General features: G+C 69.9%; 33 protein-coding genes (2 of these 33 running past the window's edge). 17 read left to right on the top strand and 16 right to left on the bottom strand.

Annotated features, from left to right (window positions below; translation table 11 throughout):
- Positions 1–1,056, top strand: the 3' portion of a protein-coding gene (gene hemL / locus KOD61_RS02815; protein ID WP_215219562.1) for a glutamate-1-semialdehyde 2,1-aminomutase. It extends 231 nt beyond the left edge of the window; 1,056 of the gene's 1,287 nt are visible here — the last part of the coding sequence; the start codon falls outside the window, past its left edge; it ends in the stop codon at positions 1,054–1,056.
- Between the two features lie 12 nt (positions 1,057–1,068).
- On the opposite strand, the gene KOD61_RS02810 is transcribed toward hemL, so the two are convergent.
- Positions 1,069–2,289 (bottom strand): aspartate aminotransferase family protein, encoded by a 1,221-nt coding sequence (locus KOD61_RS02810; protein WP_215219561.1) that lies wholly within the window; start codon positions 2,287–2,289, stop codon positions 1,069–1,071.
- A gap of 111 nt (positions 2,290–2,400) precedes the next feature.
- Between KOD61_RS02810 and KOD61_RS02805 the strand changes: the two genes are divergently transcribed.
- Positions 2,401–3,273 carry an ion transporter gene (locus KOD61_RS02805; protein WP_215219560.1) on the top strand — a complete coding sequence of 291 codons (873 nt, stop codon included), beginning with the start codon at positions 2,401–2,403 and terminating at the stop codon, positions 3,271–3,273.
- 1 nt (position 3,274) lies between these two features.
- Here KOD61_RS02805 and KOD61_RS02800 read toward each other — a convergent pair whose 3' ends face one another.
- The 3 genes from KOD61_RS02800 to KOD61_RS02790 are packed head-to-tail and all read right to left on the bottom strand — an operon-like array spanning position 3,275 to position 5,227.
- Positions 3,275–3,694, bottom strand: coding sequence for a VOC family protein (locus KOD61_RS02800; RefSeq protein WP_215219559.1), 420 nt, complete (start codon positions 3,692–3,694; stop codon positions 3,275–3,277).
- Between the two features lie 10 nt (positions 3,695–3,704).
- Complete coding sequence (locus KOD61_RS02795) at positions 3,705–4,520, bottom strand: SDR family oxidoreductase (protein WP_215219558.1); 816 nt, start codon at positions 4,518–4,520, stop codon at positions 3,705–3,707.
- Between the two features lie 35 nt (positions 4,521–4,555).
- Positions 4,556–5,227, bottom strand: coding sequence for a protein kinase family protein (locus tag KOD61_RS02790; protein ID WP_215219557.1), 672 nt, complete (start codon positions 5,225–5,227; stop codon positions 4,556–4,558).
- Positions 5,228–5,348: 121 nt separating this feature from the next.
- Between KOD61_RS02790 and KOD61_RS02785 the strand changes: the two genes are divergently transcribed.
- Positions 5,349–7,364 carry a bifunctional DedA family/phosphatase PAP2 family protein gene (locus KOD61_RS02785; RefSeq protein ID WP_215219556.1) on the top strand — a complete coding sequence of 672 codons (2,016 nt, stop codon included), beginning with the start codon at positions 5,349–5,351 and terminating at the stop codon, positions 7,362–7,364.
- Here KOD61_RS02785 and KOD61_RS02780 read toward each other — a convergent pair.
- From KOD61_RS02780 to KOD61_RS02770, 3 genes are read right to left on the bottom strand one after another with little or no spacing between them, the layout of a single operon-like run.
- A complete protein-coding gene (locus tag KOD61_RS02780) occupies positions 7,361–7,942 on the bottom strand; it encodes an LON peptidase substrate-binding domain-containing protein (RefSeq protein ID WP_215219555.1) in 582 nt (193 codons plus the stop codon). The two genes, KOD61_RS02785 and KOD61_RS02780, sit on opposite strands and share 4 nt — an antisense overlap.
- 42 nt (positions 7,943–7,984) lie before the next feature.
- Positions 7,985–9,352: a UDP-N-acetylmuramate:L-alanyl-gamma-D-glutamyl-meso-diaminopimelate ligase gene (gene mpl / locus KOD61_RS02775; protein WP_215219554.1), complete on the bottom strand. Its 1,368-nt coding sequence runs from the start codon at positions 9,350–9,352 to the stop codon at positions 7,985–7,987.
- A 13-nt stretch (positions 9,353–9,365) separates the two neighbouring features.
- Positions 9,366–9,944: an adenylate kinase gene (locus tag KOD61_RS02770; RefSeq protein WP_215219553.1), complete on the bottom strand. Its 579-nt coding sequence runs from the start codon at positions 9,942–9,944 to the stop codon at positions 9,366–9,368.
- Between the two features lie 160 nt (positions 9,945–10,104).
- Between KOD61_RS02770 and KOD61_RS02765 the strand changes: the two genes are divergently transcribed.
- Positions 10,105–11,361, top strand: coding sequence for a 6-phosphofructokinase (locus tag KOD61_RS02765; RefSeq protein WP_215219552.1), 1,257 nt, complete (start codon positions 10,105–10,107; stop codon positions 11,359–11,361).
- A 21-nt stretch (positions 11,362–11,382) separates the two neighbouring features.
- Here the strand turns inward: KOD61_RS02765 and KOD61_RS02760 are convergent, their stop codons facing one another.
- Positions 11,383–11,889 carry a hypothetical protein gene (locus KOD61_RS02760; protein ID WP_215219551.1) on the bottom strand — a complete coding sequence of 169 codons (507 nt, stop codon included), beginning with the start codon at positions 11,887–11,889 and terminating at the stop codon, positions 11,383–11,385.
- 188 nt (positions 11,890–12,077) lie between these two features.
- Between KOD61_RS02760 and KOD61_RS02755 the strand changes: the two genes are divergently transcribed.
- The 4 genes from KOD61_RS02755 (at position 12,078) to ppa (ending at position 17,815) form a co-directional block, all read left to right on the top strand.
- Positions 12,078–14,105, top strand: a complete 2,028-nt coding sequence (locus KOD61_RS02755; protein ID WP_215219550.1) for a sodium-translocating pyrophosphatase — start codon at positions 12,078–12,080, stop codon at positions 14,103–14,105.
- Between the two features lie 157 nt (positions 14,106–14,262).
- Positions 14,263–15,417 carry a putative porin gene (locus KOD61_RS02750; RefSeq protein ID WP_215219549.1) on the top strand — a complete coding sequence of 385 codons (1,155 nt, stop codon included), beginning with the start codon at positions 14,263–14,265 and terminating at the stop codon, positions 15,415–15,417.
- 124 nt (positions 15,418–15,541) lie between these two features.
- Positions 15,542–17,140 carry a mechanosensitive ion channel gene (locus tag KOD61_RS02745; RefSeq protein WP_215219548.1) on the top strand — a complete coding sequence of 533 codons (1,599 nt, stop codon included), beginning with the start codon at positions 15,542–15,544 and terminating at the stop codon, positions 17,138–17,140.
- A 126-nt stretch (positions 17,141–17,266) separates the two neighbouring features.
- Positions 17,267–17,815: an inorganic diphosphatase gene (gene ppa, locus KOD61_RS02740; protein WP_215219547.1), complete on the top strand. Its 549-nt coding sequence runs from the start codon at positions 17,267–17,269 to the stop codon at positions 17,813–17,815.
- 138 nt (positions 17,816–17,953) lie between these two features.
- Here ppa and KOD61_RS02735 read toward each other — a convergent pair whose 3' ends face one another.
- From KOD61_RS02735 to thiC, 4 genes are all read right to left on the bottom strand, one after another.
- The gene (locus tag KOD61_RS02735; protein WP_251370634.1) at positions 17,954–20,809 is read right to left on the bottom strand and encodes a TonB-dependent receptor plug domain-containing protein; all 2,856 of its coding nucleotides are present in this window, start codon (positions 20,807–20,809) and stop codon (positions 17,954–17,956) included.
- Between the two features lie 65 nt (positions 20,810–20,874).
- Positions 20,875–21,801, bottom strand: coding sequence for a helix-turn-helix domain-containing protein (locus KOD61_RS02730; protein WP_215219546.1), 927 nt, complete (start codon positions 21,799–21,801; stop codon positions 20,875–20,877).
- Between the two features lie 143 nt (positions 21,802–21,944).
- Complete coding sequence (locus KOD61_RS02725) at positions 21,945–24,317, bottom strand: winged helix-turn-helix domain-containing protein (protein WP_215219545.1); 2,373 nt, start codon at positions 24,315–24,317, stop codon at positions 21,945–21,947.
- Between the two features lie 75 nt (positions 24,318–24,392).
- Positions 24,393–26,270 (bottom strand): phosphomethylpyrimidine synthase ThiC, encoded by a 1,878-nt coding sequence (thiC, locus tag KOD61_RS02720; RefSeq protein ID WP_215219544.1) that lies wholly within the window; start codon positions 26,268–26,270, stop codon positions 24,393–24,395.
- A 259-nt stretch (positions 26,271–26,529) separates the two neighbouring features.
- On the opposite strand from thiC, the gene KOD61_RS02715 reads away from it, so the two are divergent.
- The 5 genes from KOD61_RS02715 to KOD61_RS02695 all read left to right on the top strand — a co-directional run bounded on the left by KOD61_RS02715 (position 26,530) and on the right by KOD61_RS02695 (position 32,043).
- Positions 26,530–27,501: a homoserine kinase gene (locus tag KOD61_RS02715; RefSeq protein ID WP_251370633.1), complete on the top strand. Its 972-nt coding sequence runs from the start codon at positions 26,530–26,532 to the stop codon at positions 27,499–27,501.
- A 19-nt stretch (positions 27,502–27,520) separates the two neighbouring features.
- A complete protein-coding gene (locus KOD61_RS02710; RefSeq protein WP_215219542.1) occupies positions 27,521–28,216 on the top strand; it encodes a hypothetical protein in 696 nt (231 codons plus the stop codon).
- Between the two features lie 87 nt (positions 28,217–28,303).
- On the top strand, positions 28,304–29,356 hold the full coding sequence (locus tag KOD61_RS02705; RefSeq protein WP_215219541.1) for an extracellular solute-binding protein: 1,053 nt from the start codon (positions 28,304–28,306) through the stop codon (positions 29,354–29,356).
- Positions 29,340–30,974, top strand: coding sequence for an ABC transporter permease (locus KOD61_RS02700; protein WP_215219540.1), 1,635 nt, complete (start codon positions 29,340–29,342; stop codon positions 30,972–30,974). Before KOD61_RS02705 ends, KOD61_RS02700 begins: the two co-directional genes overlap by 17 nt.
- Positions 30,964–32,043 carry an ABC transporter ATP-binding protein gene (locus tag KOD61_RS02695; RefSeq protein ID WP_215219539.1) on the top strand — a complete coding sequence of 360 codons (1,080 nt, stop codon included), beginning with the start codon at positions 30,964–30,966 and terminating at the stop codon, positions 32,041–32,043. Before KOD61_RS02700 ends, KOD61_RS02695 begins: the two co-directional genes overlap by 11 nt.
- Before the next feature lie 21 nt (positions 32,044–32,064).
- Here KOD61_RS02695 and KOD61_RS02690 read toward each other — a convergent pair whose 3' ends face one another.
- Together KOD61_RS02690 and KOD61_RS02685 are read right to left on the bottom strand one after the other, a co-directional pair.
- Complete coding sequence (locus KOD61_RS02690; RefSeq protein ID WP_215219538.1) at positions 32,065–35,244, bottom strand: efflux RND transporter permease subunit; 3,180 nt, start codon at positions 35,242–35,244, stop codon at positions 32,065–32,067.
- A 14-nt stretch (positions 35,245–35,258) separates the two neighbouring features.
- Positions 35,259–36,296, bottom strand: coding sequence for an efflux RND transporter periplasmic adaptor subunit (locus KOD61_RS02685; protein WP_251370632.1), 1,038 nt, complete (start codon positions 36,294–36,296; stop codon positions 35,259–35,261).
- Between the two features lie 189 nt (positions 36,297–36,485).
- Here KOD61_RS02685 and KOD61_RS02680 point away from each other — a divergent pair, with 189 nt between their 5' ends.
- From KOD61_RS02680 to KOD61_RS02670, 3 genes are all read left to right on the top strand, one after another.
- Positions 36,486–37,157 (top strand): TetR/AcrR family transcriptional regulator, encoded by a 672-nt coding sequence (locus KOD61_RS02680; protein WP_407074580.1) that lies wholly within the window; start codon positions 36,486–36,488, stop codon positions 37,155–37,157.
- A gap of 161 nt (positions 37,158–37,318) precedes the next feature.
- Positions 37,319–37,975 (top strand): protein-L-isoaspartate O-methyltransferase family protein, encoded by a 657-nt coding sequence (locus KOD61_RS02675; protein ID WP_215219535.1) that lies wholly within the window; start codon positions 37,319–37,321, stop codon positions 37,973–37,975.
- 17 nt (positions 37,976–37,992) lie between these two features.
- Complete coding sequence (locus tag KOD61_RS02670) at positions 37,993–39,420, top strand: TolC family outer membrane protein (protein ID WP_215219534.1); 1,428 nt, start codon at positions 37,993–37,995, stop codon at positions 39,418–39,420.
- Here KOD61_RS02670 and waaA read toward each other — a convergent pair.
- Positions 39,410–40,741 carry a lipid IV(A) 3-deoxy-D-manno-octulosonic acid transferase gene (gene waaA / locus KOD61_RS02665; RefSeq protein ID WP_215219533.1) on the bottom strand — a complete coding sequence of 444 codons (1,332 nt, stop codon included), beginning with the start codon at positions 40,739–40,741 and terminating at the stop codon, positions 39,410–39,412. The two genes, KOD61_RS02670 and waaA, sit on opposite strands and share 11 nt — an antisense overlap.
- Before the next feature lie 58 nt (positions 40,742–40,799).
- Between waaA and lpxL the strand changes: the two genes are divergently transcribed.
- Positions 40,800–41,723 (top strand): LpxL/LpxP family Kdo(2)-lipid IV(A) lauroyl/palmitoleoyl acyltransferase, encoded by a 924-nt coding sequence (gene lpxL, locus KOD61_RS02660; RefSeq protein ID WP_215219532.1) that lies wholly within the window; start codon positions 40,800–40,802, stop codon positions 41,721–41,723.
- Positions 41,724–41,735: 12 nt separating this feature from the next.
- Here the strand turns inward: lpxL and KOD61_RS02655 are convergent, their stop codons facing one another.
- Positions 41,736–41,928: the 3' portion of an O-antigen ligase family protein gene (locus KOD61_RS02655; protein WP_215219531.1), read on the bottom strand. 1,160 nt of this gene lie beyond the right edge of the window; 193 of the gene's 1,353 nt are visible here — the last part of the coding sequence; its start codon lies off the right edge, out of view; its stop codon occupies positions 41,736–41,738.

The following is a 41,928-nucleotide window of genomic DNA, read 5'->3' as shown; positions in this document are numbered from 1 at the left end:
GCGCGCACGATGCGCAACGGCCTCAGCTTCGGCGTGCCGAACGCGCTCGAGGTGACGATGGCCGAGGCGATCACCTCGATCGTGCCCAGCTGCGAGATGGTCCGGATGGTCAACTCCGGCACCGAGGCGACGCTGTCGGCGATCCGGCTGGCGCGCGGCGCCACCGGCCGCAATCGCATCGTGAAGTTCGAGGGCTGCTACCACGGCCACGGCGACAGCTTCCTGGTCAAGGCCGGCAGCGGGGCACTGACCCTCGGCCTGCCCAATTCGCCGGGCGTGCCAGGTGCACTGGCCGACCTCACGATGACGATCCCGTACAACGATTTCGATGCCGCGACCCGGCTGTTCGACGACATCGGCGGGGAGATCGCCGGCCTGATCATCGAACCGATCGTCGGCAACGCCAATTGCATCCTCCCGCGCGACGGTTACCTGCAGCACCTGCGCGAGCTGTGCACGCGGCACGGCGCGCTGCTGATCTTCGACGAGGTGATGACCGGCTTCCGCGTTGCCCTGGGTGGCGCGCAGGAGCGCTACGGAATCACGCCCGACCTGAGCACCTTCGGCAAGATCATCGGCGGCGGCATGCCGGTGGGCGCGTTCGGCGGGCGACGCGAACTGATGAGCCAGATCGCGCCGAGCGGCCCGATCTACCAGGCCGGCACGCTCAGCGGCAATCCGGTGGCGATGGCGGCAGGCCTGGCGACGTTGGCACTGATCCGCGAGCCGGGCTTCCACCAGGCGCTCGAGGCCAGCACGCACGCGCTGTGCGACGGACTGGAGGGCGCCGCCCGCGAGGCCGGCGTCGCTTTCCACACCACGCGCGCGCCGGGCATGTTCGGCCTGTATTTCCGCGAGGGGCCGGTCGAGAGCTTTGCTGATGCGATGGGCTCGGACGCGGCACGCTTCGGCCGCTTCTTCCACGCGATGCTCGAGCGCGGGGTGTACCTGGCGCCGTCCGCGTTCGAGGCCGGTTTCATGTCGAGCGCCCACGGCGAGGCCGAGATCGCCCACACCCTGGAGGCCGCGCGCGCGGCCTTCGCCGCGATCGCCTGACCCGTCGCCAGGTCAGCCCGCGATGTAGTCCGTCAGCGCGGCGCGCAACCGCGCCAGGCCCTCGGCGACGTCGACGTCGCCGATATTGAGCGCTGGCACGAAACGCAGCACGTCCGGGCCGGCCTGCAGCAACAGCAGGCCCCGGGCGATGCACGCATCAACGATGTCACCGGCGCGGCCGGCGTGTTCGGGACGCAACGGCGCACCCAGCATGAGCCCACGCCCTCGGACTTCGCCGAACACCTTGAACTCGTCGTCGAGCCGGGCGAGCCCGTCACGCAGTGACGCCGCCTGGCGCGACACGTTCGCCAGCAACGCGGGTGCCGACAGCTCGCGCAGGGCCGCGCCCGCGACCGCGGCAGCGAGCGGGTTACCGCCAAAGGTCGTTCCGTGCTGGCCGAAACCAAGACCGTCGCTCGCACGCTCCCCCACCAGCATCGCGCCGATCGGGAATCCGCCGCCCAGCCCCTTGGCCAGCGTGACAACGTCCGGCTGCACCCCAAAGCCCTCGCAGGCGAAGAGGTGCCCGGTGCGGCCCATGCCGCATTGGATCTCGTCGAGCACCAGCAGTGCTTCATGGCGGTCGCACAGCGTGCGCAATCCCTGCAGGAACGCGTCGGTTGCCGGCATCACGCCGCCCTCGCCCTGCACCGGTTCGACCAGCACCGCGCAGACATCGCCGGCCGCCATCGCCGCCTCCGCGCCCGCCAGGTCATTGAAATCACCGTAACGGAAACCTTGCGGCAACGGCTCGAACCCCGCCTGGTACTTTGGCTGAGCGGTGGCGGCCAGGGTCGCCATCGTGCGCCCGTGGAAGCTGCCCCGGAACGTCAGGATCACTCGCCTATCGGGTGCGCGGCCCTGCGCCGTCGCCCACTGGCGCGCGAGCTTGATCGCGGCCTCGTTGGCCTCGGCGCCGGAATTGCAAAAGAAGACCTGGCGGGCGAACCCGGAAGCCGCCACCAGTGCATCGGCGAGCTGCAGGGACGGCTCGCTGGTGAACACGTTGCTGGTGTGCCAGAGCCGGCCCGCCTGCGCGGTGAGCGCGGCGTTGAGCGCCGGATGCGCGTGGCCGAGCGAGTTGACCGCGATGCCCGCGGCGAAATCGACGTACTCGCGGCCGTCGCTAGCAAACACACGCGAACCCACGCCGTGGTCGAGCACGATCCGGCCAGGGCGGTAGACGGGCAGGAAATGGCGCTCCCGGGGCTGCGATCCAGTGGTGTTCTTCATGGGTGGCGTGGCATCGTGCGGGGCGCCAATCTTCGCCGATCCCGGTCCTGCCGGCATTTGCCGCATCCAGCGACCGGCCGGCCACATCCTCCCAGCCCGACAGGAACCCCCATGCGCCTGTTGTTCACCCCGCAACTCAACCCGGCCAGCGAATCGGGTTGGCGTCGTCGCTGGTTCGACATCATCTTCCGCCACGACACGCCGCCGGCGCGCAACTTCGACCTGCTGTTGATCGTCGCCATCGTGGTCAGCGTGGTGGTGATCATGCTCGACAGCGACCCGTGGCTGCACGTCGACCACGCGCGGGTGCTGTACGCGATCGAGTGGGGGTTCACCCTGCTGTTCACCGCCGAGTACGTGATGCGGCTGCTGGTGGTGAAGCGACCGCTGCGCTACGCGCTGAGCTTCTGGGGCTTTATCGACCTGTTCTCGATCCTGCCGACCTACCTGTCGCTGCTGTTCCCGGGCAGCCAGGCGCTGCTGGTCGTGCGCGTACTGCGCATGCTGCGGCTGTTCCGCATCCTCAAGCTCACCCAGTACGTCGAGGAAAGCGGCGTGCTCATCAGCGCGCTGTGGCGGAGCCGGCGCAAGATCTTCCTGTTCGTGGTCTCGCTACTCACCATCGCGGTGATCTTCGGCGCGCTGATGTATGTCATCGAGGGACCCGAGCGTGGCTTCAGCACCATCCCCACCGGCATGTACTGGGCGATCGTGACGATGGCGACCGTGGGCTACGGCGACATTTCGCCGCAGACGCCCGGCGGGCGCTTCATCGCCTCGGTGCTGATCCTGATCGGCTACAGCATCATCGCGGTGCCGACCGGAATCTACACCGCCGAACTGGCCAGCAGCCTGCGCGAGGCCGGCTCGGGCGACGAACACCACGACCACCGTGGCTGCCCCGAATGCGGGCTCGAAGGCCACGACCCCGATGCCAGCCACTGCCGCGGCTGCGGGCACCGGCTGCCGGCGCGGATGGGGTGAGTCACCAGCGGCCGGTGTTCTCCATCGACACCCACGGCTCGCTGGGCGCGAGCGCCTCGCCCCGCTGCAGCAGCTCGATCGAGATGCCGTCGGGTGAGCGCACGAACGCCATCCGGCCATCGCGCGGCGGGCGGTTGATGGTGATTCCCTGCGCCACCAGGTGCGCGCAGGTCACGTGGATGTCGTCGACCTCGAAGGCGAGGTGGCCGAAGTTGCGCGCGTCGCCGTAGTCCTCGTCGTCGTAGTTCCAGGTCAGTTCGACCTCGGCCTCCGGGTTGGCCGGTGCGCCCAGGTAGACCAGGGTGAACCGGCCTTCCGGGTAGTCGCGCCGACGGATCTCGACCAGGCCCAGCCCGTCGCGGAAGAACCGGAGTGAGGCGTCGAGGTCGCGGACGCGGACCATCGCGTGGAGATAGCGCATGGGATGCTCCTCAGAGAAACAGGTCAGGCAGCAGCGGGCGGCCGCGCTCGACCGCGTACCCGTCCAGATCGTGCACGCCTGCCTCGCGCAGCACATCCTCGTCGATCAGGAATGCGCCACTGCGCGCGGAGGCCGGCGCGACGAGCACCGCATGGGCCGCGTCGGCGACGATGTCCGGTGTCCGGCAGCCGGCGATGTCCACGCCCGGGATCAGGTTCAACGCGTCGGTGGCGATGATGGTTCGGGGCCACAGCGCATTGATGGCGATGCCGCGCCCGGCGAACTCGGCCGCCAGGCCGAGGGTCACGAAGCTCATGCCCATCTTCGCCAGGGTGTAGCCGGTGTGCGGGCCCCACCATTTCGGGTCCAGGCTGGGCGGCGGCGCGAGGGTGAGGATGTGCGGGTTGGGGGCCTGCAGGAGCCACGGCATGCAGGCCTGCGCGCACAGGAAGCTGCCGCGCGCGTTGACCTGCTGCATGAGGTCGAACCGCTTCATCGGCGTTTCTAGCAGGCCGTGAAGCCAGATCGCGCTGGCATTGTTGACGAGGATGTCGATGCCGCCGAATGCGTCGACCGTGGCGGCGACCGCGGCGCCGACCTGATCCTCGTCGCGGATGTCGCACTTGAGCGCCAGGGCCTGGCCGCCGGCGGCCTCGACCTCGGCGGCGACGCTGTGGATCGTGCCCGGCAGCTTCGGGTTGGGGACCGAGGACTTGGACGCAATCGCGATGTTGGCGCCGTCGCGGGCCGCGCGCAGCGCAATCGCCCGGCCGATGCCGCGCGATGCGCCGGTGATGAAGAGGGTCTTTCCGGAAAGGGTGGCCATGGCGTGCTCCAGCGGGTTGCCGGCCATTGTAGGAGTCAGGGCTTGGGGCCTTGGCCTTCGTTGTCTTCCCACTTGAGCAGCCGCCGGGTCACGAACCGGTAGACCGGCTTGCCGGTGGCGAACCACGCGTCGCGCAGCCAGGAGTGCCGCTTCAGCACGCGCCGCTCCACCGGGGTGAGCGACTGCGGGCAGTACGTCCGCTTGTGCTTGAGCAGGTGGCGCAGGTCCTCGCGCGCGAGCAGGCGCATCCAGCGCGAGCGCGGATGACCGCGGACCGCGAGCTGGAAATCGATGACGCCGGGGGTACCGTCGGCCAGCACCAGCCAGTTGGCTTCCTTGGCCAGGTCGTTGTGCACCAGGCCGCGCCGGTGCAGGCCCTGCAGCAGGCGCCGCGCGCGACGGAAATAGACCAGGTCGCCGTGCGGCGGGCGCTGGTACATCGCCGCGCCGTCCATGTAGCTGCGATCAAGCCGGCGACCGTCCCAGCGCAGCAGCTGCGGCACCGCCGCCATGCCGTCGACCTGCCGCAACGCCCTCGCCTCGCGGCGTGCGAGCCACCATGCCGGTAGCCGTAGCCAGCCCGGTACATGGCCGAGGTCGCGGCGTACGAACAGCCCGTCGTCGCCGCGCATCAGCGCGATCCGACCGAAGCTGTCGGCCTTGAGCGCGGCGACTTCGTCGGCCGGGATGGATGCGGTCGCTGGCATCCGCGCAGTGTACGCAAACCATCACCATGCCCGGCGGACGGCCGCCGCGTGGGTGACCGCGACCGGTACGGGGATGCCAGCGACCTGCCGGAATCGCGTTGCGCGCTGCCATAATTGCGCGATGAATCCGGCTTGGCTCGACAGCGCGACCGCATGGATCAGCGCGCACCCCATCGCGGCCGGCGCACTGGTGTTCCTCATCGCGTTCTGCGACGCGCTGGTGGTGGTCGGCATCGTCGTTCCCGCGCTGCCGCTGCTGTTCGCCGTCGGTGCACTGATCGGCCTGGGCCACGTCAATGGACCTTATGCGCTCGCCTGCGCCGCGCTTGGCGCGTTCTGCGGCGACCTGCTCAGTTACTGGATCGGCCGCCGGTGGGGAAGCCAGCTGCGCCAGCGCTGGCCGTTCGCGCGGTATCCACAATGGCTGGATCGAGGCGAAACGCTGTTCCGCCGGCACGGGGTCAAGAGCATCGCCATCGCGCGCTTCGTAGGTGCGGTGCGGCCGTTCGTGCCGGCCATCGCCGGCACCCTGCAGATGCCCTTGCGGCGGTACGCACTGCCGAGCCTGGTGGCCTGCATCGCCTGGGCCGCGCTGTTCCTCGCGCCGGGCTGGGCGCTGGGCCGCTCGTACGACGCGGTCGCGGCGGTGGCCGACCGGTTGGCCCTGGCGCTCGGCGCCCTCGCGCTGACGGTGGCGCTGGTCTGGGCCGGCGTGCTCTACACCTGGCGCTGGTTTGCCGAGCATGCCGACCACCTGCTCGCGCGCGTGCTGCGCTGGAGCCGCGCCCACCCGAGGCTGGGCCGCTACGCGGGCGCGCTGATCGACCCTAACCGGCCGGAGTCGGCATCGCTGGCGATGCTGGCGGTGAGCCTGCTGGCCATTAGCTGGATCTGGTTCACCCTGGTCGCGATGCTGCTCGCCAGTGGCGGCCCGCTGGCGCTGGACCATTACCTGCACGACCTGATGTGGTCGCTGCGCAACCCGCTGGCCGACCGGCTGATGGCCGGGCTGGCGAGCCTTGGCGATGCACCGGTACTGGGCTCGGCGGCGGCGGTGACGCTTGCGTACCTGCTGTGGCGGCGACGCTGGATGGCCGCCGCCCACTGGCTGGCGGCGCTGGTATTCGGGCTGGTGCTGACGGCCGTGCTCGAGGCGGCGATCGACATGCCGCGGCCGCCCACCGCGCCGGCCGGCTTCGGCTTCCCGTCGGTCGCGGTGACGATGACCACCATCATCTTCGGGTTCTTCGCGGTGCTCATCGCGCGCGAATTGCCGGGCCGCAAGCGGGTGTGGCCATACCTGCTTGCGGGCGTGGTGACGACCGTGGTCGGCTTCGCCCGGCTTTACCTGGGCGCGCACTGGCCCAGCGACCTGGTCGGCGGCACGCTGTTCGGGCTGGCCTGGGTGCTGGTGCTCGGCATCGCCTACCGCAGCCACGTCGCGCGCTCGTTCTGGATGCGCCCGCTGGCGTTCCTGTTCTACGGCAGTTTCGTGGCCGCCGGCCTCTGGCATGCACCGCGCGCGGCCGACGACCTGCTGGCCCAGTTCACCGCCGCGCCGGCGACGCGCGTCGTCTCCATGGACGACTGGTGGAACAGCGAGTGGGCCACCCTGCCGGCCCAGCGCAACGAAGGCGACCGTCGGTTGCGCTGGCCATTGGACCTGCAGGTTGCGGGTCCGCTCGAACCGCTGCAGGACGCGCTGGAGCGCGCGGGGTGGCGTGCGCAACCCCAAGCGGACTGGGTTGCGACGCTGGCGCTGCTTGACGATGACCTGCCGCAGGCGCAACAGGCGGTCCTGCCGGCGACGCTCGACGCGCATGCCGAAGCGCTGCTGATGCTCCGCCCCGGCAACCGCCCGGACGAGAAGCTGGCCATCCGCCTGTGGCCGGCGCCCGCGCTGCTGGCCAACGGCACCCCGTTGTGGCTCGGCACGGCGCAAACGTTGCAGGCCAGCAAGCCATTCGGTGCCGCGGTGCTGTGGCGTCCCGTCGACGACGGCGGCGCGGCCCACGCGGTCGTACGGACACACCTGGGAGGGCTGGACGTCCTCGAGGCTCCGCATCCCGACAACGCGGTGCACGTGCTCAGGATCCGCACGCAGGCGCCGGCACGCGGCCCGGCGAAGGCCGACTAGTCGTCCGGGAGCAGCGAGAGCAGGCGGTCCAGCCGCTCGTGCGGGTCGTCGACCTGCAGCAGTTGCTGGCGCTGGATGTCCTGCAGCGGCAGCATTTCCACCAGTCGCCAGCCCACCCAGGCCGCGTCGTCGATGCGCGCATCCAGTGCGTCCGCGTGCTCGCCGCCGACCTGCTCGAGCACGCCCCGCAGCAACGTCGCCAGCAGGCCGTGTTCGGGACGCAGCGGTTCCACCGGATCAGGGTCGGCCCATTCCACCTCGGCCACCTGCAGGCCGTTGTCGCGCACCCGCAACTGGCGTGCATGGAACCGGCGCGCGCCGCGTACGCGCAGGGTCAGCAGCCCGTCGTCGCCGGTGCCGAAATCCTCGATCAGCGCCTCGGTGCCGAACGCCGCCGCCGCGGTGGTCTCGCTGCCTTCGTCACCGTCCATCAGCAGGCAGACACCGAATCCGGTGCCCTTGCGCCCGCACTCGCTGACCAGGTCGAGGTAGCGCGGTTCGAACACGCGCAGGCCCAGCGCGGCGCCGGGCACCAGCACCGTGGGCAAGGGAAACAGGGACAGGGATTCGCTCCGCATCACCACCAGCCTAGCGCAGGGCAACGTGACGACGCGGCAAAACTAGCCCGCGCGCAGGGCCGCCAGGAAGCGTCGCGGCGCCCCGTCGAAGCCGCCGTTGGACATGAACACCACGTGGTCACCCGCGCGCACCCGGTCGCGCAGCGCGGCGACCAGGGCGTCGACGTCCGGCACCGCGACGGCTTCGCCCCGCAGCTCCGCCACGACCTTTCCGGCGTCCCAGGCGAGTTCCGGACGGTGCAGGAACACCACCGCGTCGGCGTCGGCCAGCGACGGCGCCAGGGCGTCGGCATGGGCGCCCAGCCGCATCGAATTGCTGCGCGGCTCCATCGCCACGACGATGCGACCGGTGCCGACCCGCGCGCGCAGGCCGGCCAGCGTGGTCGCGATCGCGGTCGGATGGTGGGCGAAGTCGTCGTACACGGTGGTGCCGTCGTGCTCGCCGACCAGTTCCATCCGGCGCTTGACGCTGCGGAAGGCCGACAGCACGGGCAGGACCGATGCGACGTCGACCCCGGCGGCATTGACGGCGGCCAGCGCCGCCAGCGCATTCATCACGTTGTGGCGCCCGAGCAGCGGCCACTGCACGTTGCCGATGGACTCCCCGCGATGGACCACGGTGAAGGCACTGCCGTCGGCTTCCAGCAACTGCGCGCTCCAGTCGAACGTACCGCCGGGATCCATGCCGAAGGTCTCGACCGGCGTCCAGCAGCCCATCGCCAGCACCTCGGCCAGGCGCGTGTCCTCGCCGTTGACGATCAGGCGCCCCCGCCTTGGCACGGTTCGCACCAGGTGGTGGAACTGGCGCTGGATCGCAGCGACGTCCGGGAAGATGTCGGCATGGTCGAACTCGAGGTTGTTGAGGATCGCGACCAGCGGACGGTAGTGGACGAACTTGCTGCGCTTGTCGAAGAACGCGGTGTCGTACTCGTCGGCCTCGACCACGAACTCGCGGCCGCCCCCGACCCGCGCCGACACGCCGAAGTCCTCGGCCACGCCGCCGATCAAGAAGCCCGGCTCGCGCCCGGCGGCCTGCAGCAGCCAAGTCAGGATGGTGGTGGTGGTGGTCTTGCCGTGGGTGCCGGCGACCGCGATGGTGTCGCGCCCCGGCAGTACCCGCTCGCTCAGCCACTGAGCACCGGAGATGTAGCGGCGGCCGTCGTCGAGCACCTGCTCGACAGCGGGGTTGCCGCGCGAGAGGGCGTTGCCGACGACGATCTCGTCGCAGTCTGCGGAAATGTTGTCGGGCGAGTAGCCCTGGCGCAGTTCGATTCCGAGGGTTTCGAGCTGGGTCGACATCGGCGGGTAGACCGCCTGGTCGCTGCCCTCGACGACGTGCCCGAGCTCGCGCGCCAGCGCGGCAACGCCGCCCATGAAGGTACCGGCGATGCCGAGGATGTGGAGTTTCATCGGGGGTGGGCGGTCAACCGACCGCAGGCACCGGCCGCAGCGCCTCCACGATGCGGGCGAACACATCGTCGAGCGAACCGACGCCGTCGACCACGCTGAGCTTGCCGCGCTGGCGGAAGAAGTCGACCACCGGCGCGGTCTGGTCGTTGTAGACCTGCAGGCGGGTGCGCACCGATTCCGGGCTGTCGTCGGCCCGCCCTTCCGCGGCGGAGCGGCCGGCGATGCGCTCGACCAGCATCTCGGTCGGCACCTCCAGCTGCACCGCGGCGTCCATCGGCTGGCCGATCCGCTCCATCAGCGCGTCCAGCGCGTCGGCCTGGGCCAGGTTGCGCGGGTAGCCATCGAGGATGAAGCCGTTGCGGGTGTCCTCCCGCGAGAAGCGGTCTTCGAGCATCCCCAGCAGGATCGCGTCGCTGACCAGCTCGCCGCGGGCCATCACTTCCTTCGCTTCCAGCCCGAGCTTGCTGCCGGCAGCGACTTCGGCGCGCAGCAGGTCGCCGGTGGAGATGTGCGGCACCTGCAGGTGCTCCTTGAGCCGCGCCGCCTGCGTGCCCTTGCCCGAACCGGGCGCGCCAAGAAGTACCAATCGCATGTGTCGCTCCTGGAAACCGAAGATCCGAACCCCGCCCGGCCGGTATCGCGCGGGGCACATGGCGTTGAACCTGCTGGCGCTAGACTCGCGCCAACTGTCCACCTGCCGGGGGCAAACGGCGCCCAGTTTACCGCATCCCGGCCCCCACCCTGGAAACCACATGGCCTCGGGAACCCTGCTTTACGCCCAGTCCGGCGGCGTCACCGCCGTCATCAACGCCACCGCGTCGGCGGTGATCCAGTCGGCACGCGCCCGCAAGGTCAAGGTGCTGGCCGCGCGCAACGGCATCCTCGGCGCGTTGCGCGAGGAACTCATCGACACCTCGAAGGAGTCGATCAGCGCTATCCGCGCGCTCGCGCACACGCCCGGCGGCGCGTTCGGTTCGTGCCGGGTCAAGCTCAAGTCGCTCGAGGACGACCGCGCGAAGTACGAGCGCCTCCTCGACGTGCTGCGCGCGCATGACGTGCGCTGGTTCCTCTACAACGGCGGCAACGACTCGGCCGACACCGCGCTGAAGGTTTCGCGCCTGGCCAGGGAGTTCGACTACCCGCTGACCTGCGTCGGCGTGCCAAAGACGGTCGACAACGACCTGGCGGTGACCGACTGTTGCCCCGGTTTCGGCTCGGCGGCCAAGTACACCGCAGTGTCGGTGCGCGAAGCGGCGCTGGACGTCGCGGCGATGGCCGACACCTCCACCAAGGTGTTCGTCTACGAGGCGATGGGGCGGCACGCCGGCTGGCTGGCCGCAGCGGCTGGCCTGGCCGGCAACGGTCCGGACGAGGCACCACACCTCATTCTGTTCCCCGAGCGGCCGTACGACGAGGCGGACTTCTTCGCCAAGGTGAAGGCCACGGTCGAGCGGGTCGGCTACTGCGTGGTGGTCGCCAGCGAGGGCATCCAGACCGCCGATGGCCGGTTCGTCGCCGACGCCGGCGGCGGCAAGGATTCGTTCGGCCACACCCAGCTCGGTGGCGTGGCCTCGCACCTGGCGGGCCGGGTCAAGGATGCGCTTGGATACAAGGTGCACTGGGCGCTGCCGGACTACCTGCAGCGCTCCGCCCGCCACGTCGCCTCGAAGATGGACCTGCAGCAGGCGATCGCGGTCGGCAATGCCGCGGTCGACTACGCGCTGGCCGGCATGAATGCGGTAATGCCGGTCATCGTGCGCACGTCCGAGGAGCCGTACCGCTGGACCATCGAGCCAGCGCCGCTGACGAAGATCGCCAACCGCGAGAAGAAAATGCCGGCGGGCTTCCTGCGGCGCGACGGTTACGGCATCACCCAACGTGCGCGCCTCTACCTGGAGCCGCTGATCCGCGGCGAGGCGCCACCACCGTACGGCCGCGACGGGCTGCCGGCCTACGTGTCGCTGAAGAACGTCGCGGTGAAGTCGCGGCTGGCGCCCTGGGCGGGCTGAGCGGGGTGGGCGCCGGCCCGATCAGTCGCAGCCCTGGCCTTCCACCGTCATCGACGCGGCGAACGTGGTGACGGTGGCCAGCTTGTCGGCCTTGGCGGCGGCGGCGGAATCACCCAGGTAGATGCGCGCGCGGCCCTGGGCATCGAGTGCCGGCGGCGCCGCATCACCGGGCTTGCGCCAGACCTCGACCACCGCTTTCCGGGACGGGCAACCGGCGCTCGGGACACTGATGCGGTCATTGAGCAGCCAGCCGTCGGCGGTCGACGGCTTCGCGTCCGCCGCGTCGACGAAGCGCGCGCGCGGCTGGCAGTTCGGACTGGTGCGCACCACGGCGAACCGGTAGGGCTCGGCGGCCTCGCCGGTGAACATGCCTTCCAGCCGGGCACAGGCCTCCGGGATCGAACGCAGGGTGTGGGCCGCCCCGACGGCCTGGGCGGACGCCTCGGGGCGGTCGATCTCGGGTTCGGCCGCGAACGCGCCGGTAGCGACCAGCGTGGCCGCGGCAATCATCAGGACAGTGGGGCGCATGGCGGGCTCCGGGGAATTCGTCGGGCGAGGCTCGCATGCGCCGACTGAATGTCCCGTCGACAGGCGCGGGGGGCGCTGTGCCATAGTCGCGCTGTTGCCGGCGGTTCAGTTCGCCGTGCCAACCAAAACCGAATGTGCGGCAATCCGAAATTCCACTTAGTCCACTTCATTCATTGGGGGAGGGGTTCATGCTGGAGCAGTACGGTTTGGCCTTGGCGCTGGTCTGCGCCGTCATCGCGATCCTGTACGGGATCATCTCCGCGCGCTGGATCAGCGCACAGCCCGCCGGCAACGAACGCATGCAACAGATCGCCGGCGCGATCCAGGAAGGCGCGCGCGCCTACCTCAACCGGCAATACCTGACGATCTCCATCGCCGGCGTGGTGCTGTTCCTGCTGATCGGTTTCTTCCTGGGGTGGTCGACCGCGGTCGGCTTCCTGCTCGGCGCGGTGCTCTCGGGCGCAGCGGGCTACATCGGCATGAACGTCTCGGTGCGGGCCAACGTGCGCACCGCAGAGGCCGCCCGCAAGGGCATGGGGCCGGCGATGGACGTTGCGTTCCGCGGCGGCGCGATCACCGGCATGCTGGTGGTCGGGCTGGGCCTGTTGGGCGTCGCCGGCTACTGGTGGGTGCTGGGGGAGATGGGCATCGTCGGCGAGGCCGCGCTGCACGCGCTGGTCGGGCTCGCATTCGGCTCGTCGCTGATATCGATCTTCGCCCGCCTGGGTGGCGGCATCTTCACCAAGGGCGCCGACGTCGGTGCCGATCTGGTCGGCAAGGTCGAGGCCGGCATTCCCGAGGACGACCCGCGCAACCCGGCGGTGATCGCCGACAACGTGGGGGACAACGTCGGTGACTGCGCCGGCATGGCCGCGGATCTGTTCGAGACCTACGCGGTCACCGTGATCGCGACCATGCTGCTGGGCTACCTGATGGCCGACGTGGTCGGGGCCAATGGCGCGCTCTATCCGCTGGTGCTCGGCGGGGTTTCGATCATCGCCTCGATCATCGGCGCGATGTTCGTCAAGGTGAAGGAAGGCGGCTCGATCATGGGCGCGCTGTACAAGGGCGTGATCGTGTCGGCGGTCCTCGCAGCGATCGCGTTCTACCCGGTCACCACGATGCTGATGGACGACTTCGCCACCGGTCCGCTCAACCTTTATTTCTGCGCCCTTGTCGGCCTGGCGCTGACCGGTGCGATCGTGTGGATCACCGAGTACTACACCGGCACCCAGTTCAAGCCGGTGCAGCACATCGCCGCGGCATCCACCACCGGGCACGGCACCAACATCATCGCCGGCCTGGGGATCTCGATGAAGTCGACCGCGTGGCCGGTGATCGCGGTCTGCGTCGCGATCTGGGGCTGCTTCGAGCTCGGTGGCCTGTACGGCATCGCGATTGCCGCGACCGCGATGCTGTCGATGGCGGGGATGATCGTCGCGCTCGACGCCTACGGCCCGATCACCGACAACGCCGGTGGCATCGCCGAGATGGCCGAGCTGCCGCCGGAGGTGCGCAACGTGACCGACCCGCTGGACGCGGTCGGCAACACCACCAAAGCGGTGACCAAGGGCTACGCGATCGGTTCGGCGGCGCTCGCGGCGCTCGTGCTGTTTGCCGACTACACCCATAACCTGCAGGCCAGCAATCCCGGCGAGGTGTTCGCCTTCGACCTGTCCGACCACGAGGTGATCATCGGCCTGCTGATCGGCGGCCTGATCCCCTACCTGTTCGGCGCGATGGCAATGGAGGCGGTGGGTCGGGCGGCTGGTGCGGTGGTCGAGGAAGTACGCCGGCAGTTCCGCGAGATCCCGGGGATCATGGCCGGCACAGGCAAGCCCGACTACTCGCGTGCCGTCGACATGCTGACCCGCTCGGCGATCCGCGAAATGATCATCCCGTCGCTGTTGCCGGTCGCGGTGCCGATCGTGGTCGGCCTGCTGCTCGGGCCGAAGGCGCTGGGCGGGCTGCTGATCGGCACCATCGTGACCGGCCTGTTCGTGGCGATCTCGATGACCACCGGCGGCGGCGCGTGGGATAACGCCAAGAAGTACATCGAGGACGGCCACCACGGCGGCAAGGGCAGCGAGGCGCACAAGGCGGCCGTCACCGGCGACACCGTCGGCGACCCCTACAAGGACACCGCCGGCCCGGCGATCAACCCGCTCATCAAGATCATCAACATCGTCGCGCTGCTGATGGTGCCGTTGCTCTAGGCAAGGGATGCAACCGCGGTATCCAGGAGGCGGCCCCTGCGGGCCGCCTCCTTTTCTCCAGCCCGACCCGCGGGACACTTGATCCGCATCAATCCCCCGGCGCCTCGCCGCGCGCATGCTGCGACCGACGCGCACCGCGCCCCAACCGGTGAACCCGATGATCCGCCTTGCTCCCTCCTCCGCCGCGGCTGGCTCCCTGGCCCTGCTGCTCGCCCTGGCCGCCACGCCTGCATTTGCCGCCGACGACCCGGGCTGGAACGCGTCGGGCGACCTGCGCGGCGGCTGGTTCGCCGGCCGCACCACCGCCCGCGACGGTACCGTCACCGACAACGACGCGTTCAACGCCCGCCTGCGCGTGGCGGTCCAGAACGCCTTCGCCGACAACTGGACTGCGCGGGCACGCGTGGCCGGTCGCTTCAGCAGCGACCAGGAGGACGTGCAGGCCTACCTGCGCGGCTACGCCAGCACGCGCACGGGCACCGCGTTCGGTGACGTAACCCTGGACGAGGCCTACCTCGCCTACGCCGCGCCGGACGACGGCATGCGACTGCGCGTCGGCCGCTTCCAGACGGTGTTCAACCTGCCCGGCGTCGCGGCCAAGAGCCTGGACCGCGACGACAGCCCCAACACCGACGTCACCTGGACCGACGGTGTCCATCTGGACATGCCGATCGGCGCCGGCTGGCGCGGCCACGCGATCGCCGAGCACCGCCACCGCCGGGGCACCGGCGTCACTCGCGCGCCGCTGGACTTCAGCGATTCCGGCAGCCGGGTGTCGACCTTCCTTGCCGTCGAGAACAGCGAGGCCTGGGGCCCGGTGAGCCTGCGGATGCTGTCGCTCACCTGGATGCCCTCCAGCCTTGCGGTCGCCGGCGCGGGCAGCGACGCGCGCGACGACTACCTCACCGCGGACGCTCGGCTGGCTGCCACCTGGCCGGTCGGTGGCAACGGCATGAAGCTGGTCGCCGGGGCGGAACTGGCGTACGCCTTCGACACCCCACCGGATGCGCGGGTGGGCACCGGTGGCGATGGCAACGCCGACGGGCTGGCCTGGCAGGTCGCCGCCAGCCTCTACGAGATGGCGCCCGGCCACAACATCGGCATCGCCCACGGCGAGGTCGGCGCCGGGTGGTTGATTTCCCCCGACTTCCGGCCCAATGACCGGCTGACGGAGGTCCGCTACCAATGGAAGTTCGCCGAGCGCACCTCGATGGAGGCGCGCGTGCGCGAGCGGCGCGAGCTGGAGCACCCGGTCGGTACGCGGGCGCGGCTGGACCGCGACGTCTACGTGCGGCTGTCGCACCGGTTCTGAGGCGCCGCCGTACGCACGTGGTGTTCACCCCCTGTTTGTGAAGGTCAACGGGTCGCCGGGATCGCGGCGGCCTGTTTACTTCGGCACGGCATGTCTTGCCGTGCCTCATCGGGAGGGACCTCACATGCAACCTACCTGGCAAGATTCCCTGCAACATTCGTTCGGGCCGCACCTGCCCTACATCCTCGGCGGGATCGCGATCCTGCTGGTCGGCTGGATCGTCGCGCTGGTCGCCGGCTCGCTGACGCGGAAGGGCCTGGACGCGGCCAACGCCAACCAGCGCCTGGCCGCGCACACGCAGTCCAAGGTCGACATCGAGCGCATCGCCGGTCGTATCGTGTTCTGGGCGATCCTGCTGATGGCGGTCGTCGGCGCGCTCAGCGTGATGCATGTCGACGGCGTGACCGGGCCGTTGGCCGGGTTCGTCGGCACCATCATCCCGGCCGCGGTGCTCGCGCTGGTCGCATGGCTGGTGGCGACGCTGGCCCGGGTGGTGGTCAACAAGGCCCTGGCCGCGACCCAGCTCGACGAGAAGTTGTCGGAGAAGGCCAACGCCCAGCCGATGTCCCACACCCTCGGAAACGTGGCCTTCTGGCTGGTGCTGCTGCTGTTCCTGCCGGCGATCGTCGGGGTGCTGCAGATCGAAGGGTTGATGGAACCGCTGTCGGCGATGATGACCAAGCTGCTGGCGATGCTGCCCAACCTGCTCGCCGCTGCGATCATCGGCGTGATCGGCTGGATCATCGCCAAGGTGGTGCGCGGGATCGTCAGCAACCTGCTCGCCGCAACCGGCGTCGACCGCTTCAGCGAGAGCAACGAAAACACCCGTGGCATCCGGCTGTCGCAGCTGGGCGGGACGCTGGCATTCGTACTGGTGATCGTGCCGACGCTGATCGCAGCGCTGGATGCGTTGCGGATCGACGCCATCTCGCGGCCGCTCACGCGGATGCTCAACGAGTTCCTGCTCGCCGTGCCGAACGTGCTGGCCGCCGCGGCGATCCTGATCCTGGCGTGGTTCATCGGCCGCTTCGTGGCCGGGCTGGTGACACGGCTGCTGGCCAACCTCGGCTTCGACCTGGTGCCGCAACGCATCGGCCTTGGCCATGCGTTCGCCACGTCTTCCGACACCGTGCACAGCGATGGCACGGCGGGCGCGGCCACCGGCACCGTGCATTCGGCCGACACCCTGGCCAACGGGCAGCCCGAGCAGCGCCGGATCGTGACCCCGCCGGGTGTCGACGCCGCGCCCGTGGCAGGCCCCGGGATGCCGAGCCTGTCCGAACTCGCCGGCAAGGTGGCGCTGTTCTTCATCATGCTGTTCGCGACCGTCGAGGCGGCCGGGCTGCTCGGGTTCGGCGGCGTGCATGCGCTGCTGGAGCAGTTCATCGCGTTCGGCGCCGACATCCTGCTGGGGCTCGTGATCTTCGTGGTCGGCTACTGGCTGGCGGACCTGGCCGGGCGGGCGATCCAGCGCGCCAACCCCGAGGGCCGCGGGCTGGCTCGCATCGCCCGGGTGGCGATCCTCGGCCTGGTGGTCGCGATGGGCCTGCGCGCGATGGGCGTGGCCGACGAGATCGTCAACCTCGCCTTCGGCCTGGTGCTTGGCGCGGTGGCCGTGGCGGTGGCGCTGGCGTTCGGGCTGGGTGGCCGCGGGGCCGCAGGCCGCGTGACCGACCGCTGGGCGAGCCAGTACCTGGACCGCAAGCCGCCTTCAGGGATGTAGCCGGGGAGCGCGCCGGGCGGGCAATGCAACGCCCGTCCGGCGCTGCTGCGCTGCAGCAGCCAGCGGGGTAAAATGGCCGGCTTTCCGGCCGCCCGACGCGGCCTCCCCCGCACACTGGAGCACCGCATGGGCCTGGACCTCGTCCCGACCGGCAAGAACCCGCCGGACGAAATCAACGTCATCATCGAAATCCCCAAGGACGCAGAGCCGGTCAAGTACGAGGTCGACAAGGCTTCGGGCGCGATCTTCGTCGACCGCATCCTGTCGACGCCCATGCGCTACCCGTGCAACTACGGCTACGTCCCCCACACCCTGTGCGGGGACGGCGACCCGGCCGACGTGATGGTGATCCTGCCGCTGCCGCTGATCCCCGGTTCGGTGATCCGCTGCCGCCCGGTCGGCGTGCTGAAGATGAGCGACGAGGCCGGCAGCGACGAGAAGCTGCTGGCGGTGCCGGTCGACAAGGTGTTTGCCGGCTACGCGCACATCGACGACATCAACAAGGTCAGCCCGCACTGGTGCGAGCGCATCGGCCACTTCTTCGAGCACTACAAGGACCTGGAGAAGGGCAAGTGGGTGAAGCTCGACGGCTGGGGCGACGCCAGCGAGGCCAAGAAGATCCTGGTCGAGTCGATGCAGCGGTTCGAAGCGTCGGCGGAGAAGCCGAACTTCTGAGTCGCTGGTCCTGCGCCACAGGAAAAGCCGCCTCCGGGCGGCTTTTTTTTGCCCGCGATGTCGCGCGGCAACCATCAAAAAAGAAGCGGCCCCGTTTCCGGGGCCGCCTCCTTCAACTCACTTCGATCGACGGGTCGATCAGAAGCGCTGCTGGTACTTCATGTACACGAAGCGGCCGATTTCGAAACCACCGTAGTACGGGTAGTTGCTGTTCGGCTGGGTGAACATGATCGGACCGGCGTGGTCGAACACGTTGTTGGCACCAACAGCGACGGTCGCGTTCCACGGGGCCTGCCAGTTCAGCTGCAGGTCGTGGAAGGTGTTGGAACCGGTGTGGCGCTGCGCGGCCGGCTCACCATTGGAGTAACGGTCGGGGTCGGTGCACGGACGGTTGGTGACGCACGACTCGTTCATGCCCGAGTAGTAGCGGGCGGTGTACGAGGCGCCGAAGTTGCCCATCTCCCAATCCACGCCCAGGTTCGAGCGCAGGCGGAAGATGCCCGGGGTGCCAACGTAGCCGACGGTGATCGGGTCGCCGTCCGCGTTCTCGCCGGCTTGGTCGTAACGGCTGGTGTACGTGTTCTGCCAGTCGACCGAGAAGTTGCCGAAGCTGGTTTCCGGCAGCTTGTAGCGCACGCCGACGTCGTAGCCTTCGGTCTCCATCTGGCCGAGGTTGGCCAGGCCGTAGAACATGCCGGTGATGTGGCCGTCCGCGGCGCGGGTGACGTTGGCCTGCGCGCAGCGGCTTGCGTCGCCGAGCACGTAGCAGTCACGCAGGATGCGGTCGACGCTGTCCGAGATGATCATGTCCTCGATCTCGTACTGGTACCAGTCGACGCTGATGTCGAGGCCCTGCACCCAACGCGGGCTCCACACCAGGCCCATGGTCTGGCTGGTGGAGGTTTCCGGTAGAAGGTTCGGGTTGGAACCGGTGAAGAACTGGTCCGGCGTCTGGCACGGGTAGCTGGTGCACGGCACCAGGCCCTGGCCCAGCTGCACGTAGCCGACCGGCACGCCAGCGGCGGTGCAGGCCGCGTTGCCGTTGACGCTGCCGACAGCGTCCACACCACACGGATCGGTGTAGTCCTCGAAGCTGCTGCCGACGCCGCCGTACAGGTTGTCGATCGACGGCGCACGGAAGCCCTCGGCCACGGTGCCGCGGACGAGCAACTCGTCGACCGGACGCCAGGTGAAGCCGAACTTGCTGTTGGTGGTGTCACCGAAGTTGCTGTAGTCGGAGTAGCGGCTCGCGACGTTGAAGGTCAGCTCCTTGGCGAAGGCCATGTCGGCCAGCACCGGGATGTTGAGCTCGACGTAGAACTCGTCCAGCGCGTAGTCACCCTCGGTGGTGGTGGCGGCCAGGCCGGTGTACTCACCCGACTGCGCGAACGCGTCCGGCACGAAGCGGCCCGATTCCTTGCGGTGCTCGTAGCCCATCGCGATGCCCAGGTCGCCCGCCGGCAGCTCGGCCAGCGAACCCGACACGTTGGCGGTGTAGCTGGTGGTGCGGGTGGTACCGGTATCGGTGAAGTACGGGAACATGAAGGTCTGCAGGTCGGCATCGGCCAGCGAACCCTGGCCCGCGACGCCGTTCGGCAGCAGCGGGTTCCACGGACGGCAGTTGTCCAGAGAGATCGGGTCGGCGGCGGTGCCGCACTGGGCGATGCCGTCACCGTTGATGAACGACGGGCCCAGGGCCTGGCGGGTCGCGATCAGGCTGGCGTCGCCGTGGCCGGTCTTGCTCAGGCTGTTGCGGTTGAGCAGCGCGCCAACGTCCCAGTCCCAGTACTTGTCGGCCAGCTGGAAGAAGCCCTTGAAACCACCGGCGAAGCGGTAGGTCTCGAGCTCGCTGCGGGTGGTGCGCGGCACTTCCCACAGGCGGCGGCGGAAGTCGATGTCCTCGCCGACCGGGTTGAACGCGCTGTCACCGGAGAGCTGGGTGTCGAACGCGAGCGACTGGTACGGGTAACCGGCGATCTGCTGGTCGGTGATGCGCTGGTTGTACAGCACGTCGGCGTCGAACGAGATCGAGTCGCTGACGTCGTAGGTGGTGCTGGCGAACACCGAGCGGCGCTCGATGCCGGTGCGCAGCATCATCTGCAGGTTGGAGTTGGCGTTGTCGGCCGTGGTGTGCGGGCGGTAGTCGGCCAGGTTGGTCGGGTCGCCGCCGTCGGACAGGGTGCACCAGGTGTCGGCGCCGCCCGGGCCACACGGGCCGTACCACGAACCGTTCTGGCTGACCGGGCTGAAGCCCGAGCCCGGGTAGTCCGGACCGGCGTTGCCCCACTTGGAGAACCAGCGGTCACCGGCGAAGACCGGCTCTTCCTTCGAGTACTCGACCGAGAGGGTCGTGCCGCCGCGGTCGCTGGTCTGGCCGACGGTGAACGAGTACTGCTGGGTCTCGCCGTCGCCTTCGCCGAACTGGCCGACGTACGCGGTGGCTTCAGCGCCTTCGAAGCGCTTGCGGGTGATCACGTTGACCACGCCGGCGATCGCGTCGGAACCGTAGATGGCCGAGGCGCCGTCCTTAAGGATTTCCATCCGGTCGATGGCCGACATCGGGATCTGGCTGAGATCCTGGTAGCCGCCGGTGGTCGCGCCCAGGCGCTTGCCGTTGACCAGCACCAGGGTGCGGTTGGCGCCCAGGTTGCGGATGTCGATGTAGTAACCGCCCACGTTCTCGCCGGAGGCAAGGGCCTCGGAGCGGGAGATCGCCGGGGAGCCGGCCGAGGTCAGGTTCTGCAGCACGTCGGCGACGGAGGTGAAGCCCTGCTTCTGGATCTCCTCACGGCTCAGCGTGACGATCGGCTGCTGGGTCTCCATGTTCACGCCGCGGATGCGCGAACCGGTCACTTCGATGCGATCGAGCGTGGTCGCTTCCTGGGCAGCCGGGGCGGCTTCCTGCGCACCGGCAATGGCCGGTACAAGTGCGACAGCGACGGCAGCCGGCAACAGGCCGAGCCGCATCGCGGGACGCAGATTGCGATGAGTCATTTATCTCTCTCCAGATAATCGTTATGGGCGTGTTAAACGCCTCGCCCAAGCTACGGCCCGCCGGGCTACGCCGCTTTGCGATCGAGGCCCGGTGTCTTTGCCGAATCTGTCCTCGCGGCCATGGCCGCGGTGATCTTCGCGTTATGCCGGTAGGTACTCGCCGACATGCCGTGGCGGGCGCGGAACGCCCGCGCGAAGCTGCAGCAGTTGTCGAAACCGCAGGCCGCGGCCACCTCGCCGACCATCATCGGGCTGCCCGCCAGCAGGTCCGCCGCCCGCTCCAGCCGCAGGCGCGCCGAGGCGGCCTGCGGGCTTTCGTCATAGAGCGCGTGGTAGGTCTTGGAGAAGTACCAGCTGGAGAAGCTCGTCAGCTCGGCCAGCTCGCTGATGCGGACGACCCGGTCGCAGTGGCCTTCCAGGTACATGCGCGCACGCTGCATCCGGCCGAAGACCTGGCGCTTGCGTGAGCGGGAGCGGCCCGGGCAGCGCGTGATGCGGGCACTGAGCTCGTGCTGGATGGTGGCCAAGTGCATCAGCAGCGGCCGCAGCGCGGCGACCTCGCCACTGCCGTCGACCGCCTGCAGGGCGGCAAGGCGCGGCCGGGCCCCGCGCCAGAGGCGGGCGAACACGCGCGCGTCGCGGTGGTCGACCCGGCCGCGGCCGGAGAACAGGGTCATCTCGGCCAGTCGCGCCAGGGTCTTCTGGGCGTCGGCGCCTAGCGCCAGGCCCAGGCACAAGCCGTGCCGGTCGGTCTGGATCTCCGGGCGGGAGTCCCGCTCGAAGGCGATCCAGTCACCGCGCTTCAGGTGGAACCGGCCCTCGCGGGAGTCCACCCAGGAGCTGCCGCGCAGCTGCACCCAAATGCTGAACTGGTGCGGCGACGCCTGCGCGCTGCCCAGCCGGGAGACGCCGATACAACGCGTCTGGTGTTCGTGGTCGGTATTGTCGAGCTGCAGCAGCTGGCCGCGATCGGCCCAGAGGATCTTGTCCATTACCCACACCCATTGCCAGGAGTTGGTGAATGGATGTGCCGGATCCGGCGGCTTGCATCAGGAAAGATCGCGGAGACTTGCACGAAATCGCCACGAAAGCCGTGGCGAAAGAATTACGAAGGGAGTTTTCCCAATCCCATCAATTACTTGACGACGCCGGGCCACATCGTTTCGGGCGGCGATTCGTAGCTGGCGAAGCCGATGTCGCCGATGTCGTACTCCACCATCGTGACGTAGATCTCATTGGTGCGCGGGTTGATGCTCATGCCGTAGGTGGCCGCACGCATCGTCGTGTCGAGGCAGCGCGAGCGGCCGCCGGCGTCGGTCGCGCCGCGATATTCGAGCAGGGCGGCGCAGTGGGAGCGTCGTGCAATGCCGAGCACGCTGCCGTCGGGAGCAACCGCCCAGGCGCGGTAGTTGGTGACGGTCGGGAACTCCGGGTCCAGCTGGCGGACGCTGGCCGGCGTCAGAGCGAGGTCGGCCTCCCACAGGCCCGGCTCACCCGGGCGGGTGAATACCACCCGCCCGCGCGCTGCATCGACCTGCACCCGTGATACCAGCGGCAACGTGGCATCGCGTGTCCACTGGCCGGCGTCGTCCCGGACGAACGCCTCCAGTCCGGTCCGGCCTTGCTGGTCAGCCGCGACCAGCAGTATCCGGCCCTGTCCGGCGGCGGTATCGGGGGCATGCAGCACCTGCACCGCATCCGCTACCGGCAATGACAGGCGGGTGATGCGGCCACTGGCCGGCGTGATCTCGTAGACCCCGTGGCCGCGGTCTTCGCCCGTGGTGGCGCGCCCCACCAGCAGCAGGCGCTCGCTGTCGGGTGACCAGGACGGCAGGTGCCGCGATCCCGGCTCGACCCCGTCCAGCAGCACCGGTGCAGACCCGCTCCGCTCCAGGTCCCCAAGCCAGAGGCGGTACCGGCCGGAGCGGTCCGAGGCGAACGCCAGCCGGCGGCCATCCGGGGAAAGCGCGGCCAGGCGGTCGCGCCCCGAGGACGTGTACAGCCGTTCGGAACCGTCGCTGGTGCCCGGGCCCGAGCCGTCGAACCGGTACAGCCCGAAGCGGGTCGCGCGGTGGACGAAGGCGATCGCCGGGACCTTGGCGGCGACGGCCGGGTCCTGGGCGTCGGCGATGCCGAGGTCGGTCCGCACGCCCGTTTCGAGGTCCAGCCGGAACAGGCGCGAGCCGGCCTCGTCGTTGTTCTCGGCGTAGATCAGCGCGCGACCACTGGGTGCCCAGTCCCAGCCCAGGATCTGGGTGTTGAGCCAGGTGAGCCGCTCGGCGACGCCGCCGGTGGCCGGGATGCGCCAGAAGTCGCCGACCGGCGTGTTGCGCACGAACACGATCCAGCGGCCGTCAGGCGAGTAATGGGGCGCGAAATCGTGGTTCTGCGGTGTCGCGTCGTACTCGATGTCGCGCGGCTCGCCGCTTTCCAGGTCCAGCACGAACAACCCCGGGCGGTCGTGGAACACGCCGTGACCGCCGAACACCAGGCCGCGCCCGTCGGGGGTCCAGTCGAAGGTGGGCACGTGGCGTTCGTCGCAGCGCCCCACCACCCGTTCGCCGCCGCCACCGGCGAGCACCACGAGCACCTGGCAGCTCTGCTCGGGCACCACGCGCAGGAACGCGATCGTGCGCCCGTCGGGCGACCAGGCCGGGGAGAAGTCGTCGGCCCCGCCGGTGGGACGGGTCAGCTGGCGCGGTGCGGTCGGAGCGGTCGTCTGGACCATGATCGCGACGTTGCGCTGGCCGTCCGGCACCGCCACGTAGGCCACCATCGAACCGTCGGGGTTCAGGCTTGGCCCAAGCTCGAAGCCCGGCGAGGAGGTGATCAGGCGCGTGTCGATCGACAGCGGATCCTCGGCCGCTTTGCCGTTCGAGGACGTCGGCTCGGGCGACGGCACCGGGCGGTACCACCAGACCAGGAAGATCGCGAGCAGCAGCGCGACGGCCACCGCCGCGGCGATGGTGCCCCAGCCGCCGCGGATGCCGTCGCCACGCCCGCTGGCGGGCGACGCCACGGGCGTTGGGGCGGCTCCAGTTGCCGGCGTCGGCGCGGTCGTGGGCACCGCCTCCATGGGCCCTGCGCCGGCGACGGGCCGTCCACCTGCAGCGCTCGCGTCGACAGCCGGCATCCCGGCGCCACCATGGTCCTGGTGCGGCAGCCATTCGATCGGCGCCAACAGGCGGTAGCCGCTCTTGGCGATCGTCTCGATATAGGGCTGGCCACCGGCATCTCGGGCCGGCTCGAAGGCCTTGCGCAACTGGGTGATTGCCTGGGTGACGACGTCGTTGGTCGGCAGGGTGTCGGGCCAGACGGCCGCCAGCAACGCATCACGGCCGACCACGCGCCCGGCGTTGTCGACCAGCGCGAGCAGCACCCCCATCGATTTGGGGGTGATGCGCCGCGGCCGTCGCGCGCCGGGCGCGTGCACCTCGCGCAGCGGCACGTCGACGACGCAATCGCCGATTCGCAGTCGATCCGATGGCAGGGGCAGGGTGGTCGGCATGAAGCCGGCAATTATCACGGTCCCGTCATGAACTGCCCATGTGCCAATGGACTTGCCCGCGAAGTGCCCCCCGGGTCACGCCTTGCGGTAAACCTCCGCACCGGCCGCGCGGAACTCCGCCGCCTTCTCCGCCATGCCCTCGACCAACGCCGCCTGCTCGTCGAGCCCGTTCTCGGCCGCGTAGTCGCGTACGTCCTGGGTGATGCGCATCGAGCAGAAGTGCGGGCCGCACATCGAACAGAAGTGCGCCGACTTGTGGGCATCCTTCGGCAGGGTCTCGTCGTGGTATTCCATTGCCCGCTCGGGATCGAGGCCGAGGTTGAACTGGTCCTCCCAGCGGAACTCGAACCGGGCCTTGCTGAGCGCGTTGTCGCGGGCCTGCGCGCCCGGATGGCCCTTGGCCAGGTCGGCCGCGTGGGCGGCGATCCGGTACGCCATCAGGCCCTCGCGCACGTCGTGCTTGTTCGGCAGGCCGAGATGCTCCTTGGGCGTTACGTAGCAGAGCATCGCGCAGCCGTACCAGCCGATCATCGCCGCGCCGATCGCGCTGGTGATGTGGTCGTAGCCCGGGGCGATGTCGGTGGTCAGCGGGCCAAGGGTGTAGAACGGCGCCTCGCCGCACACCTCCAGCTGCTTGTCCATGTTCTCCTTGATCAGCTGCATCGGCACGTGGCCAGGGCCCTCGATCATGGTCTGGATGTCATGCTTCCAGGCAATTTTGGTCAGCTCGCCAAGGGTTTCGAGCTCGCCGAACTGGGCGGCGTCGTTGGCATCGGCGATGCTGCCCGGGCGCAGGCCGTCGCCAAGGCTGAAGGCCACGTCGTAGGCCTTCATGATTTCGCATATGTCCTCGAAGTGCTCGTAGAGGAAGCTCTCGCGGTGGTGCGCCAGGCACCACTTGGCCATGATCGAACCGCCACGACTGACGATGCCGGTGACGCGCTTGGCGGTCAGCGGCACGTAGCGCAGCAGCACGCCGGCGTGGATCGTGAAGTAGTCCACGCCCTGCTCCGCCTGCTCGATGAGCGTGTCGCGGAAGATCTCCCAGGTCAGTTCCTTGGCACGGCCGTCGACCTTCTCCAGCGCCTGGTAGATCGGCACCGTGCCGATCGGGACCGGCGAGTTGCGGATGATCCACTCGCGCGTCTCGTGGATGTGCTTGCCGGTCGACAGGTCCATCACCGTGTCGGCGCCCCAGCGGATCGACCACACCAGCTTCTCGACCTCCTCGGCGATGCCCGACGACACCGCGCTGTTGCCGATGTTGGCGTTGACCTTGGTGAGGAAGTTGCGGCCGATAATCATCGGCTCGCTTTCGGGGTGGTTGATGTTGTTGGGGATGATCGCGCGGCCGCGGGCGACCTCGTCACGGACGAACTCCGGGGTGATGAGCTTCGGGATGCTTGCGCCGAAGGATTCGCCCGGGTGCTGGCGCAGCAGGTGCGCCTCACGGATCGCGTCGATGCGCTGGTTCTCGCGGATCGCGATGAACTCCATCTCCGGCGTGACGATGCCGCGGCGCGCGTAATGCATCTGGGTCACGTTGGTACCGGCCAGCGCGCGGCGCGGCAGTGGACGATTGCCGAAACGGACCGCGTCCAGCCGTGCGTCGTGCTCCCGCTGGCGTCCGAACTCCGACGACAGGCCGGGCAGCGCCTCGGTGTCGCCACGCTCCTGGATCCAGCCGGCGCGCAGCGGCGACAGCCCGCGGGCCAGGTCGATCCGCGCGTTGGCATCGGTGTAGGCGCCGGAGGTGTCGTAGACCGCGAGCGCGGCGTTCTCCTCGCCGCCGAAGATGGTCGGCGTGCGCGCCAGTTCGATCTCGCGCATCGGTACGCGCAGGTCGGCGCGCGAGCCGGTGACGAAGATCTTGTGCGAGCCCGGGATCGGGCGCACGACGTCGGCCGACAGTTGCTCGGCCTGTTGCTGCAGCGGAGAGGGAATGGCATTCATGGCGTTCGTCCTGTGGCGGCGTGGACGAAGCGGCGGCGCACGGCCACGGCGGGGCCGGGACCGGCGAAGCTCCCTACGGCGGCTGGGGTCGACGGCATCGCCGACCTTGCCCGCATCAGGTTCGAAGGGTCTGTCTCAACCGGGCTGGTGTGCCCGGTACCCCCGCTTCAGCGCGCATTTGACCATGCGTTCCGCCGCACGGCCAGTTGCGGCCGATAATGGGCGGACGGCCGCACGGTGCGGCTCCTGGGGAGGCGCGGTGGCGGGCTTGATCGGCGGGGAGCGCAACCGGGCCACGGCGACGGCCTTCGCGCCGGCCGGCATCGGCAACATCGGGGTAGGCTTCGACCTGCTCGGCCACACCATCAGCGGCCCCGGCGACCGCGCGACGGTCCGTCGCATCGAAGCGCCCTGCGTGCGCATTGCCGCGATCGAGGGCGATGCCAAGGGTGCCGGCCTCCTGCCGACCGCGGCCGAACTCAACACCGCCGGGCGCGCGCTCATCGAACTGCGCGAACGCCACCAGGTCGGCCATGGCTTCGAACTGGTCCTGCACAAGGGCATCGCGCTGGGTTCGGGCCTGGGCGGGTCGGCGGCGTCGTGCGTGGCGGCGCTGGTCGCCGCCAATGCGCTGCTCGACCAGCCCCTCTCGCGTGACCAGCTGTATCCGCTCGCGCTGGTGGGTGAAGCCGTTGCGAGCGGCAGCCCGGCCGGCGACAACGTCGGGCCGATGCTGTTCGGCGGGATCGTATTGGCCACCGCCGAGCGCGTGGTGCGCTTGCCGGCGCCGGCGCTGTATTGCGCGGCGGTCCATCCCGACCACGTGGTCGAGACCCGGTTCGCCCGCGACGCGCTGGCGGCGCCGTACGCGATCGGCGAGTTCGTCCGGCAAAGTGAATGCCTGGCGCTGTTCCTCGCCGGCCTGTACCGCGGCGATCACGCGCTGGTGGCGGCGGGGCTGCGCGACGTGCTGGTCGAGCCGCGCCGCGCGCACCTGATCCCCGGCTTCGCCGCCGTCAAGCAGGCGGCGCTGGCCCACGGCGCGCTGGGCGCGAGTATCTCCGGGGCGGGCCCGAGCGTGTTCGGCTGGTTTGTCGACGTCGCCACCGCGAATTCCGGCGCGGCGGCGATGCAGGCCGCGTTCGCCGATGCCGGCCTCGCCAGCCGGGCGTGGGTGTCGCCGGTGGACGGGCCCCGCGCGGAACTGGTGCCTGCTGGCAGTGCCCCGTGATTGCGGGTAGCGTCCGGGCATGGACAAAACCCTGAACGCGCCCCGCGCCCTGCTCGCCGCGACACTTGCCGTCGCCCTCTCCGCCTGTTCGCCGAATCCGGCCGCTCCGGACCCCGCCGGCAGCACCGCCAGCGCCGATGCCTCCACGGACGCCCCGGCGCCGACCGCCCAGGACGCCTTCTTCGACCGGCTGGGCGCCCTGTGTGGCCAGGCCTTCGCCGGCACCATCGCGGCCAATGAACCGCCGAGCACCACCCCGGACGCGTTCGAGGGCAAGCCGCTCGTGATGCATGTGCGCGAATGCAGCGACGCGGAGATCCGCATCCCCTTCCACGTCGGCGACGACCGGTCGCGCACCTGGGTGGTCACCCGCACCGACGGCGGCTTGCGGCTGAAACACGACCATCGCCACGAGGACGGCAGCGACGACGCCGTCACGATGTACGGCGGTGACACCGCCCACACCGGCAGCGCCGGTCGTCAGGAGTTCCCGGTGGACGGGTTCTCGCGCGAAATGTTCAGCCGCGAGGGCATGGAGGTTTCCAACACCAACGTCTGGGCGATCGAGGTCGAGCCCGGCGCGCAGTTCGTGTACGAACTGGCCCGGCCGGGCAGCCCGCGCCTGTTCCGCGTCGCGTTCGACCTGACCCGGCCGGTGACCCTGCCGCCCGCGCCCTGGGGCGCCGACAGCGCGCCCGCCCCGGCCGCCGACTGAGCCCACCGGCAGCGGCCAGACCGGGTAACGGCACGCGGGCGCGACATCGAAGACAATAGCGATTCTCATTCAGACCCGGGAATGCCCATGCGTCCGTTGCTGCTGTCCTCCGCCGTGCTGGTCTCCCTCGCCGCCTGCTCCAGCCAGGAACCCGCCACGCCGACCGACGCGTCGGCCCCCGACGCCGCTGCCGCAGCCCCGGCCGAGCTGGTCGTCTACACCTCGCGCAACGAACAGCTGGTCAAGCCGCTGTTCGACCGCTACACCGAAGAGACCGGCGTCAAGGTCACCTACCTCACCGACAAGGCGCCGCCGCTGATGGAGCGCCTGAAGGCCGAAGGCAGCCGCACCCCGGCCGACGTGTTCATCACCGTCGACGCCGGCAACCTCTGGCAGGCGGCCAACCTGGACCTGCTGCAGCCGATCGAGTCCCCGGTGCTGGAGGCCAACATCCCCGACAACCTGCAGGACCCGGATAACCGCTGGTTCGGCCTGTCTGTGCGCGCCCGCACGATCATCCACAACCCCACGCGCGCACCGGCCGACACGCTCTCGACCTACGAGGCGCTGGCCGGGCCGGAATGGAAGGGCCGGCTGTGCCTGCGCACCAGCGGCGCCGTCTACAACCAGAGCCTGGTCGCCACCATGATGGCCACTCTCGGCGCGGAAGAGACCGAGCGCGTGGTCCGCGGCTGGGTCGACAACCTCGCGGCCGCGCCGATGGCCAACGACAACGCAGTGATCGAGGCGATTGCCGCGGGCCGCTGCGACGTGGGCATCACCAACACCTATTACCTGGGCCGGGCGTTGAAGCAGGATGCGGAACTGCCGGTCACGGTGTTCTGGCCGAACCAGGCCGACGGCGGGCGCGGCGTGCACGTCAACGTGTCCGGCGCGGGCGTGGTCAAGCATTCCGACCAGCCCGACGCCGCGCAGGCGTTCATCGAGTGGCTGTCGGGCGGCACCGCGCAGGAGCTGTTCGCCGGCGAGAACCTGGAGTACCCGGCCAACCCCGGGATCCCGATGGCCGACCTGATCAAGGGCTGGGGCGAGTACCGCGCTGATCTCATCAACGTCTCCCAGGCTGGCGCGATGCAGGCCGAGGCGGTCAAGCTGATGGACCGTGCCGGCTACCGCTGAGCCCACGCCGCACCCCCACCGGTGGGACGTGCACGCCGGCAGGCAGTGGCCCGGCGCCTGGACGTGGCTGGCGGTCGCGCTGACGCTACCGGCGCTGGTGCCGCTGGTGGCGACATTGGCCGCCCTGCTCCGCCCCGACCCGGCCACCCTGGGCCACCTGTGGCAGTACGTGCTGCCGCAGGTGGCCGGCAATACCTTCTGGCTTCTGCTCGGCGTGGGCGCAGGCACGGCCGTGCTGGGCACGGCGCTGGCGGCGCTGGTCGCGCTGTGTGAGTTCCCCGGGCGACGGGTGTTCGCCTGGCTGCTGGTGCTGCCACTGGCGTTGCCCGGCTACGTGCTCGCGGTCGCTTTCATCGGCCTGTTCGACTACAGCGCACCGCTGGCGGGATGGGTGCGCGACAGCGTCGGCTGGGAGCTGCCCGAGATCCGTTCGCGCGGCGGCCTGGTCGCGGTGATGACGCTGGCGCTGTACCCGTATGTCTACCTGGTCGCCCGCGAGGCTTTCGCCACCCAGGGAGCGCGCGCGCTCGAGGCCGCGCGTGCGCTGGGCATGGGTCCGTGGCGTGCGTTCCGGCAGGCAAGCCTGCCGCTGGCGCGGCCGTGGATCGCCGGCGGCACGTTGCTGGTGCTGATGGAAACGTTGGCCGATTTCGGTGCGGTCTCCGCCTTCAACTACGACACCTTCACCACCGCGATCTACAAGGCGTGGTTTGCGCTGTTTTCCACCGACACCGCGCTGCAGATCGCCGCGGTCATGCTGCTGGTCGTGCTGGCGCTGGTCGGGCTGGAAGCCGTGTCGCGCCGCCGCCAGTCGTTCGCCTCGGTCGGCCATCCCGGTGCGACCCGGTTGCCGCTGGGCAAACGCGGCTGGTGGGCGAGCGCGCTGTGTGCGCTGGTGGTCGGCGTTGCGCTGCTGTTGCCGCTGGCGCAGCTCGCATGGGACGGCGCCCGGCACTTCGCCGACCTCGACGCACGCTACCTCGCCAGCATCCGCAATGCGCTGTCGCTGGCCGCCATGGCGGCGGTGCTGACCACGGTCGCCGCCTTCGTCATTGCTCTGGCCGCGCGCGAGCAGCCGGGACTGTTGACCGGCACGGTCACCCGCATCACCACCCTGGGTTACGGGTTGCCGGGCGCGCTGCTCGCGATCGGGCTGTACGTGCCGGTCGCGATGTTCTCGACCTGGCTGTTCGAGCGCCACGGGTGGGAGCTGGTGCTGGAAGGGGGACTGGTGCTGTTGCTGGTGGCCTACGGCATCCGCTTCCTGGCCGTGGCGCATGCGCCGGTGGCCGGTGGCCTGCTGCGGATCCGGCCCAGCCTGCTGGAGGCCAGCCGCGTGCTCGGCGTGACCGGCACCCGCCAGCTGCGGCAGGTCCACTGGCCGCTGCTGCGCGGCAGTTTCGCCAACGCCGCGCTGCTGGTGTTCGTCGACACGATGAAGGAAATGCCGATCACCCTGATGATGCGTCCGTTCGGCTGGGACACGCTGGCCACGCGGGTGTTCGAGATGACCAACGAAGGCGAGTACGCACGCGCCGCCCTGCCCTCGCTGGCCATTGCGCTGGTCGGCCTGGTTCCGGTGATCGCGCTGACACGACGGGGACGCGATGCGACTTGAGATAGACAACGCGACGGTCGGCTACGGCGGCCGGGTGGTACTGGCCGATGCCAGCCTGACACTGGAGGACGGCGAGATCGGTTGCCTGCTCGGTCCGTCCGGCGCCGGCAAGACCACCCTGCTGCGGGCGGTCGCAGGCTTCGAGCGGTTGATGGGCGGTCGCATCCGCGCCGACGGCGAACTGCTGGTCGGTGACGGCGTGCACCTGCCACCGGAACAGCGCCGCCTCGGCATGGTGTTCCAGGACCACGCGCTGCTGCCGCACCTGAGCGTGCTCGACAACGTCCGCTTCGGCCTGTTCCGCTGGCCGCGGCCCAAGGCGCTGGCGCGTGCGCGCGAAGTGCTGGAGCTGGTCGGCCTGGTCGACGCCGCCGACCGCCAGCCGCACCGGCTCTCCGGCGGCCAGCAGCAGCGCGTCGCACTGGCGCGCGCGCTGGCGCCGCAACCGCGGTTGGTGTTGCTGGACGAACCGTTCTCGAGCCTTGATCCCGATTTGCGCGAGCGCTTGGCGGTGCAGGTGCGCGAGGCGCTGAAGGCCGCCGGCATCGGCGCGCTGCTGGTGACGCACTCGCAGGTCGAGGCCTTCGCGATGGCCGACCGCATCGGCGTGATCGGCGATGGGCGGCTGCAGCAGTGGGCCAGCGGCTACGACCTCTACCACCGCCCGGCGAACCGTTTCATCGCCGGCTTCGTCGGAGAGGGCGTGCTGCTGCCGGCGACCGTCGTCGACGCGGACCACGTGCACACCGCCTTCGGCGTGCTCGCCGCCGACCACCGCCTGGGCGCGCCGACGGGTTCGCGGGTGGAAATGTTGCTGCGCCCGGACGACGTCATCCACGACGACGACGCGCCGCTGCAGGCACGAATCGTACGCCGGCATTTCCGCGGCGCCGACTTCCTCTACACGCTGCAGCTCGAGGGGGGCGACCTGGTGGAGGCGCTGGTGCCATCCCACCACGACCATGCCATCGGCCAGCGGATCGGCATCCGGCTGGACCTGGAGCACGTCATCGTGTTCGAACACCCGCCGCAACCGGGCGGCGAAGTGCTGGCCGGTACCGGCGACTGACGCGCCCGCGGGCGCGCGGGTTCAGCGCGCCGCGTCCGCCGGAACCCTGACCCTGAACCACGCCGCGTACAGCGCAGGCAGGAAGAACAGCGTCAGCACCGTGGCGACCAGCAGGCCGCCCATGATCGCCACCGCCATCGGTCCGAAGAAGGCGCTGCGCGACAGCGGGATCATCGCCAGGATCGCCGCCAGCGCGGTCAGCACGATCGGCCTGAACCGCCGCACCGCGGCCTCCACGATCGCCTGCCACGGCTCGCGGCCGTCCTCGCGGTCCTGCTCGATCTGGTCGACCAGGATCACCGAATTGCGCATGATCATGCCGGCCAGCGCGATCGTGCCGAGCATCGCCACGAAGCCGAAAGGCACCCGGAACACCAGCAGGAACAGGGTCACGCCGATCAGCCCCAGCGGCGCGGTCAGCAGCACCATGATGCTGCGCGAGAAGCTGCGCAGTTGCAGCATCAGCAGGGTGAACACGACGAACAGGAACAGCGGCACGCCGGCGATGATGGAGTTCTGCCCGCGGGCGGAGTCCTCGACGCTGCCACCGATCTCGACCGAGTAGCCGAAAGGCAGTCCGGCGCGGATCCCGTCGAGCGTCGGCGAGATCTGCGCCATCACCGTCGCCGGCTGGGTGCCGTCGTAGATGTCGGCGCGCACGGTCATCGTCGGCTTGCGGTCGCGGTGCCAGATGATCCCCTCTTCGAAGCCGTACTCGATGGTTGCAACCTGGCCCAGCGGCACGCTCTGCCCGCTGGCGGTGGGGACCATCAGGCTGTCGAGCTCGTCGAGCTGCACGCGCTCGGCGTCGGCGCCGCGCAGCATCATGCCGATCAGCTCGTCGCCCTCGCGGAACGTGCTCACCTGGCTGCCCGACAGCGAACTGCCGAGCACCTGCGCCAGCTGCGCCGAGGTAATGCCCAGCGCGCGAGCGCGGTCCTGGTCGACCTGCAGCCGCACCACCTTGCCGGGCTCGTCCCAGTCGAGGTTCACGTTTGCCACGTGCGGGTTCTCGCGGATCTTCCCGCGCACGGCATAGGCAATCGCGCGTACCTGCTCGATGTGCTCGCCCGACACCCGGAACTGCACCGGGTAGCCGACCGGCGGGCCGTTCTCGAGGCGGGTCACGCGCAACTGCAGCTCGGGGAACTTCGGCACGACCTCCTCGATCATCCAGCTGCGCACCGCCTCGCGTGCCTCGAGGCTCTCGGGCATCAGCACGAACTGGGCGAAGTTGGCGGCCGGCAGCTGCTGGTCGAGCGGCAGGTAGAACCGCGGCGACCCCGTGCCGACGTAGGCGGTGTAGTTGACCAGGTCGCCGCGCGCGGCGAGCAACTCCTCGAGCCGCTCGACCTGGGTGGCGGTGGCCTTCAGCGAGCTGCCCTCGGCCAGCTCCATGTCGACCATCAGTTCGGGCCGAACCGAATCGGGGAAGAACTGCTGCGGAACGAACCGGAACATCAACACCGAGGCCACGAAACCGGCGACCGTCAGGCCGATCACCAGCCAGCGCCGCCGCACGCACCACACCAGCCAGCCGCGGAAGCGCTGGTAGAAGCGCGTGCCGTACGGGTCGTGCAGGTGTCCGTCGTGCGGCATCGGCGCGATCACGTCGGCAAACGCCGGGAAGCGGTCTGCCCAGCGTTCGCGCTGCCCCTGCCAGCGCGCCGCCAGCGAACCCGGCCTGGGCGCGGCCGCGTGGCCGCCAGTGTTCCTGTCAATACCAGGCAGCAGCTTGTCGCCCAGGTACGGGATGAACGCCACCGCGGCGATCCAAGACACCAGCAGCGCGATCGTCACCACCTCGAACAGCGAGCGGGTGTACTCGCCCGTGCTCGAGGCGGCGGTCGCGATCGGCAGGAAGCCGGCCGCGGTGATCAGCGTGCCGGTCAGCATCGGGAACGCGGTGCTGTCCCACGCGAATGCTGCAGCGCGCAGGCGGTCGAAGCCCTGCTCCATCTTGATGGCCATCATCTCCACCGCGATGATCGCGTCGTCCACCAGAAGCCCGAGCGCGAGCACCAGTGCGCCAAGCGAGATCTTGTGCAGGCCGACCCCGAGCAGGTCCATGACGAAGAACGTCATCGCCAGCACCAGCGGGATCGACAGCGCGACCACCAGGCCGGTCCGCACGCCCAGCGACAGGAAGCTCACCAGCAGCACGATGACCACCGCCTCGGTCAGCACCTTGACGAACTCGCCGACCGATTCCTCCACCGCCGCCGGCTGGTCGGAGACCTTGTGCAGTTCCATCCCGGCCGGCAGGGTCGCCTGCAGTTCGGCGAAGCGCGCCTCCAGCGTCTCGCCCAGTTCCAGGATGTCTCCGCCCTGCTTCATCGACACGCCGATGCCGATCGCGTTGTCGCCCATGAAGCGCATGCCCGGACCCGGCGGATCGGCAAAACCACGGCCGACCTCGGCCACGTCGCCGAGCCGGAAGGTGCGGTCACCGACCCGGATCGGGAAGTCGCGGATCTGCTCGACGCTGCGGAACTGTCCGCTGATGCGCACCGGCACGCGGTTGCCCGGCGTCTCGAAGAAGCCAGCCGGCACCATCGCGTTCTGCTGCTCCAGCGCCTGCTGCACCGCCGAGGCGGGCACGCCCAGCGTCGCCAGCTTGGTATTGGAAAGCTCGATCCAGATCTTCTCGTCCTGGACGCCGAACAGTTCGATCTTGCCGACGTCGGGGACCGCCTGCAGCGCCAGTTGCACGCGCTCGGCGTAGTCCTTCATCACCGCGTAGTCGAAGCCTTCGCCGGTGAGCGCGTAGATGTTGCCGAAGGTGTCGCCGAACTCATCGTTGAAGAACGGCCCAACGATGTCGCGCGGCAGTTCGGGGCGCAGGTCGCCGACCTTCTTGCGGACCTGGTAGAACAGATCCGGAATCTCGCCCGACCGCATCGAGTCGCGCGCGGCGAAGATCACCTGCGACTCGCCGGGGCGCGAGTACGAGCGGATGAACTCGTACTCGCCCGTTTCCATCAGCTTGCGCTCGATCCGGTCGGTCACCTGCCGGGCGACCTGCTCTGCGGTCGCGCCGGGCCACACGGTATGGATCACCATCACCTTGAAGGTGAAGGCGGGGTCCTCGCTCCGGCCGAGCTTGAGGTAGGAGAATGCGCCGGCGATCGCCAGCACCAGCATCGCGTAGACCACCAGGCTACGGTGCCGCAGCGCCCACTCGGACAGGTTGAAGCGCATCGTCGCGGTTCCGCTCAGTCGACCGCGGCCGCGGACGCACCGCGCACCGGGCGGTTGTCACGGTCGACCGGTTGCACCTTCTGGCCTTCGCGCAGCAGGTGCCCGCCGGCGGCGACGACCCAGGCCTGGCGGTCCAGCCCGCCGGTGACCGGGACGCGCTCGTTGCCGTACGCGCCCACCTGCACCGGCTGCAGCTTGAGGGTGGAAGTCGCCGGGTCGACCACGAACACCGCCACAGCGTCCTCGCCGACGCGCTGGAGCGCCGACAACGGGACACTCAGGCTTTCGCGGTCGCCGTTGGTGTCCACGTGCACGCGGGCGCTCTGGCCGAGTTCGAGCGCCCCGGCCGGCGCTTCCACCACCGCGCGGGCGGCAAAGGTGCGCGAGGCCGGGTCGGCCATTGGCGCGATCTCCCGCACCCGGCCAGGCCAGCGCCGCTCGGGATCGGACCACAGCTCGACCTGCACCGCCTGTCCGGGCCGGATGGCGTCGACGCGCCCCTCGGGCACGGCGAACGCGACCTCGCGGGTCCCGTCGCCGGCCAGGGTGTAGACCGCCTGCCCGGCCGCGACCACCTCCCCCGCCTCTACGTGGCGCGCGGCGATGACGCCGTCGGCGGTGGCCCGCAGCTCGCTGTAGCCTGACTGGTTGCCGGCGACCTCGAGTTCGGCGCGGGCGGCGTCGACCTGGCCTTGTGCGGCGGTGGCCGCCGCGTTCTGGGCGTCGAGTGCGGACCGGCTGACCAGCTGGTCTTCGGCAAGTGCGGCAAACCGGGCTTGGTCGGCGCGGGCGCGGCCGAGTTCGGCCTCGGCGGCCGCCAACCGGGCGCGCGCGGCGCGGGCACGCGCCTGCAGGTCGGCGGCATCCAGCGTCGCCAGCAGTTCGCCACGGCGCACGTGGTCGCCGACGTCGACGTGGCGCTCCACGATCTTGCCGCCGACGCGGAACGACAGCGGGCTCTCTTCACGCGCCCGGATGTCGCCGGCGAACGAGGCCTGAGCGTCGGCTGCTGAGGTCGGATGGGTGACCAGCACGGGACGGACCGTTTCCACGGCGACCTCGTCACTGCCGCATCCGACTGCGAGCGCAACCATCAGCAGGAGGACGGCGGCGAGCCCGGGTCGAATCGCAGGGTTCCGCGGACTGCGCATGCCGGTGCCTCTCAGGCGTAATTAATGAACTAGTACGTACTGTAAGTAATATCGAACCCGCTGGTCTAGTATTCCATCATGGCTGCGCGCATTTCACCCGACTCGCCCCCCACGCCCGCCCGCGGTCCCGGCCCCGGCCGACCCAAGGACCTGGGCAAGCGCGCCGCGATCCTCGACGCGGCCAAGCGCATGTTCGTCATGCATGGCTTCGACGGCGTCAGCATGGATCAGATCGCCGCCGAGGCTGCGGTCTCCAAGCTGACCGTCTACAGCCACTTCGGCGACAAGGAGTCGCTGTTCGCCGCCGCGGTGGAATCCCACTGCAAGAACCTGCTGCCGTCCTCGCTGTTCGAGCCGTCGCCCGACACCCCGTTGCGCGAGCGGCTGCTCGACATCGCACGGGCGTTCTACGCGATGGTCAGCAGCCCCGAATCCGTCGCTGGCCACCGCATGCTGTGCACCCCGCAGCTGGCCGGCACGGCGCTGTCGCGCATGTTCTGGGAGGCCGGGCCGCAGCGGGTGCACGAGGAATTCACCGCGCTGCTCGCGCGGCGCGCGGCGACCGGCGTGCTCGCGATCGACCCCGACCCCGCCGCGCTGCACCGTGCCGCCACCCAGTTCTTCGCGCTGGTGAAAGGCGAGCCGCACGCCATGCTGGTGTTCGGCTGTTGCCAGTGCGACGAGGTCGAGCTGGACGCCCATCTGACGGCGTCGGTCGACCTGTTCCTGCGCGCCTATGGGCGGGACGCGGGTGCGCGATGACCCCTGACCGCGGTCGCGGTTACTTCCGGCACTCGGTCCCGGTCGCCGCCGGCGGCGATCCTGTCGCGGTCGCGAAAATGCCGCCCGGGCGCCGCACGGCAGGCTTTGCAAGCCCGCGCCCATTACAATTGGCGGCTCCACCGCGAACCCCAGAGAGACTGATGAGCACGATCGATTACGCCAAGGCACGCGAACTGATGGTCGAACAGCAGGTTCGGCCGTGGGACGTGCTGGACCCGCGCGTGCTGGACGTGCTCTCGAGCCTTCCCCGCGAGGCGTTCGTCCCCGCCCCGCACCGCGCGCTGGCCTACACCGACATTCCACTGCCGCTGCCGCATGGCGAACGCATGATGAAGCCCGTCGTCGAGGGCCGGACCCTCCAGGGGCTGGCGCTGGACCCGCATGACACGGTGCTGGAGATCGGCACCGGCAGCGGCTTCCTGGCCGCCTGCCTGGGCCGGCTGTCGCGCGAAGTGGTGAGCCTGGAGCGCCACGCCGACCTGGCCGACACCGCCCGCGCGCAACTGGCCGCCCAGGGCCTGGCCAACGTCAACGTCGTGCACGCCGACGCGTTGGCGTGGGAGACCACGCGGCGGTTCAGCGCGGTCTGCGTCACCGGCGCGGTCGACGTGATTCCGCAGCGCTTCATCGATTGGCTGGAACCGGGCGGGCGCATGTTCGTCGTGCGCGGCCGGTCACCGGCGATGGAGGCGGTGCTGGTCCACAACGAACCCGGCCAGCCGCGCATCGAATCCCTGTTCGAGACCGATCTCCCCTATCTCGCCGGCATGGCTCCCCAGCCCGCCTTCGAGTTCTAAAACGCCAAGGACACAGCATGATCCGTCGCCCGCTCGTATTCGCCCTCGCCTTCGCCCTGCTGCCGGCCACTGCCGCGGCGGAAGACCTGTTGCAGACCTACGAGATGGCACGGGCCGGCGACCCGCAGTTCGCCGCCGCCGAGTCCAGCCGGCTGGTGACCCGGGAAGGCGCGGTGCAGGCGCGCGCGGCGATGCTGCCGCAACTCGACGGCAGCGCCAGCGTGCGCCGCTCGCGCAGCGAAGGCCCGGCGACCCAGACACAGTTCGACCCGGCCACCGGCGAGCCCCTGCAGTTCACCGGCGACATCGAAAGCGAGACCACCACGCGCAGCGTCGGCATCAACGGCCGGCAGATGCTGTTCGACATGGCGCGGTTCACCACCCTGCGCGGGCAGAAGGCCCTCAGCCGCGCGGGCGACTTCCAGCTCGAGGCGGCGGGCGACAACCTGATCACCCGCACCTCGGCGGCGTATTTCAACGTCCTGGTGCAGCTTGAGACCCTGGCCGCGGCCGAGGCCGCCGAGACCGCGCTGCAGAAACAGTTCGATTTCGCGTCAAAGCGGCTCGAAGTGGGCCTGGCACCGATCACCGACGTCCACGAGGCACGCGCGCAGTACGACACCGCGCGTGCCAACACGATCATCGCCCGCAACGCGGTGGCCGATGCCTACCAGGCGCTGGCCGAGATCACCGGCCGCCCGGTGCGCGACCTGCAGGGCCTGCCGGCCGACTACCAGCCGCAACTGCCGGTGTCGGAAGGCGTCGACGGCTGGGTCCAGACCGCCATGCAGAACAACCCGGCGCTGCAGGCGCAGCAGTTCCGCGTCGAGTCGGCCGAGGCCAACGTCGCGACCGCGCGAGCCGGCCACCTGCCGACGCTCTACCTCAGCGGCAGCTACGGCGACAGCAAGACCACCGGCGACCGCACGTTCAGCAGCAGTGACCTGCCGGCCTCGATCACCAGCCCGATCGAAAGCGAGAGCCGCGGCCCCGAGATCGGCATCACCCTGAGCGTGCCGATCTTCTCCGGCGGCGACACCCAGTCGCGCGTCCGCCAGGCCATCGCCCAGCGCGACATCGCGTCCGATGAACTGGAGCAGCAGCGCCGCGCGCTCGAGCGCAACACGCGCAGTGCCTACCAGACGCTGGTCGCCGGCATCAGCGAGGTCGAGGCCCGCCGGCAGGCGCTGGTCTCCGCCCAGGCCGCCTACGACGCGTCGCAGGTGGGCCTGGAAGTCGGTACCCGTACCGTGCTGGACGTGCTGAACAACCAGCAGAACCTGTTCACCGCGCAGCAGGCCTACGCGCTGGCCCGCTACAACTACCTGCAGAGCCGGCTGCTGCTCGAGCAGGCGGCCGGCACCCTCGACGTCGAGGACGTGCAGGAGATCAACCGCCTGCTGACCGCCGATGCCGAAGCGCAGGTCGACTCGGTCATCCAGTAACCGACCCCGCTCCCGCCGTCGCCGTCAGGGGGGGCGGCGGGAGCACCGGCTGCAGCAGCACCAGGGTCTGCGCGAGCGCACCGCGTCCGGTTTCCACCAGCTTGCGCCCGGCTTCGGCCATCTGCTCGCGCCTGGCCGGATCACCCAGCAGGGCGGCGAGCTCGTTCGCCACGCCATCGGCGTCGGCGCCCACCCGCAGCGCCCCGGCCTGCTCCAGCCGCCGCGAGATCTCGGCGAAGTTGTGCAGGTGCGGCCCGGTCACGATCGCTGTTCCGGTGGCCGCCGGCTCGAGCAGGTTATGCCCGCCCACCGGTTGCAGGCTGCCGCCCACGAACGCGACATCGGCGCAGGCGTAGAAGTTCATCAGCTCGCCCAGCGTGTCGACCAGGAACACCCCGTCGCCCGGCTGCGGCCAGCGGGCGCGCGACCGCGTCCCAACCTGCCAGCCGGACGCACGCGCGTGCTCGGCCACCTGCCGGAACCGCTCGGGATGCCTCGGCGCCCACAGCAGAAGCAGGTTGGGAAAAACGGCGCGGAGCCTGCGGTGGATCGCGATCACCGGGGCTTCTTCTTCCTCGTGCGTGCTCGCCGCGATCCACGCCGGCCGGTCGCCGCAATGCCGGCGGCATTCGGCGACAAACGCATCCATCGCTTCGGGCACCGCGACGTCGAACTTGAGGTTGCCGACCTCGACCACCTGCCCGGGCCGGGCTCCCAGGCGGACGAAGCGCACCGCATCCGCCAGCGATTGGGCCGCCACCGTATGCACCGTGCGCAGCGCGCGTCCCACCAGCGGCGCCAGCACCCGGTAGCCGCGCAGCGAGCGCTCCGACAGCCGCGCATTGAGGATGAACAACGGGATCCGGTGGTCGCGGCAGCCGAACAGCAGGTTCGGCCAAAGCTCGGTCTCCATGATCAGCGCGGCGTGCGGGCGGTAGTGCCGCAGGAACCGGTCGACCGCGCCCGGGAGATCGTAGGGGAGGTAGACGTGCTCGACGTCGTGGCCCCAGATCGCACGCACCCGCTCCGAGCCGGTGGGCGTGATGGTGGTGACCAGCAACCGCAGGTCCGGCCGGCCGCGGCGCAGGGCGTTGACCAGCGGCAGCGCCGCGTTGACCTCGCCGACCGACACCGCATGCAGCCACAGCACACGTCGGCCGGCCGCATCGTGGTAGCGCGCGTAGCGCTCGTGCCAGCGCTGGAAGTACGCCGGTTGGCGGAATCCACGCCAGATCAGGTGGTACACCGTCACCGGCACCAGCAGGTACAGCGCAGCCGAGTACAGCACGCGCAGCAGGCGCTCGATGGGGTCAATCCGCATCCGCGCAGGATACTTCAGCGGGCCGGACCGTCGCGTTGTCGCCGGCTAGAATCGACGGATGGCCGACACCGCTTCCCCGACCTCCCCCGGCACGCCGCCGAAAGGCCCGCGCCACTGGCCGACCTGGCTCGCGCTGGGCGTGATGTGGCTGGCGGCACGCCTGCCGTGGCCGGTGCAGCGCGCACTCGGCGCGGGCATCGGTGCGCTGGCGTTCGCGGTCGCCGGCGAACGCCGCAGGGCCGCGCGCGCCAACCTCGCCTTGTGCCTGCCGGCGATGCCGGAACCGGCGCGCGAGACCCTGCTGCGCGAGAGTTTCCGTGACCTCGGAATCGGTCTGTTCGAGTTCGCACGCGCGTGGTGGGGTTCGGTGACGCCTATGCGGCGGACCGTGCGAGTTGAAGGCGTCGAGGCGATCGAGGCGATCCGCGCGCAGGGCCGCGGCGTGCTGCTGGTGTCGGGCCACTTCATGACGCTGGAGATGTGCGGGCGCCTGATGTGCGACCACCTGCCGCTGGCCGGCATGTACCGCCGCCACCGCAGCCCGGTGATGGAGTGGGCGGTCAAGCGCGGGCGCCTGCGGTATGCCTGTGCGATGTTCGCCAACGCCGAATTGCGGCCGGCGATGCGCCACCTCAAGCAGGGCGGATTGCTGTGGTATGCGCCCGACCAGGACATGCGTGGCAAGGAGACGGTGTTCGCGCCGTTCTTCGGCGTCCCGGCGGCGACCATCACCGCGACCCACCAGTTCGCGCGCCTGACCGGGTGCGCGGTTGTGCCGTTCTTCCACCGCCGCGAGGGCGCTGACTACGTGCTGCGGCTGGGCGAACCGCTGGAAGACTTTCCCTCGACCGATCCGGTTGCCGACTCCACGCGGGTCAACGCGGCGATCGAAGCGATGGTGCGCGAGGCCCCAAGCCAGTACCTCTGGATCCACCGCCGTTTCAAGCGGCGCCCTCCCGGCGTCGCCACGCCGTACCGCTGAGCGATTGCCTGCTCAGCCGCTGTGTGCCGGAACCGATGCCGGCACTGACGCAGGCTTGGCCAGCAGGCTACCGGCATACAGCGCAGCCAGCAGCAACGTCAGCCCGCCCCAGAACGTCGAGTAGAACGCCAAGTGGGTGTTGAGCGGGAACACCGTCACCACCAGTGCCAGCATCGCCGGGCGTGCGTGCTCGCGTTGCAGCGGT

It is taken from the genome of Lysobacter luteus (assembly GCF_907164845.1).
GTDB lineage: Bacteria > Pseudomonadota > Gammaproteobacteria > Xanthomonadales > Xanthomonadaceae > Novilysobacter > Novilysobacter luteus.
This window is presented reverse-complemented; position numbering and strand designations above follow the sequence as displayed.

Coding starts and splice junctions, on each gene's coding strand:
- KOD61_RS02810 (WP_215219561.1), bottom strand. CDS start 2,289: ATGAAGAACACCACTGGATCGCAGCCCCGGGAGCGCCATTTCCTGCCC.
- KOD61_RS02805 (WP_215219560.1), top strand. CDS start 2,401: ATGCGCCTGTTGTTCACCCCGCAACTCAACCCGGCCAGCGAATCGGGT.
- KOD61_RS02800 (WP_215219559.1), bottom strand. CDS start 3,694: ATGCGCTATCTCCACGCGATGGTCCGCGTCCGCGACCTCGACGCCTCA.
- KOD61_RS02795 (WP_215219558.1), bottom strand. CDS start 4,520: ATGGCCACCCTTTCCGGAAAGACCCTCTTCATCACCGGCGCATCGCGC.
- KOD61_RS02790 (WP_215219557.1), bottom strand. CDS start 5,227: ATGCCAGCGACCGCATCCATCCCGGCCGACGAAGTCGCCGCGCTCAAG.
- KOD61_RS02785 (WP_215219556.1), top strand. CDS start 5,349: ATGAATCCGGCTTGGCTCGACAGCGCGACCGCATGGATCAGCGCGCAC.
- KOD61_RS02780 (WP_215219555.1), bottom strand. CDS start 7,942: ATGCGGAGCGAATCCCTGTCCCTGTTTCCCTTGCCCACGGTGCTGGTG.
- mpl (WP_215219554.1), bottom strand. CDS start 9,352: ATGAAACTCCACATCCTCGGCATCGCCGGTACCTTCATGGGCGGCGTT.
- KOD61_RS02770 (WP_215219553.1), bottom strand. CDS start 9,944: ATGCGATTGGTACTTCTTGGCGCGCCCGGTTCGGGCAAGGGCACGCAG.
- KOD61_RS02765 (WP_215219552.1), top strand. CDS start 10,105: ATGGCCTCGGGAACCCTGCTTTACGCCCAGTCCGGCGGCGTCACCGCC.
- KOD61_RS02760 (WP_215219551.1), bottom strand. CDS start 11,889: ATGCGCCCCACTGTCCTGATGATTGCCGCGGCCACGCTGGTCGCTACC.
- KOD61_RS02755 (WP_215219550.1), top strand. CDS start 12,078: ATGCTGGAGCAGTACGGTTTGGCCTTGGCGCTGGTCTGCGCCGTCATC.
- KOD61_RS02750 (WP_215219549.1), top strand. CDS start 14,263: ATGATCCGCCTTGCTCCCTCCTCCGCCGCGGCTGGCTCCCTGGCCCTG.
- KOD61_RS02745 (WP_215219548.1), top strand. CDS start 15,542: ATGCAACCTACCTGGCAAGATTCCCTGCAACATTCGTTCGGGCCGCAC.
- ppa (WP_215219547.1), top strand. CDS start 17,267: ATGGGCCTGGACCTCGTCCCGACCGGCAAGAACCCGCCGGACGAAATC.
- KOD61_RS02735 (WP_251370634.1), bottom strand. CDS start 20,809: ATGACTCATCGCAATCTGCGTCCCGCGATGCGGCTCGGCCTGTTGCCG.
- KOD61_RS02730 (WP_215219546.1), bottom strand. CDS start 21,801: ATGGACAAGATCCTCTGGGCCGATCGCGGCCAGCTGCTGCAGCTCGAC.
- KOD61_RS02725 (WP_215219545.1), bottom strand. CDS start 24,317: ATGCCGACCACCCTGCCCCTGCCATCGGATCGACTGCGAATCGGCGAT.
- thiC (WP_215219544.1), bottom strand. CDS start 26,270: ATGAATGCCATTCCCTCTCCGCTGCAGCAACAGGCCGAGCAACTGTCG.
- KOD61_RS02710 (WP_215219542.1), top strand. CDS start 27,521: ATGGACAAAACCCTGAACGCGCCCCGCGCCCTGCTCGCCGCGACACTT.
- KOD61_RS02705 (WP_215219541.1), top strand. CDS start 28,304: ATGCGTCCGTTGCTGCTGTCCTCCGCCGTGCTGGTCTCCCTCGCCGCC.
- KOD61_RS02695 (WP_215219539.1), top strand. CDS start 30,964: ATGCGACTTGAGATAGACAACGCGACGGTCGGCTACGGCGGCCGGGTG.
- KOD61_RS02690 (WP_215219538.1), bottom strand. CDS start 35,244: ATGCGCTTCAACCTGTCCGAGTGGGCGCTGCGGCACCGTAGCCTGGTG.
- KOD61_RS02675 (WP_215219535.1), top strand. CDS start 37,319: ATGAGCACGATCGATTACGCCAAGGCACGCGAACTGATGGTCGAACAG.
- KOD61_RS02670 (WP_215219534.1), top strand. CDS start 37,993: ATGATCCGTCGCCCGCTCGTATTCGCCCTCGCCTTCGCCCTGCTGCCG.
- waaA (WP_215219533.1), bottom strand. CDS start 40,741: ATGCGGATTGACCCCATCGAGCGCCTGCTGCGCGTGCTGTACTCGGCT.
- lpxL (WP_215219532.1), top strand. CDS start 40,800: ATGGCCGACACCGCTTCCCCGACCTCCCCCGGCACGCCGCCGAAAGGC.